Here is a 57,671-nt window from a genome sequence, read left to right on the forward strand (position 1 = left end):
CCGACTATCGACTCCCGACTATCGACTCCCGGCTATCGACTACACCAGCTAACAACGACCGTCTATGATTTACTCTCAACGACTGTAATTCTTTTGACTTAGTGCTTGAGCAGCATCAACCAATAAATACCTTTAAGATTTTGTGATGTTTTCCTTTATTGAGGCGATAACATAAAGGCATATTTAAAATCTAATGGGCTGATTTTATTAGGCTGTATACACAAAAGGTGGCGCTGTAACTTTGTGCTATCAATCATTTCGTATTTTATATTGACTGATTTTTACTTTAGCCAATCAAAAACAGAAACCCGAAGGTTTCTGTTTTTAATGTGCAATCAGATCCGTTTATTTAACCGATTTAACCCATTGGTTAACTTTGGTTTCTAAAACGTCTAGCGGCAATGGGCCATTTTTTAATATCAGCGTATGGAAATCGCGAATATCAAATTTATCACCTAGTTGTTTTTTAGCATGTTCACGTAACTCAAGAATTTTAATCATACCAATTTTATAAGCGGTTGCTTGTGATGGCATAACGATATGACGTTCTACCATTTTGATTGCATCAGACTCAGCGTTAGGGGTATTTTCTACGTAGTAGGCGATACCCTGTTCTCGGGTCCACTTTTTAGTGTGGATCCCTGTGTCGACCACTAAACGGCAAGCACGCCATAACTCCATAGCAAGACGGCCAAAATCTGAGTAAGGGTCTGCATATAAGCCCATTTCCTTAGGGAAGTATTCGGTATATAACCCCCAGCCTTCTACATAGGCCGTGTAACCACCAAACTTACGGAACTGAGGAAGCCCCTCTAATTCCTGTGCGATAGCAATTTGCATATGGTGACCAGGAATGCCTTCATGGTAAGCCAGTGCTTCCATTTGATATTTTGGCATCGCATTCATTTCATACAGGTTTGCATAGTAAGTGCCTGGGCGTGAACCATCTGGCGCAGGTTGATCATAAAATGCTTTTCCTGCAGATTGTTCACGGAATGCTTCAACCGGACGGACCACAAGTTTCGCCTTAGGTTTAATTTTAAAGACTTCGTCTAAACGCGATTCCATATTATCAATTAACGCTTTTGCTTCGGTAATATATGCATCACGGCCAGCTTGGGTATCAGGATAGTAGAATTGTTTGTCATCACGCATGAATGCGAAAAAGGCTTGTAAATCACCTTTAAAGCCGACTTTTTTCATAATGTCGCGCATTTCGCCATGAATACGAGCGACTTCTGATAAACCTAAATCATGAATTTGATCTGAGGTCATATTAGTCGTAGTTGTGCGAGCTAAGGCATTGTTGAAGTAAGCTTCACCGTCAGGAAACTTCCAAGCTCCATCACGGGTATCAGCTTTAGTTTCTAACTCAGTAACGTAGCTAATTAGGCTTTGATAACCTGGTTCAACATGTTTGATTAATGCTGATTTTGCATCGGCTAATAAGGTGTTTTTCTCATCGTCAGTGATCGATAATTTAGCCACTTTACGCTTAAAGTCAGCCCATAAAGCGCTGTCTTTGTCGCTGTTATCAAATGGGGCGCCAGTGATGATATTTTTACTGTCTGAAATAACGTATGGAAATACAAATTTGGGGGCAATAATGTTTTTATTGGCGCGAACAGTTAATTCAACTTCAAGCTGTTTAAGCAAAGGTTGAATGCCAGCTAAGCGGCTAATATAAGCTTCAGCATCACTTAGGTCGGTAATCTGATGTTGGTTAATTAAAAATGATGGCACCATTGAATGCAGGCCATACATTTGATTAATGGGGTAAGTATGGTAACGCCATTTATCATCGGCAATGCGCTGCTCAAAACTGGCTTTTAACAGTTCATAACTGAGGGTGGTTTGCTCATCAAGTTGACTGACATCTATGGTCAATAACTTGGCCAGCTGGGTTTTAGTTAGCGCTAAATCAGCATCTAAACCGGCATCTGAAATGTCATTCCATTTGTCATAGTCTTGCTTAATGCCTAAGTATGTTTGGTTAATAGGATTAGCCATAACACTTTGCATAAAAAATTCGTCAAATAACACATTGGCTTTTTGTGAGGCGGTTTGGGCGGCGCTAACCGTTTTAACGCTTTCTTGAGCACTAAAAACCTGATTAGAATGAGCGTAAACCGCACCGCTTAATAAGCTAGAAAGGGTTAACGCAATTATGGTTGTTTTTGTTTTTATCAGCATCACACGCATCCAATAGTATTTTTAAAGCCGCTATCCTAATAAAGCTTGGGGCAAAAGTATAAAAGGAAGTGTTAGTAAGTGTTTCGGTGTTGTAATAAAAATGAGTGAGTTCTGATACATAGCGTTATATCAAATTTTTACCATGGCTAAATGACACTCTTCCACTGTGATATTGAGTCTGTGTTAAAGCAGCATTTTTGCTGAGTCTCGCGGGAGTTTTTATAAAAGAAGTCGTGGTCAGTTTGGTAGGTATTCGATGGGTTTATCTATTTGAAACGAATGAGCCGAGTCTATGCTATTTACTTGTATCACCTTGCTAATAGGACACAGTCGCAAACATCAGAACATCGCCCCGAGTTAACTGCGGGGCAATGATAAAATCGCTTAAATAAACTGCGACAACAGGTCGTTAACAAACATGTGCCCTTTAGGTGTCAAATGCCAATGAGTATCCGTTTCGGTCACTAACCCACGTGCAATCGACTTATCCATTCCCTCTTTGACGACGGCAGCTTTCTGACCAGTACGCAACTCAAATTCAGTTTTAGGGATTGGCGTCATAAGGCGTAAGCGATTCATTAAATACTCTAACGGTCTGTCTTGCGCAATCACCTCTGTTGTTTCAAAGGTATAATCACTGGCCGCTAAATAGCCTTTTGGATGTTTAATTTTTACTGTGCGGATGATGTTGTCTGTTTCTGGTAAGGTGATTTTGCCGTGAGCTCCGCAACCTATGCCAAGGTAATCACCAAACTGCCAATAGTTTAGATTGTGTCTGCATTGAAACCCTGGTTTGGCGTAGGCAGAAATTTCGTACTGTTCATAACCTAACTCGGCTAACTTTTTTTGTCCTTGCTCGTAAATATGCCATAGGTTCTCATCATCCGGTAATTGCGGTGGTTTAGAGTGAAATAGCGTATTAGGCTCAATGGTCAGTTGATACCAAGATAAATGCGGTGGCTGCAATGCCGCTGCCGTGTCGATATCATGCATTGCCTCATCAAAACTTTGATTTGGTAAACCGTGCATTAAATCCAAATTAAAACTTAAATATTGCGCCTGTTTGGCTTTTTCGGCCGCAGTTTTTGCTTCATCTTGATCGTGGATGCGTCCTAAAAGATTAAGTTTCTCTCTTGAAAAACTTTGTACGCCAATCGAAAGACGGGTCACGCCCGCTGCACGATAGGCCGCAAAATCGTCATGTTCCAGTGTGCCGGGGTTGGCCTCCATGGTGATTTCAATATCTTTTTCAAAAGGGATCAAGGCTTCAACACCATTGAGTAAGCGCTGAATTTGACTCGCATCAAATAAAGATGGCGTACCGCCACCAATAAATATGGTGTGTATCGGCCTTTGTTGAACGTAGGCTAAATCGTTTTTAAGGTCGGCCAGTAACGCATCAACATAGGCTTGTTGAGGTAACTCACCATTTTGACCATGGGAATTAAAATCGCAATAAGGGCATTTTTGCACGCACCACGGAATATGGATGTACAAGCTTAGTGGTGGTAATGACAACATGGATGAATCACCTTGTAATGAATGGCGTGCGCTATGGTGTAGCATTAACCTTGAATAATGCCTTTGGCTTTCATGGCATCAACTAACAGCTCGAGTGCTTTTCCGCGATGGCTGTGGGCATTTTTCTCATCACTGGTTAATTCAGCCGCGGTTTTATCAAAACCCTGGGGAATAAAAATAGGATCATAGCCATGACCTTGCTCGCCTTGTGGAGCAAGTGCAATTGTACCTTCCCAAGCCGCCTGACAAATAATAGGTGTGGGGTCTTTCGCATGACGCATATACACCAAAACACATTGAAATCGCGCCGCACGGTGTGGCTTTGATGTCATTTCCGCTAACAGTTTTTGATAATTGCTAAGCTCGGTAGCGCCCTCACCAGAATATCGAGCAGAGTAAATACCAGGCTCACCGTCTAATGCATCGACTTCAATGCCAGAATCATCTGCAATTGCTGGCTTTCCGGTAACACTTGCCGCATGGCGAGCTTTAATAATGGCATTTTCAACAAATGTGGTGCCAGTTTCTGCTACTTCGGGTACGTCAAATTGGCTCTGTGCAAGCACCTGAATATTAAATTTAGCGAGCATCTGGTCAAACTCATTGAGTTTGCCTTTGTTACCACTGGCTAAGACAATTTGCTGTGAAAGTGAGGTTTGCATGAAACGGCCTTAAATCATCATTTATAATGGCAGGCATTATACCCTATGCACGGGGTAAAAGAAGGGTGGCTAAAGCGGATTATCAAGCGGATTATATAGTGGTCTGGGCGTTGTTAAGTTTCAGCGCATATTCAAGGATGAAATACGCGCTGGTACTTAGCAAATGGGGTTACTGCTCGATCAGTTAGTCGACATAAAATTTCTGTTTAAACTTTAATGCGGTATTAAGTTTATTGCCATGCTTAACAGCAATTGTGAAATTGATTTCTTGATCATCACGATAGGGCACCTGTGCGATATAGTAGATTGCATCTCCTTCACGTATTTCTTTAAAATTTAAATCCATACGGGCATCTAATAAGTTATTCGCAATACCAGAAATTTCGACCGCCACCGCAGGATTGCCTTGCTGGCTTGTGTCTAACACTGTGATATTAATAATGCCATTATATTGGCTACGTTCAATACCGTAGGTTTTGGCTATAGCAGGAGTAATAAAGGTGCTGCCAAGCGCCATGTAGTGGATATCATAATTGCCAACTTGTTGCTTTTGCTCAGCAACAGCACTGGTGATAAACAGCATTAAGCTTGTCATTAACGCCAGCGAAAGTATGTTACGTAACATATTTATGTCCTTTTAAACGTTATATAAAAAAGGCAGACTGCAATGAGTCTGCCTTTGGGGATATTTTAAGCTTAGATGTTCGCCCAGAATGGAATGTACTGTGAGAATAAAATATTGATGAAGTTCATGGCGATAAACAACACTAAAACAGATAAATCTAATCCACCAATAGCAGGAATAATGCGACGGATAGGTGCAAGAATTGGCTCGGTTAACTGAGTCATAATCATGACTACTGGGTTATAACCTTGATTGAACCAGCTGAGAACTGCGCGGATTAACAACATCCAAAACAGTAGCACGCCCGCATTTTTGATCACCGCAACAACTGAGAACAATAATAAAATACCAATATCAATACCCGCGCCAGCAATAAGAGTAAGCACTAACATTTTTGCCAGTACCACTAAAAATGCCAGAACCACTGATGCGGTATCTATGCTACCCATAGACGGTAGTATTCTACGCATAGGGGCGACAATCGGTTGGGTCGCTTTCACCACAAACTGGCTAAACGGATTATAAAAGTCAGCGCGAACTAACTGTAGCCAAAAGCGTAGAATGACTACCATCAAATATAAATCAAATACTGTGCTAACTAAAAAACTCATCGCATTCATGATATTGCCTTTCTCTTTCGAGTGTTCTGGGTATTGAACTTAACTGGTTCAGTTTCATTGGGCTGAATTAATCAAGGTAACCAACGAAGTAAAGATTATTCAGGGTGATTTTAGCACCCAATACTGATAACACACTTAATTTCTATCTTTAAAATGTTTTTGCCATTTCTTCGGCTCGGGCGACACAGTTATTCATGGCTTTATCAACCAAGGTACGTAATCCTCCCTGTTCAAATGTTTCAATGGCCTGAGCAGTGGTGCCGCCTTTTGAGGTCACGTTATTTCGTAACGCTGCTAAAGATAAATCTTGGTTTTGAATCACCATTTGTGCGGCGCCTAATGCGGCCTGTTCAGCTAACACACGGGCTTTTGCTTCATCCATGCCCATCTTCTTACCTGTTTCTATCATTGATTCAATAAACAAGAAAAAATAAGCCGGGGAGCTACCAGCAAGTGCAATAACTTGATTTAATTCATCTTCTTTTTCAACCCACACAACTTTGCCACCACTTTGCATCAACTGTTGGCAAATTGCTTTATGTGATTCACTCATGCTGTTATCGGCATAGATACCTGTCATGCCAAAACCTAATTGGGTTGGGGTATTCGGCATAGTGCGAATAAGGGTAATAGGCTGGTTGAAATATTCACTGTAACGAGCAGCAGGAATGCCTGCAGCAATAGTAATGACTAACTTATTCGCTAAGTCTAGGTACTGCATCTGCTCGCAAACTTGTTGCATTAATTGGGGTTTGACGCTAAGAACTATCACATCTGCTTGCTCTGCTGCCTTAACGTTATCGTTAGACACCACAATACCAAAATCGGAATGCAAAGCATCAAGCTTGGCCTGGCTAGGGTTAGTTGCGTGAACCAATTCACTTGGATAACCATTTCGAATTAACCCGCTAACAATGCTGCGAGTCATATTACCTGCGCCAATAAAACATACTTTTGCTTGTGTCATGTTATCAATCCATTCAATTTGTTATTTGCAATTATCTTGAGTCAAGCCCAAACGAAGCGTTATATAATTCGAAATCTTTCATTGCTATGGATATAAGGTCAAAAACCTTAAAATCAAGCATACTCAATCAATAATGAGGCGCTGTTAAATCACTACCTCATGCCCTATCACCAAATATTGCGCTGCCAATACGTACCATGGTCGAGCCATTTGCAATCGCAACGTCTAAATCACCACTCATTCCCATTGAAAGCGTGTCAATATTATCAAAGTGTTGTTGTAAATGTTGATAAATGCGTTGCAACTTACTGAACTCGTCCTGTTGCACTTGGATATCATCCGTTGCCGTCGGAATGGCCATTACGCCGCGCAGTGTTAGTTTAGGCATGTGGCTTATTTGTGTTGCCAGTGCCATGACTTGTTCTGCATCTATGCCTGACTTAGTGTCTTCTTGACTAATATTGACCTGAATACACACTTGCAAAGGGGCTTTTGCTGGTGGTCGTTGATCATTTAAACGTTGGGCGATTTTTTCGCGGCTTAATGTGTGCATCCAATCAAAGTGCTCAGCAACAACTTTGGTTTTATTGGACTGTAATGGGCCAATAAAGTGCCACTCAATATCAGGAAAGTTGGCACTCAACTCGATAATTTTTTGCTCGCCTTCTTGAACATAGTTTTCGCCAAAAAGACGCTGCCCAGCGTAATAAGCTTCTATAATATCGCTATTAGGTTTGGTTTTACTCACCGCAAGCAGCTTTATCTCATTAGGCATGCGTGAACATTTTTGCGCCGCTTGATTAATTCTACTCTGGGCGATTGATAATCTGTCTGCTATTGTTGTATTCATGTTGTTAAAATGGACATCTCTATAATGGAAATCACTGAATTACTGGCCTTTAGTGTAAAACATAAAGCATCAGATCTACATCTTTCTGCAGGTGTTTCACCTATGATCCGTGTTGACGGTGAAGTCAGAAAAATTAACTTACCGGCGTTAGACCATGCGGGTGTGCACAGTTTAGTGTACGACATTATGAACGATAAACAGCGTAAAGATTATGAAGAACATCTTGAAATTGACTTCTCGTTCGAAGTGCCTAATTTAGCTCGCTTTCGTGTTAACGCATTTAACCAGTCTCGTGGTGCAGGTGCCGTATTCCGTACTATTCCCTCTGATATTTTATCACTTGAACAATTGGGCGCGCCTGATATCTTCAAAAAAATCTCCAGTTTTCCACGCGGATTAGTGTTGGTAACTGGGCCGACGGGTTCAGGTAAATCAACCACCCTCGCGGCTATGGTCGATTATATTAACGAAAACCGCCACGACCATATTTTAACAATTGAAGACCCTATCGAATTCGTCCATCAAAACAAGCAATGTTTGGTTAACCAACGTGAGGTGCATAAACACACTCATAGCTTTAACGCTGCGCTGCGAAGCGCGCTGCGTGAAGACCCTGACGTTATTTTAGTGGGTGAGATGCGTGACTTAGAAACGATTCGTCTAGCCATGACGGCCGCTGAAACCGGTCACTTAGTGTTTGGTACTTTGCATACTACCTCAGCCGCTAAAACCATTGACCGTGTGGTTGACGTATTCCCAGCAGGTGAAAAAAGTATGGTGCGTACCATGCTATCAGAATCACTGCAGGCGGTAATTTCACAAACCTTGATCAAAAAAGTCGGCGGAGGCCGAGTTGCCGCCCATGAAATTATGATGGGAACACCGGCGATTCGAAACCTTATCCGTGAAGACAAGGTTGCGCAAATGTACTCAGCAATTCAAACCGGTATGGCGCATGGTATGCAAACGCTAGAGCAGTGCTTGCAAACACTGGTTAACCGCGGCTTAATTACCCGTGAAGATGCGATGCAAAAAAGCTCGAACAAACAAGCAAACTTCTAAGGAATACTAAAATGGATGTGCGCCCTTTTTTAGCCACAATGGTCGAGAAAAAAGCTTCTGATTTATTCATCACGGCGATGTTTCCGCCCAGTGCCAAAATTGATGGTGAACTTAGGCCGTTAACTGAAACTAAGCTAACTCCTGCTCAATCATTAGAGTTTGTTGAATCATTGATGTCTGATGTGCAGAAAAAGGAGTTTAAAGAATCTCGCGAATGTAACTTTGCCTATGCAGTGTCTGGCTTAGGACGATTTCGTGTAAGTGCCTTTTGGCAGCGGGATTCAGCCGGTTGCGTCATGCGCCGTATTGAGACCACTATTCCTGAAGTGGATGATTTAAAGCTGCCACCTATTTTAAAAGATTTGGTGATGAGCAAACGTGGCTTGATTATTATGGTAGGGGGCACTGGCACGGGTAAATCAACGTCACTTGCTGCCTTAATTGGTTACCGTAACCAGCATGCCCGCGGTCACATTCTTACCATTGAAGATCCGGTCGAGTTTGTGCACAACCATCGCCAAAGTATTGTGACTCAACGGGAAGTAGGTATTGATACCGAATCATTTGATGCAGCATTAAAAAGCTCATTACGTCAGGCACCAGATGTGATTTTGATTGGTGAAATTCGTACCCAAGAAACCATGGAGTTTGCGTTATCATTTGCTGAAACGGGCCACCTATGTATGGCAACGCTGCATGCGAACAACGCTAACCAAGCACTTGATCGTATTATGCACTTGGTGCCAGAAAGTAAGCATGCCCAGCTGTTGTTTGACTTATCACTTAATTTACGTGGCATTGTGGCTCAGCAGCTAATCGCTAAATCAGATGGAACAGGGCGACGAGCCGCAATCGAAGTACTCATTAATACTCCGCGTATCAGTAGCTTGATTGCTAAAAATGAACTCCATATGCTAAAAGAAACCATGGCAAAGTCTAATGAGCAAGGGATGCAAACATTTGACCAAGCACTTTTGGGCTTATATACAGCAGGCGAAATTAGCTATGCAGATGCATTGCACCATGCCGACTCTCCTAACGATTTGCGTCTAATGATTAAACTTAAAACCAACGACACATCAAACTCTGGTTTCATGGAAGGTGTCACCTTAGATTTAGATTAATCGGTAACGCAGGGTAAATCACCTTTTGGCGACCAAGCCGCAACAATCGTTGCGGCTTTTTGTTATACTTGTTAATCCACTTTTTTGTTCGTGTCTCATTTGTTGGCATTCTGTTCATTTAGATGAATTTGATTTTGGGCTCAACAATTGAGAAGCCATTCTGTTTACCCTAAGGATTTTTTCATGTCTTTCCTCAAGAAAGCATCACTACCCGCATTATGTGTTATTCCTCTTTGTACTTTTCAAACCCAGGCTGTAGAAGTAACCGATGAACTTGATATTGGCGGCGCAGTTCGCGTTAATTACGGTTGGAAAGATTATGATAATGCCAAATTAGAATTTGAACTTTTTCGTGCCGATGTCGATTACAAAAGTGAAGACGGCTTATTTGCCTCGGCTCAATATCGCTGGTATCAAGATATGGACGTTATTCACCACGCCTATATGGGTTATCAGTTTGATGATGCACAATCAATCAAAGTGGGCGTAACTCAGGTGCCATTTGGATTATTACCCTACGCCGCACATTCGTTCTGGTTTGGGGCAACCTACTACATTGGCTTTGAAGATGATTATGATGCAGGCATACATTATCAATATCAACGTGATAACTTGCGTGTTGATTTTGCTTATTTTGCCAATGATGAATATGGCAAAGGTAGTCGTTTTGACCGCTACTCATTTGATGTGGCAACAACAGCACAATCACCATATGAAGAAGCTGGGCAGTTAAATGCACGACTGGAATACCAGCTGCAACAGGGCGAGTTTAGTCATAAAGTAGGCGGTTCATTTCAATACGGTCAGTTAGATTTTGTAGCTAATGTGTCAGGGCTGAATCCAACAGCAAATACCGATGATATAAACACCTTTGCTGGCGCCGCGCATTGGCAAGCGGATTGGCAAAAGTGGCAGCTTCAATTGCAATACTTGCATTATGATTATGATGTGAACAATAGTAATCGAATCGCCTTATCAGCATTCTCATATCCCTTTGAAATTGCCGCACAAGCGGATGTAGTCACAGCAAATATTTCAAAGTCGATGGATGTAGATTGGGGGCCGATTTCAAACTTAACCTGTTACAACGATTACAGCACAGTGATTGCTTCGGGTGATGGCCTAGCCGATTCAGTGCAAAACGTGACGGGATGTGCGATTACTGCGGGTAAGTTTTATTCGTATGTTGATTGGATTGCCGGAAAAAATATGTATTTTGCCGGAGGCGAGGGTGTTGGCATTGATAATGGCGATACCGCGTGGCATTCTCGACTCAATATAAATATCGGCTTGTATTTTTAATCGTGATCGAACGGCTGTTTGTGTTCGTATAGAGCTTGATAAATAACAAATAAACTGAGGATTGATCATGTCTGTTACAGCAAAAAGCGTTAATCATTCTATTATGATGCCATTTATCAAAGGCACAGCCGTTGTATCTACATTGTTTGTTGGCGCGGCGTTGTATAGCGCCACGGCGACTGCGGCAAGTTGTCCGGATTATTTAAATGTTGAGGCGCGCAAATTACATTCTGAAGAAAATGTAAACCTGTGCGAACTAACCCAAGGTAAGTCGGTATTAATTGTCAATACCGCCTCCAATTGTGGTTTTACGCCGCAATTTAAAGCGCTTGAAGCCTTGCATCAAAATTATAAAGACAAAGGATTAGTGGTAATTGGTTTTCCATCGGATGATTTTTTCCAAGAAGAAAAAGATGAAGCGAAAACCGCTGATGTTTGTTTCTTAAATTACGGTGTCACTTTTACCATGGTGGCAACATCACCGGTTCGAGGCAGCGATGCTAATTCAGTATTTGAACATTTGAATGCCAAAACCAGCGCGCCAAAATGGAACTTCTATAAATACCTCGTATCTGGTGATGGCGAAACTGTGACTCAGTTTAACTCGCGAGTGAAACCCGACAGCGAAGAGCTAAAAAATGCGATTGAAAAACAGTTAAGCCTATAACCCCGATAGCTTAATCGTCATTTTATCAAAACGGAATAAGTGGTTTTTCAAACCATTCAAACCTTAATAACGGCAATATTTCGGGTTAAGCTAAAGCCGTTTTTAAAATAAAAGATTATTTGATAGGCCATTTATTCGGCTGCAGTGATAATTTTGGCTAGTTAAGTCGCATTTTCAGCAAGATATTGGGACAACAAGACGTAAAAATAATATCCTTTTTAGATTAAAAAGTACGATACAAAACAATAAAAACTAGGAGCGAGTTTTGGCGCGATTCTCAGGGTTAGACAAAGAAACAGGTCACAGTGCACGTGGTAAAACAGGCGTATTATTAGTTAACTTAGGTACGCCAGATGAACCAACAGCATCAGCGGTTAGGCGTTATCTTGCAGAGTTTTTAGCGGATCCTCGGGTGGTTGAAATTCCAAAGCTAATTTGGATGATGATATTACACGGTATTATTTTGCGTGTTCGTCCGGCAAAGTCAGCGGCGCTTTACAAAGAGATCTGGACAGAAGAAGGTTCGCCATTATTAGCAATTAGCAGACAACAACAATCAAAGTTGGCTGATTTGTTAGCGACATCGGGCGTTAACGCGTCAGTGCACCTTGCTATGCGTTATGGCTCGCCATCGGTAGCCTCAACCTTACAAGATATGCACAAGCAAGGTATTGATAAATTAGTGGTATTACCGCTTTACCCTCAATATGCAGCGCCTACAACAGCATCGGCATTTGATGCCATAGCCAAAGAGTTATGTAAATGGCGTTACCTGCCAGCATTGCACTTTATTAATACTTATCACGATCACCCTGACTTGATAAATGCGTTAGCAAATTCTATTAAACAAGACTTTGATAAAAACGGTAAACCGCAAAAGTTAGTGTTGTCATATCACGGCATGCCAGAACGCAATTTACATTTGGGCGATCCTTACTACTGCTTTTGCATGAAAACCACCCGTTTAGTGGTTGAAAAGCTTGGATTAACTGAAGACGATTATATCACTACATTCCAATCGCGCTTTGGCAAAGCTAAATGGTTACAACCCTATACCGATGCGACAATTGAAGCATTACCAGCAAAAGGGATTAATGATATTGCGGTAATTTGCCCCGCCTTTAGTGCCGACTGTTTAGAAACCCTAGAAGAAATTCAAGGTGAAAATCGTCACGTATTTGAAGGCGCTGGTGGCAAAAACTTCAGATACATTGAATGTTTGAATGCCAATGATGACCATATAAAAATGATGGCTAATATCGTTAAACCTTATCTATAAAGCAAGTAAAGGACGAAGGCGCACTTCGTCCTTCTTGGGCCTACTTAGACAGCGTTTAATCGTAACAACCTTACTTTACATCTAAGCAATCTTTTCTAGCGCACCAGCTATGCAAAGCCCGTATTAGCTTTAGGCTCTTGCATCTAGCCCATAGACGCTAGAACCTCGTTGCAACATCTCGCTTCATCTATATCAATTTGTTAGACTCAACATAACAATGGTTAACGCATATAAGTTATGAGAATAGATCCCAACATAGCCCTAGTTTTCAGTACCGATAAAGGCAGAATTGAACCCGATAAAATAGTAGATGCTGTGCCAGAAGGCGATGGCATTGTGCGTATTCATAAAGACAGTAAAGGCCGCAAAGGCAAAGGTGTGAGTGTCATTAAAGGCTTAGGTTTGGATCAAACTGAACTAAAAGCATTGGCACAAAAGCTTAAAAAGCAATGCGGCTGCGGTGGTACGGTCAAAGACTTTACCATTGAAGTACAAACCGACAATCGTGAACAATTGAAAACCTTGCTAGAAAAAATGAATTATACGGTAAAGTTAGCGGGTGGTTAAAAGAACTAGCTGATGTGCTAGGGGCTGTTTTTGAAAAAACAACTTTTAAACATCAACAATCTCCAGCAACCTATCGTGAAAGTTGATGCATTTAGACTCATTATTTAACAAGAGAGACTGATTATGGATGAATCTAAAACGAATCTAAAAGAAGCACAAAAAAGTCGTTTAAAAGGCGATAACTTACAAGGTTATTTGTTGATAGCTATGCCCTCACTTGAGGAAACTTTTTTTGAACGTAGCGTCATTTATGTTTGTGAGCATGACGAAAAAGGGGCCATGGGATTAATTATCAATCGTCCTATCGGTATTGAGCTGGAAGATTTATTAGAGCAAATGGGTCTAAATCCGCCACCAGAAACGGCATTTTATATCAATTCACAGGTATTGGTTGGTGGACCTGTTTCACCCGATAGAGGATTTGTATTGCATAGTCCGCAGTCCAATTGGTTGAATAGCCATCAGATCAGCGATTATTGCATGCTAACCTCATCTCGCGATGTACTGTCATCAATTGGTACGGCCAAATCGCCAACCGATTATATCGTTGCATTAGGTTATGCGGGCTGGGGTAAAGACCAGTTAGAACAGGAGTTAGCCGATAATACCTGGCTAACGATAAAAGCGACACCCGAGTTACTGTATTCTAAAGACCCCGAGCATTTATGGGATATTGCCTCAAAACAACTTGGATTTGATATGTGGCAAATATCATCACAAATTGGCCATGCTTAATGAAGGCAGATTGTGTTTAAAAGCTAGAGGCTAGAGGCTAGAAGCTAGATGTCTGCACCTATTTTTATAATGAGAAAATCATGCACCCACAAACCGTACTAGGTTTTGACTATGGTACCAAAAGTATTGGCATCGCCATTGGCCAAGCTATAACAGGCAGTGCTAACCCGCTGATGTCAATTAAAGCGGTTGACGGTATTCCTAATTGGGATGACATTGGTAAGTTAATTCAAGAATGGCAACCGGATTTAGTTGTAGTCGGTCTACCACTGAATATGGATGGCACCGAGCAAGAAATGACCCAGCGTGCGCGCAAGTTTGCTAACCGCATTAATGGCCGTTTTGGTATAAAAGTCGCAACTCAAGATGAACGGCTAACCACTGCAGACGCCAAAGCACGATTATTTGAACTAGGCGGATTTAAAGCGCTCACTAAAGGGCAGGTTGATGCGGTTTCAGCAGTGCTGATTATTGAAAGTTACTTTGAAAACCAGTTTTAATCTAGCATCTAGCATCTAGCTTTTAGCAATTAGATCTACTTTCAAATCGAACTTGACAATCATTTAGCTGTCTATAAGCTAACAATCAATTAACGTGTTGTATTTGGAGTCTTTATGAAGAAGTTGTTTTTAGCCGCAGCGGTATTAGCTTTAAGTGCGTGCAGCACATTAAAAACCAATACAGATTTCGACCCAGCGGTGTCGTTTAACCAATTTAAAACCTTTGCTTGGGTTGAAGCTAAAACTACCGATGAAGGTTATCATCTAGACGGTCTACTTGATCAGCGTGTAAGAGATGCCGTTGACAACCAAATGGCCGCGAAAGGATTAACTAAGGCATCAGTGGAAGAAGCCGATTTATTGGTAAATTATCTCACCAAAGTCGATAAAAAAATCAATGTAGATACCTTTAACAATAACTTTGGATATAACCCATATTACGGTCCTGGTTGGGGATGGGGCGGTTCAATGCAGACCCAAACAACAGTACGTGAATATGAAGTCGGCACTTTGATCATCGATTTAGTTGATAACAAAACGGATAAGTTAGTCTGGCGCGGCAGTGTTGCTGATACGATTCGTGATCACAACACCCCACAAGAGCGTGTTGAGATTATCAACAACGCCATTGGCCAAGTGATGTCAGCTTTTCCACCTCAGCCAGCAAAATAATTTACAAACCAGAGTAAGCTGCGCTAACAAGCGCAGCTGTTTCTTAATTGAATAAATAAAACCAATTCTCTCGCTAGATATCTAAAGTTAACCCAATTATCTAAAAGTTAATCTAAATATTTTCAAATCGTAGCCTTATTGCCTCTTCATTGCTTCAACATAATGTCAGTTAAAGCTGGGCGAAAATTTTTAGAGTCTGGAGTCTAAAAATAAGGATATGTGGGGGTATTTTTCTTTACCCTCAAAAAAGCATTTGTTAGAATTCACGACCGTGATATGGACCTTCGCATTTTTTAATTGAGTGACCCTTCCAATGAAATCTTGGTATCTTTTGTACTGTAAACCACGTGAAGAATTACGTGCACAGCAAAACCTAGCGCTTCAACAAGTTGAAAGCTATTTGCCAATGATTAAAGAATCAAAAACAATAAAATCGATCACTAAAATAGTCGAAACGCCACTATTTCCAAATTACCTGTTTATTCATTTTGACCCAACAGAATTCAGTGTCAGTAAGATCCATTCAACCCGAGGCGCTAGCCGCATCATTGGTTGTAAAGAGGTGATGACGCCTATTGATGATCGTTTAATCAATGAGATTAAGCGCCGTGTCAATGCGCATATACCCAAACAGGAAAAAGGCATTCAAAAAGGCGATAAGGTGAAGTTCATAGAAGGTCCATTTATTGATTTACAAGCCATCTTTGAAGAGCGAAATGCCGAAAAACGTTGCTATGTATTGTTCAATATTATGGGCCAGCAAAAGCGCATATTAGTGGATGAAACCAGCATAAAAAAACTTACCGAAGAGAGTGGGAGTAAGTGATCTTTGTTGCTTGAAAAATAAACATGCATTAGATATTCGCTTCTATGCTTGTAAGACATTGACCATTTACATTGGTTGGCCGGTTACTGAAAAAGTCATTCGTTAACAGAATGATAATTAATAATTGTTTAAAATCATTTATTTAGCTTTCCCGCAACAGGCTTGTGTAATTTTTTTAAATCGTATGTGTAACAAATCAGTCATTTTATATTGAATGGTTGAATTATGTGCATATTTAAGCACACAGTTAAGCTATAATACGGCGCACTTTTAAGATTGGTTCAGTTTTAGACTAATCATTCTATCTAGAACAAAATCAGACATTTCGCACCGCGAAGGGCAATATAGAAGCCGAAATCTATGGGCGGTAGCGTGTCTGAAAATAATTGTCGGGAACAATTATTAACAGCTTCAGTCTGGCCCGAAGGGGAAAATACAGGACGTATTTTATAAAGGACATCGAATGAACAGTTTCATTCGTTTAGCTATAAGCCGAAAATAATTGTCAGGAACAATTATTAACAGCTTCAGCTGGCTCGAAGAGTGAAATACAGGACGTATTTCATCAGGGCGTCTCGCCCGCTACGCGATTGAAGTGTCAGGAACACTTCAAAATTGCTTTAGCAAGCCCGCAGGGTGGAGTATATGGATATACGGAATAATCGGTAGCATAGATCTTGAAAGCAAGGTCGTGACCTTTCAGATAATTGTGGTCTTTAGTGAACGCCGAAAATAATTGTCAGGAACAATTATTAACAGCTTTAGCCTGGCCCGAAGGGGAAAATATAGGACGTATTTTATAAAGGACATCGAATGAACAGTTTCTGTCTTTAGTGAACGCCGAAAATAATTTTCGGGAACAATTATTAACCGCTTCAGCTGGCTCGAAGAGTGAAATACAGGACGTATTTCATCAGAGCGTCAAGACCGTCATCTGGAACGGTAGAAAAAGTCTTTAAAGTTCGACAAGCTAGCCGACCAAATTTTATGAATAGAGCCTAGCAACACAATTAACAGGCTCTTTCAACCAAGACTCTAGACTCTAGAATCTAATCTTAGAACCAATTTCAAAACCAATAATATCGGAGATACCTGGTGTTCCATAAAACCAAAAACATGTTCATTGCAGGATTATCTGCCCTTATTATCATTAGCTCGCCAGCGCTTGCTATCACGCCTTCACCGCAAATGATTGAGCAATTTAAACAATTGCCAAAATCAGAACAAGAACGCATTGCCAAGCAATACGGAATCGACCCTAGTGTGCTTGCTGGTGGACAACAAGCTGCTCCGATTTCTAATCCTGAAGTTGTATCACAACGCAATTCCGGAAAAGATACCGCTGATGCCGAGAAAGATATTGCGAATGCCAAGAAACAAGCTGACGACTTTGACTTTATAGATGATAGCCAAAAAACTGAGTTAAAACGTTTTGGTTATGACATGTTCGCCGGTGAACCATCAACTTTTGCTCCTGTAACCGATGTACCAGTACCCAGCGATTATAAGGTTGGTCCTGGCGATACCATTAAGGTTCAATTATTTGGTAAAGATAATAAAGAATACACCCTTAACATTAACCGCGATGGCACTATTCAGTTTCCTGAATTAGGCCCTATTTCGGTAAATGGCTTAAGTTTTTCTGAACTTCGTGAACAATTACAACAACGTATCAAGCAACAAATGATAGGTATTGAATCAAATATTTCTATGGGCGAATTACGCTCAATTAGAATCTTTGTTGCAGGTGATGCTTATAAATCAGGTTCATATACGGTTTCTAGCTTATCGACTATTACCCAAGCTTTATTTGTAGCCGGTGGTGTGAATGAAATCGGCAGCCTCAGAAACATACAGGTGAAGCGTAGCGGCAAGTTAGTCGGCACCTTTGATATGTATGACCTATTACTTCGAGGTGATGCTTCAGGTGACATCGGTCTTCGTTCAGGTGACGTAGTCTTTATTCCTTCAGTGGGCGGTTTGGTTTCGGTAACTGGTGAAGTGCGTCGTCCTGCTATTTATGAGTTAAAAACCGGTGAAACGGTTGCGGATATTGTCAAAATGGCAGCAGGTGTAACTCAAGCTGCTTATTCAAAATCGACCAGTATCGAACGTTATAATGCCAATGGCTTAAAAACCATTGTTAACGTAGATTTAACGACCAGCAAAGGCGCGCAAGTTAAGGCAAAAGCAGGTGATGTGGTTCGTGTTAAAAATGCCTCACTACAATATGAAGATGCCGTAACCATTGTTGGTGCTGTGGTTCGCCCAGGTAAATACCAATGGCAAGCGGGTCAAAAAGTAAGTCATTTACTGTCTTCTATATGGGGCGATTTGTCTGCAAATGTCGATTTAGATTATGCATTAGTTGTACGTGAAACAAATAAATATGGCGATATCAACGTTTTTCAATTCGCATTAGGTAAGGCGATTAATGAGCCGCAATCTGATCAAAATTTATTATTACAACCTCGCGATAAAGTAATTGTATTTAATTTCAATGATAAAACATTGAACCGTTATGAATTAAACAAATTAATTCAAACGCGCATTAAAAAAATATCTTCATTAAGGGGTGAAGCCCTAGTCAGTAATGACACCTTTGAAAGTGGCTTTAACTCACTCAATACCTCGTTGGATAATCGTTATAGAAGTTCAATTGCCGGCGTAGCCATTACTGGCAGTGTTGAAGAAAAAGATGATGTAGTTAAAAACGAAGTTGAAAAAATGCTGACAAATCTTTTTGAAGACAGAGATTTGATAAAGCTAAGTCAATCAATGCGCAGAAGCGAGCTACTTTATCCAATCCTTAACCAACTGTCACAGCAGCGTAAGGTCAATCAAGGGGTCAGTATTGTCGCGATTGGTGGCAAAGTCAGGCACCCTGGTGTTTATCCGCTTACGCAAAATGCTCATGTGGCTGAATTACTGATTGCAGCAGGTGGGTTATCTGAAGGGGCTTATGTAGAACGTGCTGAATTGACAAGAGCCAATGATACCGATGCACTGGCAGATATTACCCATACAAATGTGAATATCAATGGCGTTTTACTTGGTATGCCAGAAGATAATGTCAGTTTACAAAGCCGTGACATGTTAACCGTATTGACTACTCCTGAATGGCAAGAGCGCAAAGTGATTGAAATTCGTGGTGAAGTTAAATTCCCTGGTACGTACAATATCCGCCGTGGTGAGCGCTTATCTGATGTACTAACACGAGCAGGCGGTTTTACTGATTTTGCTTTCCCAAGTGCTGCGGTGTTTGTTCGTGATTCAATAAAAAATCAAGAACAACTCGAGATTAAAAAGTTAGCCGATCAATTACGTCGTGATATTGCTACCCGAGGTGTATCAAAAGACGGCACGGTAGTGAATTATGCCGATGCACAGCTTATGTTAACTGATTTAGAAAATATTGAGGCTGTTGGACGCTTGGTTGTTGATCTAAATGCCATTAGCTTAGGGATCCCAGAAGCAGATATCCAGCTAGAAAATAGTGATATTTTGTATGTGCCAACCGTTAAGCAAACGGTTGCGGTTATGGGGGAAGTACAGCACCAAGCAACCCACAGATTTAAAGATGGCCTAACGTTAGATAATTACTTAGATATGTCTGGTGGCCCAAGAGAGCGTGCAGATGATGACCGCATCTATATCATCAAGGCAGATGGATCTGTAATGTTACCTGTAGCAAGCCTATGGTTCAGCGGAAATGCGACCCTTTCACCAGGCGATACTATCGTCGTGCCACTAGATACAGAATACAAAGACAATCTAACCCTGTGGACCCAAATTACGACCATCATCTACAACTCAGCAATCGCTCTAGCCACAATCTCGACGTTGTAGGGTAATGTAGAACTCAACATTGCTAGGACGTGACTTAGTCACTGTGGATTGCGGAACGGCCTCCGGCCTTACGGTTAAACCCGAAAGTGAAGGTTTCAGTCTTCGGTGAACTTAGCGTTTATTGCAATAACAACCAAGGATGGTTATGAAATTTCAAACTTTAGAAGTTTGGCAGCTAAGTTACCAACTGTCGTGTTCAATATACATAGAGACTAAAGAGTTGAGGGATTGGGGATTCAAAGACCAAATTACTCGTTCAGGTCTTTCTGTTCCTTCGAACATTGCAGAGGGAATTGAACGGCAGGGTTCAAAAGAGCAAATACAGTTTTTGTATATTGCTAAAGCATCGCTAGCCGAAGTTATGACACAGGCGATGATAGGTAAAGATATAGGCTATCTAGAAACTAAATTCGTGGATGAGCTACTTACTAAATCAGAGAGAGTATCGGCAATGCTTGCTGGATTGATAAAGAGTATAAAAGCCCGCAATAACCTTTAGTGAAAGGGGGGCTTTGGCTTTAAATTCTTACCTTAAGCGAAGCGTTCTGTTATCCGTAAACGAGCTTGCTAACGTTCGTCTCAGCTTAAGGTCGCCGACCACTCAGATCTTCTCTTAGCTTGGAGCTGTAAGCGAAGCGTTCTGTAAGAGAGCTTGCGAGCGTTCCGTCAACCGTATTCGAATACTTAAATAATGAGATAAGTTTTAAATGTCTATAGAAGTTACAAAATACCAGCAAGATGTCACATTTCCCCAGCAAGTTGCTGACGATGAAATAGACCTTCGCGAGTTATTCTCTGTCATCTGGCAAGGCAAATGGCTCATCATTGCCATTACTGCAGTATTCGCCATTGGCTCAGTGCTTTTTGCCATCAGCCAGCCCAACACCTACAAATCAGAAGCGCTATTAGCGCCAGCTGATGCCGAGCAAGGCGGTGGTGGTTTAGCGGCGCTAGCTGGGCAGTTTGGTGGTTTAGCATCAATGGCCGGTATTAACCTTGGCGGCAAAGGCGGCGTGGATAAAACCCAAATGGCCATTGAGGTACTAAAATCACGTCAATTTACCAGTGATTTTATTCAAAACCATAACCTGTTACCTGATTTGATGGCCATTAAAAGCTGGAACATGGCTGAAAACACAATCGGTTATGATGATGAAATGTACCTTGTTAATGACAATCAATGGATTCGTGAGGTACAAGCACCCTTTAAACCTGAACCTTCAATGCAAGAAGCCTTTAAAGAATTCAGTAAAATTGTTGCAGTAAGTACCGACAAAGAAACCGGTATGGTGAAAATATCTGTCGAGCACTTATCGCCATTTATCGCTCAGCAATGGGTTAACTGGTTAATTCAAGACATCAACAAAGTCATGAAAGAACGCGATGTTGCAGAAGCCATTAAAAGCACCGCGTTTTTAGAAAGTAAAATCGAACAAACAAACGTTGCAGATATTCGCTCGATTCTTTACAAGTTAATCGAAGAGCAAGCTAAAACCATTATGTTTGCCGAAGTACGTGAAGAATATGTCTTTAAAACAATTGACCCAGCATTAGTACCAGAAGAAAAAGCAGGCCCTAAACGAGCGCTAATATGTGTATTAGGCACCATGTTAGGCGGCATGTTAGCGGTGATGTTGGTTTTAATCAGACATTTTGTAAGAAAAGAAGATTAATATTTTGCAGTGCCAAGAATCCCCAATAAAAGCATTCGAGAGCGGGGCTAAAATCTGTAATGCAGCGTTCCGTAAACGTAGTGTTCAGTAAACTGTTAACAAATATGATTTTTATAGCCTATTGGGACTGTTTTAAGAAAAAACGCAAAACATAGGCTCTATAAGGGATAGCGAGAAATCGACTGTCTCAAAATGAATAATTAGTGTCTCTGGCGGCAGAAAATGTCTGAGATGAAAAAGTGAAAAATTCTGTGTTTGTCTATCTTTATATTAATGTACGACTTTAAGAATGGTTTTGGAATTTAGACAATAACTATGGTAGTACTGTAAACTCAGCCATGAACTCGGCATGAGGTTGCGCATAATAAATGCATAAATTTTGATATAATACTAAATCAACTAGGTGAAAAATGAAAAAGAAAGCGTTAATTACAGGTGTAACTGGGCAAGATGGTTCTTATTTAGCTGAGTTTCTGCTGGAGAAAGGTTATGAGGTTCATGGCATAAAACGCCGTGCATCGTCATTTAATACACAACGTGTTGACCATATTTACCAGGATCCACATATTGATAATAAGAACTTTATCTTACATTACGGTGATCTGACTGATTCGTCCAATTTAACTCGTATTCTGCAGGAAGTTCAACCAGATGAGGTCTACAACTTAGGTGCACAAAGTCATGTGGCCGTAAGTTTTGAATCGCCTGAATACACTGCAGATGTAGATGCTATGGGTACGTTGCGTCTTTTGGAAGCAATACGTTTATTAGGTTTGGAAAAGAAAACTCGTTTTTATCAGGCATCTACTTCAGAGCTATATGGTTTAGTGCAGGAAATACCACAAAAAGAGACTACGCCTTTTTACCCGCGTTCTCCTTATGCTGTCGCTAAAATGTATGCGTATTGGATTACAGTTAACTATCGTGAGTCATACGGTATGTATGCCTGTAACGGTATTTTGTTTAACCACGAATCTCCACGTCGTGGTGAGACTTTTGTTACCCGTAAAATTACCCGTGGCTTATCGAATATTGCGCAAGGTTTAGAATCTTGCCTTTACATGGGTAACATGGATGCTTTACGCGACTGGGGTCATGCCAAAGACTACGTACGCATGCAATGGATGATGTTGCAACAAGAGCAGCCAGACGATTTCGTGATTGCGACGGGTGTGCAGTACTCAGTTCGTGAGTTTATACGCTGGTCGGCAAAAGAATTAGGCGTTACTTTGCGTTTTGAAGGTCAGGATATTGAAGAAGTAGCCATTGTTGAAAAAATCGACGGCGACAATGCTCCTGCTCTCAAAGTTGGAGACATTGTGGTTAAAGTTGACCCTCGTTATTTCCGCCCTGCTGAAGTAGAAACTCTATTGGGTGACCCTACAAAAGCAAAAAATGTCCTAGGTTGGGTGCCGGAAATTACCACTCAGGAAATGTGTGCTGAAATGGTTGCAGCTGATCTGAAATCAGCAAAACGCCATGCTTTATTAAAAGCACATGGTTATGAACTACCAGTATCTGTAGAATAAGTATCAGTATCCTGAAACCACGATACATTGCTGTGTATTGTGGTTTTCACATTTGAGGTTTTCATGAAAAAGGTTTTTGTTGCTGGCCACAACGGTATGGTTGGTTCCGCTATAGTGCGGCAGCTTGAAAAAAGTGGGACTGCTGAGGTTATTACAAGATCTCGTAAAGAATTAGATTTGACCAATCAGGCTGCGGTTCAGCAGTTTTTTGATGAGCAGCACATAGATCAAGTTTATCTAGCTGCAGCTAAGGTTGGAGGTATTATAGCTAACAATACTTACCCTGCAGACTTCATTTATGAAAACTTAATGATACAAGCCAATATTATCCATGCAGCTCATGTAAGCAACGTACAGCAGTTATTGTTTCTCGGATCCAGCTGTATTTATCCGAAACTTGCTTCTCAGCCTATGGCTGAAGATGCGTTGTTAACCGACACTTTAGAGCCAACCAACGAGCCTTATGCTTTAGCGAAAATCGCTGGTATTAAGTTGTGTGAAAGTTATCACAGACAATATGGACGTGATTACCGTAGTGTAATGCCAACAAACTTGTATGGGCCTAATGATAATTTTCATGCGGATAACAGCCACGTAATACCTGCTTTGTTAAGACGTTTCCATGAAGCGAAATTAGCTAACGCACCAGAAGTTACTGCTTGGGGGTCAGGTTCACCAATGCGCGAATTTTTGCACGTAGATGATATGGCGGCGGCAAGCATTTTTGTGATGGAACTCGATAAGGTAACTTATGAGATGCACACCAGCCCAATGTTAAGCCATATTAATGTAGGCACAGGTATAGATTGTACGATCAAAGAGTTGACTGAAACTGTAGCTAAGGTTGTTGGCTACACCGGTAACATCGTATGGGATACCACTAAACCTGATGGTGCACCGCGCAAATTGATGAATGTTGATCGCCTTAAAGAGCTTGGCTGGCAATATTCTATCGCTCTGGACTCAGGCTTAAAAAGTACTTACGAGTGGTTTTTAGACAACCAGGAAGTGTTTAGAAAATAATGCTTAGCGTAGATGATTTCAAACTAGTGGTTAAGAATGCTCCACTGTTTTCTATTGACTTAGTCGTACTAAATGAAAAGCGTGAAATGTTGGTCGGTTTACGTAAAAATGAACCAGCAAGTGGCTTTTGGTTTGTACCTGGTGGTCGTACGTATAAAGACGAAACTATAGTAGAGGCTTTTAGACGTATCACAGAAACAGAACTAGGGCGGTCATTTGAACGCGAACGTTTTGTAATGCTCGGTATATATGACCATTTTTACGGAAACAGTTGTTTTGATGAGTCAGTTTCAACTCATTACATTAATGCCCCACATTTCATGTTTGTCACTAGTACAGAGCTGGAGCTTCCATCCGTACAACATCACAATTATCGCTGGGTACCTATCGAAGCTGTTGAAGCTGACGATGCAATACATCGTTTTAGCAAAATATTTCTCTCAGACTTAGTAAGTTATCTGAATTAGATGGCGACTTATTTAAAATGCATACGGAAAAGCTGAGAGTTCAGAGCATTAACATGAATGATTTAAAAATAAACACCAGTGAAGCGAAGCAATTTGTCGGAAATGCTACAGAGACAATCCTGAATTCAGCGTTGAAGTCTGGCTTAGTTTTTGAGTACAGCTGCAAGACGGGTCAGTGTGGCGTGTGCAAAACAAAAGTGATTTCCGGCACAGTCGTTGAGCTGCAAACACAACTCGCGCTAACTGAACATGATCGGGCTGAGAATAAAATTCTCACTTGTTGTTGTGCTCCAAGTTCAGACCTGTTGATTGACGCTGAAGATTTAGCCTCATTACATGGCATTTATATTAAAACTTTGCCCTGTCGGATTAAACACATCACACGTTTTTCCGATGAGTTGATAGGTTTAGCTCTAAGACTTCCTCAAACGGCTCATTTTAAGTTTTTGGAAGGCCAATATATAGATATAATAGGTCCAAATAGCATTCGGAGAAGTTATTCGGTAGCTAGCACAGCTGAGCAGAACGAGATAGTTCTTTTCATTAAGTGTTTCGAAAATGGACAAATGAGTAATTATTGGTTTAATCAGGCAAAAGAGAATGATCTGTTAAGAATGGAAGGTCCAAAGGGAACATTCTTTTTACGTGACAGTACGCAAGATTTGGTCTTTTTGGCTACAGGCACCGGAATAGCTCCAATTATTTCAATTCTGTCCGGTTTAGATAATGACCCTGATTTTGTACAAAGTGGTGCAATAAGTTTGTATTGGGGAAATCGTTTCCCTGAAGAGTTTTTCTGGACACATTCTTTTAAAAAACTGCAAGTAAACGTGAATTATGTGCTGTCGAGAAAGGCTGATAACTGGCCTCATCATACTGGCTATGTCCAGGATGTTGCCTTGGCATCAGATCACAATATGGCAAAATCAGCTGTTTACGCTTGTGGTTCAAATATAATGATTCAGTCAGCAAAGGAGCGCTTTTTAGCTTCAGGATTAGCTGAAAATAAATTTTACTCAGACGCTTTTGTGCAAAGTTATTAGATTATTAAAATAGGAAATGAACAGATGAAAGCAGTGATTCTTGCCGGCGGCCTTGGTACCAGACTTAGTGAAGAGACCAGTACAAGACCTAAACCTATGATCGAAATAGGTGGTAAACCAATACTCTGGCATATAATGAAAATGTATTCAGCCCATGGTGTAAATGAATTCGTCATTTGCTGTGGTTACAAAGGTTATGTAATCAAAGAATATTTCGCGAACTACTTTTTGCATCAATCAGATGTTACTTTCACTATGCATGATAATCAAATGAAAGTTCATCAGAAACGAGCTGAACCTTGGGAAGTAACCTTAGTGGATACCGGCGACGAATCTATGACCGGTGGTCGTTTAAGACGTGTCGCAGATTACGTTATAGACGAGGAAGCATTTTGCTTTACATACGGTGATGGCGTTGGTGACATTAACATTGCTGAAACTATAGCTTTCCATAAAGCCCACGGAAAAGAAGCGACTTTAACTGCGACCTATCCACCAGGTCGATTTGGTGCACTCGATATAAATAAAGGTCAGGTTCTGAGCTTTAAAGAAAAACCTAAAGGTGATGGAGCCATGATTAACGGTGGTTTCTTTGTCTTGTCACCTAAAGTTCTTACTCGTATTGAGGCAGACTCAACTATATGGGAACAAGAGCCTTTAATTGGTCTTGCTGACGACAAACAACTTATGGCTTATGAGCATCATGGCTTCTGGCAACCTATGGATACATTACGTGATAAAGTCCATTTGGAAACCTTGTGGCAGTCAGGAAAAGCTCCCTGGAAAGTGTGGGAATAAAAGAGAATATTATGGTTAATCCAGACTTTTGGCGTAACAAGCGTGTATTCGTGACTGGCCATACAGGCTTCAAGGGCAGCTGGTTGTCCATTTGGCTGCATATGATGGGAGCAAATGTCAAAGGTTATGCACTAACAGCGCCTTCGACTCCAAGCTTGTATAATGAAGCTCATGTTGAATCTTTGGTTGAATCAGAGATCGGTGATATACGTGATTTTGAACAGTTAAAGTCCAGCATGTTGGCATTTGAGCCTGAGATACTGATTCATATGGCTGCTCAGCCATTAGTTCGTTTGTCTTACAAAGAACCTCTAGAGACTTATGAAATTAATGTTATGGGTACAGCTAAAGTGCTAGAAGCTGCGAAAGGTTGTAAGCATCTTAAATCTATAGTCAGTGTGACTACAGATAAATGTTATGAGAATAAAGAATGGGAGTGGGGTTACAGAGAAGATGAAGCTATGGGCGGTTTTGACCCTTACAGCAGCTCTAAAGGTTGTGCCGAATTAGTGACATCTGCTTACCGACGTTCTTTTATGCAAGAAAAAGGTATTGGTTTGGCTTCTGCTCGGGCTGGCAATGTGATTGGTGGCGGCGATTGGGCAGGTGATCGCCTGATCCCTGACATTTTGCACGCATTTGAAAGCAACGAGCCTGTAGTGATTCGCAACCCTAAATCAACTAGGCCTTGGCAACACGTTTTAGAGCCATTGTCAGGCTATTTGGTGTTAGCACAGAAGCTCTATGAAGAGCCAACTAAGTATGCAGAAGGCTGGAATTTTGGTCCCTTTGAAGACGATGTAAAACCTGTCGATTGGATTTTAAGTAAAATGACAGCGCTGTGGCCAAACTCTTCATGGAAGCTTGATAATGACGCTCATCCACACGAAGCTGGCTATTTAAAGTTAGATGTATCAAAAGCCAAAAAGCATCTGGGATGGGGCCCAACCTGGCGCTTGGAACAGACATTAACGCGAATAATACTGTGGCAACAGGCATGGTTGAATAAGCATGATATGCAAAAAGCTTGTGCAGAAGAAATAAACGATTATATGAGAGATATGAATAATGCAGACAACTGATTCTTTAAGAAAACAAATAGCAGATTTAGTAGAGCAATATGCCAAAGTGCAATATGCTGAGAAACTATTCATTGCTGGTCAGACTCCAATTCCGCCTTCAGGTAAAGTGATAGGTGCTACCGAATTGCAGTATATGGTTGACGCTTCCTTAGACGGTTGGTTAACCACAGGTCGTTTTAATGAGCAGTTTGAAAAAGAACTGGCAGCTTTTATCGGTATAAAGCATCTAATCACCGTTAACTCTGGTTCTTCTGCAAATCTTGTTGCATTCAGTACTTTGACTTCACCAAAACTAGGCGAAAGAGCAATTAAAAAAGGTGATGAAGTTATTGGCGTGGCAGCGGGCTTTCCAACTACAGTGAACCCTATAGTGCAATTTGGTGCTATACCGGTGTTTGTCGATGTGGATATGGCAACTCATAATATCGACGCAGATTTGATCGAAGCAGCAATCACGCATAAAACCAAAGCTATTATGCTAGCTCACACTTTAGGTAATCCGTTTAATCTGGCGAAAGTGAAAGCTCTTTGCGAAAAATATGGTCTTTGGTTAGTAGAAGATTGTTGCGATGCATTAGGTGCCAAATTCGACGGCAAGATGGTTGGAACTTGGGGAGACATTGCAACACTAAGCTTTTACCCGGCTCACCATATGACTATGGGAGAAGGCGGTGCTGTATTCACCAATAACTCAGAGTTAATCAGTATTGCTGAGTCTTTTAGAGACTGGGGCCGTGACTGCTACTGTAAGCCTGGTTGTGACAATACCTGTGGTACCAGATTTAGTATGAAATTAGGTAGTCTACCGGCGGGTTATGATCACAAATACACATACTCACACTTGGGATACAACCTCAAAATCACCGATATGCAAGCTGCCTGTGGTTTGGCTCAGTTGAAGCGCCTCCCTGAGTTTATTGCAAAGCGTAATTCCAACTTTGAGTATTTGAAGAATCGTCTGGAATCATTATCCGAATATATTGATATTGCTAAACCAACTGAAAATTCAGAACCTTCCTGGTTTGGTTTTCCTATTACGGTGAAGGATTCAGCCGGTGTCAATCGCACTGATCTGACTAAATATCTGGATCAGCATAAAATCGGAACACGGTTATTGTTTGCTGGCAATTTGATCAGACAACCTTATTTCCACAATCTTGAGTACAAGGTTGTAGGCGATCTGACGAACACAGACAATACAATGAATAACACGATTTGGGTGGGCATCTATCCTGGTTTAGGTGAAGATCATCTGAATTTTATCGCTGAAAAATTAGAAGAATTTTTTGGTGTGAATTTCTAATGACCAAACCTACTGTTTTATTAACTGGTGCGACTGGTTTTTTGGGGAGTAACCTACTCAAAGCACTGTTAGACCGGGAATATAAAGTTGTAATTCTTAAACGTTCAACCTCGGATATTTGGCGTGTCCATCAGTACATTGATCGTGTTGTAAGCTACAACATTGACATTGAGCCTATATCACTTGCTTTTGAACAGCAACGGATTGACTGCGTAATTCATACGGCATGTCACTATGGACGTAACGGGGACTCTTTACATCTTATTGTTGAGAGTAACCTTATGTTTGGTTTAAAGGTGTTGGATGCAGCAATAGCTTATAATGTGAATACCTTTATTAACACAGATTCTATGTTGCCAAGAGAGTTGAACTTATACAGCTTATCAAAAAAACAGTTGGTAGATTGGTTAAGACAGCAAGGCGAAAAGATTCAAGTGATTAACCTCAGGCTTGAACATATGTACGGTCCTCATGACGATACGACCAAGTTTGTCCCTTGGGTTGTATCGCAACTTAGACAAAACGTTGCGGAAATTAAACTTACCAAAGGTGAACAGCAGCGTGATTTTATCTATATCGACGATGTTGTTTCTGCTTTCTTGACCGTTTTCGAAAAAGCTTCTGGTTTGGCGCAGTTTACTGAATTTGATGTAGGAACTGGTATTTTGATTTCTGTTAAAGAGTTTCTGCTACAGCTGAAGCAAGCCCATGAGGATAATTTTGGTGCTTCATGCTCTGCTCTTGCATTTGGTTTGGTGCCTTACCGTGATGGCGAAATGATGTCAGTTGAAGTAAACAATTGTGCTTTGGTTCAATTGGGGTGGTCACCAAAAATTAGTTTAAAACAGGGTATCTACAACAGTTTAAAGGAACTGATATGAAGTATTTAATAACAGGTGGTTGTGGTTTTTTAGGCTCAAATATTGCCAGCGAATTACTTAAACAAGGCCACGACGTTGTCATATTCGACAGTCTTTATAGGTTTGGTAGTTATCAAAACTTAGAATGGCTGAGAACGCAAGGACAATTTGAGTTTATCCACGGTGATATAAGAAATACCAACGATGTAGAAAGAACTATCAAGCAGCATAAACCCGACGTGATTTATCATTTGGCTGGCCAAGTAGCAATGACTACCTCTATCGCTGACCCCCGAATGGACTTTGAGGTAAACGTTGGTGGTAGTTTTAATCTACTGAATGCGGTGCGCTTATATTCGCCAGAGAGTGCAATTATTTATTCTTCTACTAATAAGGTATACGGCGATCTTGAGCAATTTCAGTATAAAGAGACTGCTACTCGCTACGAATGTGTTGATAAACCAAATGGGTTTGACGAAGCTGTTAACTTAGATTTTCATTCCCCTTACGGTACTTCTAAAGGTAGTGCAGATCAGTATATGCTTGATTTTGCGAGGATTTATGGGTTGAGGACCGCAGTCTTCCGTCACTCCTCTATGTTTGGTGGCCGTCAGTTTGCTACATCTGATCAAGGGTGGCTCGGATGGTTTACGCAAAAGGCAATTGAGACTAAAAAAGGTGTTTTAGCTGAGCCGTTTACAATTTCTGGTAACGGAAAGCAAGTGCGTGATTTGCTCTATTCGAGTGATTGCGTATCACTTTATCTAACTGCTGCTGGCAAAATAAATGACATAAAAGGTAATGCGTTCAATATTGGTGGCGGAAGTAATAATTCGTCTTCTCTGCTGGAGCTTTTCATTTTCTTGGAGAATGAGCTTGGTATTCAAATGGCATATAGCCAACTACCTCCTAGGGAAAGTGACCAGAGAGTCTTTGTTTCTGATATTACTAAAGTAATTAATATGACAGGATGGCAGCCTAAAGTTGATAAAGCGCAGGGCATACGGAATATGATTGAGTGGATATTTGCTATATGAAAAGGTTATCTGTATCAATTCCAACTTATAATAGACAGCATTACCTGACTAAACTAATAAATAGCATCCCGGAAGACACTCAAATTGTGGTTAGCGATAATGGTGAGTTTTTAACAGACGTAGAATTTGGTAATCATCCTCATTTTGTTAAAGTGTCACATAAAAAAGTATTACCAATTTTTGAGAATTGGAATGCAGCAATTATTTCGTCTGCTGATACTGATTACATTGCCATTCCTTCAGATGATGATTGTTATATAAAGAGTGAGTTCCCGTTTATCATTAATGTTTTAAATAAATATGATGCTGATGTTTTTATATTCGGCAATAATTTTATAGATGAAAATGATAATGTTGTTGGAAGTTATTGTCCAAAAGACTATGAGGTTTTACAAGCGCCTTTAGGCTTCAATAAATTCCTTTATAGTGTTGATGTTAGAATGCCAAGCATTATTTTCAAAAAGACTTTTTTGGATAAGATTGGATATTTTGATCAGAAATCTTTTACACTGACTGCTGCTGATAGTGAATTGATCCAAAGAGCACTGCTTTTAGGCAACGTAGTTTTTGTACCCCGTATTGTTTCGTGTTACAGAGTGTGGCCTGGTGGGTTAACCGATCAGAAAATAGCGTCCAAGCACTGGATGGATGAGATCGACACTTGGACTAATAAAATCATCAAACTTGGTCGGGAAGAAGTTGCTTCAGTGAATTGGAATAAATATAAAGATGAGCTCTATGCTAGGAACTTACTAGCAGGTTGTTACAACCTCTATAAGGTAAAAAATTATAAGGGGGTAACAAATCATTTGAAAATATCACGCTATCCTTGGAATGCTAAATTAGCAAGCCATTTAAGACTGCTAAAAATCTTTTCATTATCCTGTTTAAAGAGAATATATGCTTTTTAAAAATATTTCATTCTCTTTATTTTACAAGATTTTGACTATGGTTTTGTCGTTAATTATTGTTCCGCTTTTGATAAATACATTGGGTACAGAAAACTACGGTGTATGGGTGGCGTTGACTTCATTAATAGCTTGGATCAGTCTTTTTGATTTTGGGCTTGGTTACGCGTTAAAAAATACCGTGACAACATCTATTGCTAATAATAAATTACATTTAGCAAAAGCAGAAGCTCTTCAGGTCCTCAAACTAACCTGTATCTTATCCGTTCTCTTGTTAATTGTATTTTTTTGCTCTATCAGTTTTATTTCAGTATTGAAGTTAAACTTAGGTGCATCTTTGATGATATTTGTTCCTTTTATCTTGTTGTTTCCTCTGAAGGCGGGGAATGCCATTTTGCAAGGCGCAAGATTGATTGCTTTGGAGTCAGGCTTTAGCTTCATTGGGCCGTTATTTTTCTTTATTTTCTCTACGTTATTTGTTTTGTTTGGTTTTTGTTTTGATGTATTTACCGCGGCAGTTTTATTTACAATTAGTTACGTCGCTTCCATTATATGCATTTGGTTAAAAGCCTGCAAAGTTGTGAATATAAGCTTATTTGATTTTAGAGAGCTGATGTTAGCTAAGCTAGATTTTTCTCGTATTAGTGTAGGCGTTAAGTTTTTTGTTTTGCAAGTTGCTTCTCTAGTGCTTTATTCAGTAGGGACGATCTTAGTTTATGATCAGCTGGGACCGCAAGAAGCTGCTCATTACGATGTTGTTAGTAAAATTTTTGTACTTGGTTTGAGTCTGTTTAATATGGTAATCGCTGCATTTTGGCCCGAGATAACAAATTACTTTAGCCGAAGTGATTTTAATGGAATCAAGACGCTCTATCTAAGAATGATATTTTTATCTTTAATCTTTTCCTTAGGTTCATTTTTTGTAGCTTATTTCGCACCGGAGATTGTAAGTGCCTGGACTATAGGGAAAATCAATATTAGTAAAGAGCAAGCCATATTCTTTGGCGCTTTAGTATCTATTCAATCTTTTGCGTATTCAGGCGCTGTAGTGTTGAATGCTCTAGAAAAAATGAACGTTCAGTTAGTATTGACATCTATATCTGTATTTTTGATGATGCCACTGAGCATGTTGTTCTTCAGTAATAATTATGGAATTTCTTCAGTTCCCTTGGCTGCTGCTATTCTCACTATTCCGGCTATGTTGTATGCCAACACTCATACCTACATTTTAATCCGAACAGGACTATTAAATGCAAAGGCTTCGTAATTTATTTTATAACCCATATAAAATAGTAAAAAAAAATAAGAATATATTAATTCATGAATCCACTGTTTTGCTCAGAAGCACCAGATTTAATATGAACTCTGGAGAAAATACAGTCTCGCTAGGCAAAAAAACAATGGTAGGTTGTACCTTTTGTTTTGAATCTGCAAGAGGTGAGATAATTGTTGGCGACAACACTTTTATTAATGGTTCTACAATACTCATATCCAGGGAGTCGATACATATAGGCTCTAATGTTACCATTGCTTGGGGATGCACTATTTACGACCATAATTCGCACTCTCTTGATTATTTGGAACGAAGAAAAGATGTAACCCGGCAGCTTGAGGCTCATTCGGTTGGAGAAGATTTCATCTCTAACAAGGATTGGTCGACAGTAAAATCATCACAGATAACAATTGAAGATGATGCATGGATTGGTTTTAATTGCATAATTCTCAAAGGTGTCACAATAGGGAAAGGCGCTGTCGTAGGCGCTGGTAGTGTAGTCAGGGACGATGTAGCACCCTGGACTGTTGTCGCTGGAAATCCTGCAGTTTTTATTAAGAGTTTAAAACGTGAAGAATAAGTATTTATTAGTAACAGGTGGATTTGGCTTTTTAGGGCGAAATGTCGCCAAGTATTTTCGTGAGCTTGGCTACCAAGTTTATGGTATAGGTCATGGGAATTGGACACGTGATCAATTTTCAGTGTTTGGCTTTGAAGGGTGGTCTGAAAACGATATAACTATTGAAAACATAAAGGATATAGGTAAAGTTTTTGATATCATCGTGCATTGTGGTGGCAGTGGTTCAGTTGCGTATTCTATTAGCAATCCTTATCAGGATTTTAGCAAGACTGTCTCCGGGACTGCTTCCGTTTTGGAATATATTAGATTGTATAACCCTCTAGCTCGTTTGATTTATCCTTCTAGCCCTGCGGTTCACGGTGAGCATTCCGATAACCCAATTGAAGAAGATGATCCTATATGTCCTGCATCTCCTTATGGGGAATTTAAATATATGGCTGAACACCTTTGCCATACGTATTCAAATAGTTTTGGTATTAACGTCGTAATTCTCAGATTTTTTTCTGTATATGGAGAAGGTTTAACCAAGCAGTTATTGTGGGACGCAGCAAATAAGATTTTCGGCTCTAATCATGCAATATTCTGGGGGGGGGGGGACGAGACCAGAGATTGGATACATGTAGATGACGCAGTGCGGTTAATTCAAACTGTGGCTGATTCTGACTTACCAGCAGGAGCTGTGGTCAATGCCGGAAGTGGAAGCGCTACAACGATTGCAGTAGTTTTAGATTTGTTATCTAAGGAACTTGGTTTCAGCGGCGAAATTGAGTTTAACAAAATTGTCAGAGAAGGGGATCCCCTATATTATTGGGCTGACATTTCCAAAGCTGAAAGTATTGGTTGGAAGCCAAAGATAGAATTAAAGGACGGCATTAAAAGGTATGCAAAATGGTTCCTAAATCAAAAAAGTTAGCGATAGGTTTTTTCCCTCCACATAACAAGTCGTGGATGGGTGGTGTTAACTATTATTGTAATCTTTTCTATGCGTTGAATGTCTTAGAGTCATCTGATTACGAAATTGTCGTTTTCTTGGGTAAGAATGCATCCTCTGATGTCGTTAAACTCTATGAAGAATACAAAGTTAAAGTAGTAAAGACTGCAGTTTTAGAACGATGGAGCATAGCTTGGTTCGCTGATAAGTTGTTGCACAAATTATTTGGAACTAGGTACATGCTTAATCGTCTTCTTAGCAGATATCATGTTTCCATTATTTCCCATGTTCAGGCTGACATGGGGGTTAATTGTAAGGTTATAGCTTGGTTGCCTGATTTTCAGCACGTCCATTTACCTCATATGTTTCCACCAAAAGATCTGAATATACGCAATCATGGCTTTTTAGATATTTCGAATAAAGCAGACGCCGTAATTCTTAGTAGCTACGATGCTTTGAATGATTTCAAAAATTTTGTGCCAACGCAGGCCCACAAAGGTAGAGTTGCGCAGTTTGTTTCGCAGCTTCCCGGCTTTTATTCTAATTTATCCGACAAAGATAGAAATCTGATATTGTTAAAATACGGAATCGACAGACCTTATGTATTTGTACCGAACCAATTTTGGCGCCATAAGAATCATGAACTGATGTTGGAAGCAATTAACATCTTAAAGCAACTTGATACCAGCCCTTTAGTTGTTTGTTCTGGTTTAATGGAGGACTCTAGGGACCCACTTTATGTGTCACGATTGTTAGAGTACGTGGAACAGAACAACTTGGCTGATACAGTTAAATTTCTTGGATTAATTCCATACGAAGACGTGTTCACCTTGATTAAGTTTTCAGAAGTGGTTTTAAACCCCTCTCGTTTTGAAGGGTGGAGTTCAGCTGTAGAAGAGTGCAAAAGCGCGCAAAAGCAGATGATTTTATCTGATCTTGCTGTGCATAAAGAGCAGTATCCAGAGGCAATATTCTTTAATGTCAATTCAGCAGCTTCTCTAGCAGAAAAGTTAGCTTTAGTGGTTGACACTGTTAACTTGAATTCAGACCTTGAGCATGTTTCTGTTTCTGTTCCTGAGCGCACTAGGAGTTATGCTTCAACTTATATTACTATTTGTACAGATCTATTAAATAGTTAAGTAACTGCATCTTTCATCGTAACACAAGACCTTGTCTGATTTAGACACAAGGTAGATTAAAAGAGATTTAGACTTATGACCGATTTAGCTGAAGTAAACTTAAGCTACAGTACTACTCGAAATCTGACTAGTGACCAACCTGTTATTCAAAATAGCGTAGATGACAAGTTTCAACGATTTATTTTCTTACCATTAGGTAAGCATCGAAGCGCAGAAGGTGGGTTGCGTACAAAAGGCTACTTTAAAAAATCTTTACCAAACAAGCCGTTAGTTACCATAGTTACAGTGGTATTTAATGGAGCTCAGTTTCTTGAGGAAACTATAAAAAGTGTTATCGAGCAAACATATGATAATGTTGAATACATTATAATTGACGGTGGTTCTACGGATGATTCTCAGGATATCATTCGTAGATATGAGCACGCAATTGATTACTGGGTAAGCGAAAAAGACTCAGGAATGTATGACGCAATTAATAAGGGACTATGTACATCTCAGGGTGATGTGATTAACTTTATAAACTCTGATGATTTTTTTTGTACAAAACATATCATAGAGAAAGTGGTAAAAGCTTTTCGTACAGAGAGTTGTGACTGTTTATATGGTGGCAGTCCATATGTTGATGGGGATGGTAAAAATGTTTTTTTGAAAAGGCCTTTAGACTTTAAACCTCGCTATTTCAAAACATTAGGTATGCCGTTTACCCAACCGACATTTTTTTGGACTTACGAAGTTATGAAAGATGTGGGTTTATTGGATTTGAAATTTAGAATAGCGTCGGATTATGATTTTATAGCTAGACTATGTTTAAGAGCAAATAAAGTGTTACGTTTGGAAGTAAATATAGCATCTTTTAGAATACATGGTAATTCTTTCGGCGATCAGAATACTGAGGCGGCGCATAAAGAATTTTCAGAAATTAATAAATCTTTACCAGTGAACGCGCCAACTGTTTTATTTTATATAGATCGAATAAAACAAAAAATAAATCAAATGCTGAGTAAAGAGTATGTATGATTTAGTCTTTGTAACCCACATTCCTGTATTTTACAAGATAAATCTTTATAACAAGATTTCAGAAAAGAAAAAAATATTTGTAATTTTCATTGCAAAGGAAACTGTGGCTAAAAGAAGTAAAGATTTTATTTCATTAGAAAATGCAACATTTGATTATGTTGTACTTAGTGAACTGGCGTTCGAACTTCGAAATAAATTTCATTCAGTTAGGATGCTTAGTAAGGTGCTTGCAGAAACCTCATATAAGGAAATTATTGTTTCTGGATGGGATCTTGTTGAATTTTGGGCTGCAGCCTTTCTGAACAAAAAATCTCGTTTGAGTCTTGCGCTAGAATCAACCATACATGAAAGTAATTTTATTGGTTTTAGGGGGACAGTTAAGAAAATATTCCTTAGCAGAATTGCACTCGTTTACGCTTCCGGTTCAGCTCACAATGACCTTTTGGATGCTTTAAATTACAAAGGACGAGTCAAACTTACTCAAGGTGTCGGTATTATAAGAAAGCCCCCTATAAACTGTCATATACCGTCTTGTGTTAATTATCGTATCGCATATGTTGGGCGCTTATCGGAAGAGAAGAATTTAGATTCTCTAATAAATGTGATTAACCAATATCCGAATATTACTTTGGAATTATGTGGAGATGGTCCAGAAAGAAGCAAACTTGAAAAGATCGCTTTAGGAAACGTTATTTTTAGGGGCTCAGTTATGAATAAAGAGCTCGCTACTATTTTTTTAACTTCTGATTTTTTGGTGTTACCCAGCCGAAGTGAGCCTTGGGGGCTCGTTGTTGAAGAGGCTTTATATTTCGGTTTGCCGGTAATCGTTTCAGATCGTTGTGGTGTCATGGAAATATTAAAGAATGGAGACAACGCTCATATAATTAGCTTTGAAAACTTCGAAGCAGAATTGAAGATGATTTTGGATTCCTATGATGCAAACGTGCAAATTTTTTATGGTAAAAATTTAAATACTCTTTATGCAAAGGATGTATACCAAGTTAATGCTTACTTATAAAGATGCAGGGCAAATGCTTCTGCTGTTAAGTGTGGGAGTTCTGCCACCTTTTGCAGGTTTTTTTCTTGGGGCATCTTCAATGGCCTTGGGTATATTTATTTTTTTTATACTGCTACTGTTAGTAAAACTTGAACGACTTCCACATATTTTATGTGTACATAAGTCTATTTTTATTTTTCTAGTTATAAGCTTATTTTATGCTTTAATTCAGCAAATTTTCATTGGTGTTTGGGCTACTAAAAGTTTTTTTAGCATAGTTGCTTTATTACTTGTTTTTATTATTGCTTATTTTTTATCAAAAGAAATACTTTTTCAGAGGCCTTTAAACAGAAATAGTATATTCATTCTCTTTTGGTTTCTTGTATTTTTTGCATTTCTGGCGATTGTCACAGATTTTGGTATTGGCTATTTAGTATATGGGCACAATAAATCAATTTTCCCATTTGGTGAACCAAGTCATTTTGCTTTATTTTTTGGTCCATTTTTTCTCATGATTATAGCCATGACAGAAAGTAGGCTAATTAAACTATTGTATATTTTTCTGGTTACAACTTTGGCCCTGCTTATACCATCTACAACATTGTTGATTTACGTTTTGTTGGCTTTAGGGCTAATGATTCGTTTTTCTAAAAGTTCGATATTTGTGTTTATTCCCCTGTTGGTTGCAGCGATATATACACTACTTACTGATAGCTATTTTCTATCTCGTTTGATACTTTCAAATGATTCTAAAAATTTAACTGCTTTGGTTTACCTCCAGGGCCTTCAAGATGCTTACAATTCAATCGAGTCAACTCTTGGTTTAGGTCTCGGTTTTCAGATGTTAGGTACGCAGCCTGCCAGCTTGGCTGGCGAGCAGTTAAAGTATCTGATGGGGGGGGATTACTTAAATAGGCAAGATGGTGGTTTTTTAGCTGCGAAGATAATCGCTGAGTTTGGAGTGTATGGTTTTTTTATTTTGGTGTCTTATTTAGTTATGTTCTTTAAGGCTTTCACTAATCTTAAGAATGGTATGTTTCTTAATTCTGAATATCCCCTAGCTTCAGTATTTAGCCTCTGTTTCATTTATGCAAGTTTTGTTGAGTTTTTTGTTCGGGGAGTAGGTTATTTTTCTCCTTCGTTGTTTTTTTTCTTTGTTGCATTGTTTTTGCATTCTATGATTCCTAGACAAAGGTGTGTGAATGGTAAACATTAAATTTATCTCCTTCTCTTTCTACAAAGGTGGGGCTGCAATTGCGGCGCTTAAGTTTCATACTATAGCTAAGAATATTTTAAATTACGAAGTCACTACATTAGCTTCAGAAAATGCAAATAAAGTACATTTTTTAAAACGCCTGATCTCTTATAGTCTTCAATATCTTCAGCGTACTAAGAATCCAATAAAACATTCTTTAAATTTGTTTTCATACAAAAAAGTAATACTTTTCTTTAAAACAACTTCGCCGACCGTTATTCACCTGCATTGGATTAATAATGATACATTGAGCATTTTTGATCTAAATAAGATTCCGTCTGGAAGTATTGTAACACTTCATGATGAATGGCTTTATTGTGGTTCAGAGCACTGCTATAACGTCTACGATCAATCCGATTTTTTTGAATACGGCTATCCTCTGTTTAGACGCGGAAACTTCGGGTTTCCCTGGGACTATTTTACCTGGCGTATTAAGGCTAAGAATCTTTCTGGCCGTTCGGATTTGATTTACACAGTCCCCTCAAAGTGGATGTTTGATAGGGCAAAGCGTAGTGTTGTATTAAAGGGCGCTGATATTCGTTTGTTACCAAACCCCATAGATACAGATGTTTTTAAACCGAATAAGCCAGAGGCAAGAGAACAGTTGAGGCTTAAGATAGGGCTTGAATCTAAAGATTTTGTTTTTTGTTTTGGCGTTTCCGGTGGTAAAGCTAGTATTCTTAAAGGCACAAGACTCTTAGCGCAAGCTCTTTACCTTCTTAAAGTTATGTTGAATGATGACGTTAGTTGCCGTGTTAAATTTATTTGTTTTGGAGGAAAACAAAAGGGGAAAGCATTATATGCAGGTTTTGAAACTATTTACGTTGGCCATATTTCAGCCCCATCAACATTATCGGATATTTATTCGGCAGCGGATTGCGTTGTTGTGCCGTCTTTAGTTGAATCTTTTGGTCAGGTCGCAGCGGAGTCATTGGCCTCTGGTACACCAGTTATTTCTTTTGCTTGTTCAGGTTTGACTGATATTGTTTTGGATAAACAGACAGGACTTTGTGCTGAGGCATATTCAGCTTCGAGTCTTGCGGAACAAATGCGTTCTATGCTTACTATGTCCGTTCAAGATAGAGCTCAATTATCTTTAAATGGCAGAAAGCATGTAATTAAGCAATTCTCTTATCCGGTTATAGCTGAACATTATAAAGAAATAATTGAAGATGCTTTGAATTTAAAAAATTACTAACTTTTAACGCTAATAATTCAGCAATGAACTTTTTTAATACATATTGATGTGAGAATTATATGATTTTACCAGTAATAATGGCCGGTGGTACCGGTAGCCGTTTATGGCCTTTATCTCGTGATTTGATGCCAAAGCAGTTCTTGAAACTAGACGGTGATACCACAATGCTTCAAGCAACAGTTCAACGTCTGCAAGGTTTAGACGCATTAGCGCCATTAGTGATTTGTAACGAAGAGCATCGTTTTATTGCTGCTGAGCAAATGCGTCAAATTAACCAGCTTGATCACAACCTTATTCTGGAGCCAGCGGGCCGCAACACGGCTCCTGCTATAGCGCTTGCCGCAATGACTGCCGTTAAAAAAGGTCAGGATCCTCTTTTGTTAGTTCTGGCGGCCGATCATATTATTTCTGATAGTGAACAGTTTCGCCAGGTTGTAGCTCAAGCCTCAGAGTTTGCAGCTGCAGATAATCTGGTTACTTTCGGTATTGTCGCGACTGGCCCAGAAACTGGCTATGGTTACATAAAGAGAGGCGAGGAAAAGTCAGGTGCTTACAGTGTTCTGCAATTTGTTGAAAAGCCTGATTTAGAAACCGCCAAATGCTATGTTTCCTCTGGAGAATACTACTGGAACAGCGGTATGTTTATTTTTAAGGCAAGTGTTTATCTTGCTGAACTCAAACAGCATCGCCCGGACATCTATTCTGCTTGTGAACAAGCAATGGCTGAAGTTGACCCTGACCTGGATTTTATCCGTCTAAATAAAGAAGCGTTTTTAGCTTGCCCGGATGACTCTATTGATTATGCAGTGATGGAAAACACTACTAAGGCTGTCGTTGTACCGCTAAATGCAGGCTGGAGCGATGTAGGTTCGTGGTCTTCGCTATGGGATGTGACAACAAAAGACCAAAACAACAATGTGCATAAAGGTGATGTGTTAAGCGTTGCCAGTAAACACAACTATGTTTTCGCTGAGACCGGGCTTGTGGCTACAGTAGGTCTTGAAAACATTATTGTGGTTCAGACCAAAGATGCGGTACTGGTCGCAGCTAAAGATAAAGTGCAGGACGTGAAGTCTATTGTGCAGCAATTAAAAGGCACCGGTCGTACTGAGCATAGAATTCACCGTGAAGTTTATCGCCCTTGGGGTAAATATGACTCGATTGATAATGGCGACCGCTTTCAGGTTAAGCGCATTACGGTGAAGCCGGGTGAGAAATTATCGATTCAAATGCACCACCATCGCGCTGAACATTGGATTGTGGTAACAGGTACGGCAAAAGTGACCAATGGTGAGAAAGAAATCTTACTGACAGAAAACCAATCCACTTATATTCCTGTTGGCGTAGTACATGCGCTGGAAAACCCAGGTAAAGTGCCATTAGAGCTAATTGAAGTACAATCAGGGTCTTACTTAGGTGAAGACGACATTGTGCGCTTTGAAGACAGATACGGTCGCAATTAATTAGGATAAAACATGAAAGTTAGCGTCATCACTGCGACATATAATAGCGCTCGAACGATCCAAGATACACTTAGATCTTTAGAGCAGCAAACCTATCATGATATTGAATATATTATTGTTGACGGCGCATCAACAGATGATACGTTGGCGATTATTGGTAATGAAAGTAGCAGAGTATCAAAGCTTATTTCTGAACCTGATCGTGGTATTTATGATGCGCTGAATAAAGGCATCTTAGCTGCAACCGGGGATATTGTTGGTTTTTTACATTCTGATGACGCCTTTGCTTCAGTTGATTCCGTGCAGCAAATAGTTAATACGTTTGTACAGGATGAGAAAGATGCAGTTTATGGCGACTTACAATACGTTTCAGCTGATGATACTAGCAAAGTGATTCGTTTATGGAAGAGTGGGGATTACTCTAGAAACAAGTTAAAGAGTGGCTGGATGCCTCCTCATCCTACTTTTTATATGAAACGCGAGTGTTATGAAAAGTTAGGTGTCTTTGATTTAAGTTATAAAATTGCGAGTGATTACGATTCTTTGCTCAGGTATTTATGGGGGGGGCATGTCACTATGTCCTATTGTGAGCATGTATTGATAAAAATGAGAGTGGGTGGCGCGAGCAATCGTAGCTTGAAAAATATTTGGCTCAAGTCTTGTGAAGACAGTAGAGCGTTAAAAAATAGTGGTCTTGCAGTAATACCAGCTTTATTTTGGAAAAATTTTTCTAAAATTCCTCAATTTATATTTAAGTCTTAAATAAATGAACAAGGTACTCATGCTGAATACAAGAGAAATCATCACTAGAAGTAATATCGCTTTCGGAACAAGTGGTGCGCGCGGCTTAGTGACGGACTTTAAACCTGAAGTATGTGCGGCATTTACTTTGGCATTTATCCAAGTGATGCAGCAACACTTTACTTTTACACGACTGGCATTAGCGATTGATAACCGCCCCAGTAGTCCTGAGATTGCGACCGCTTGTATTGCGGCAGCAAAGTCTGCTGGAATCGAAGTGGATTATTACGGCGTTATCCCAACGCCTGCGCTTGCTGTGACGTCTATGGCGGATAATATTCCGGCCATTATGGTTACAGGAAGCCATATTCCATTTGATAGAAACGGTCTTAAATTTTATCGCCCTGATGGTGAAATCAGCAAAGCAGATGAGCTAGCGATTTTGGCGGTTGATGCCACGTTGCCAGCGTTAACCAGTAAAGGTTTACCAAATGCATCTATGCGCGCAGCAGAGGCTTATATTGCTCGATATTTAGATTTATACGACGCAAACCTGCTTAGCGGTAAGCGCATTGGTATTTATGAGCACTCCAGTGCGGGGCGTGATTTATACGCTAGCTTATTTGAGCAATTAGGGGCAACGGTCGTGAGCCTCGGTCGCAGTGACAGCTTTGTGCCGATTGATACCGAAGCCGTTGCTTTAGCAGATATTGAAATGGCACAAGCTTGGCAAAAAGTGCACCAATTAGATGCGCTATTTTCTACCGATGGCGATGGCGATAGACCACTGCTATCTGATGAAACAGGCACTTATTTGCGTGGCGATATTCTTTGTTTACTTGCCGCTAAAAGTTTAAATATTGATGCGCTAGCAGTCCCTGTTAGTTGTAACTCGGCTATTGAGGCATGTGGTGCATTTAAACAAGTTGAGCGTACGCAAATTGGCTCGCCTTATGTGATAGCGGCATTTGATGGCTTGCAACAATCAAGCGCTCGCGTAGCTGGTTTTGAAGCCAATGGCGGCTTTTTATTAGGTTCAGATATTGATGTTAATGGTGTTTTGCTTAAAGCGTTGCCAACTCGTGATGCAATATTACCTGTGTTAGCGGTTTTATCCATGGCCGGTAAAGGCTCTATTTCGGATTTAGTTGAGAATCTTCCACATATCTATACTGCAAGTGATCGCATTCAGAACTTTTCCAGAGATAAAAGTTTACTTATTATAGGACAAGGTCTACAAAATCCCCAACAATTATTATTACAACTATATATGGGGACATTTGAACTTATCAAGACAGATGTTACTGATGGTTTACGCATGACGTTTGGTAATGGTGAGGTGGTTCATTTACGTCCTTCTGGTAACGCGCCAGAACTTCGTTGTTATGCAGAATCAGATTCTGTTGAGCGTGCAAAGTTATTAGTGGCGTTGGTGCTTAAGGCTATTGAAAATTCAAATAGTCAATGACTATCCCGTATTACTTACATAAGAAAGGGTTAATTGGTGCCGCTCTGTGCATTGAAGAGCAAGGCTGCGATGCGGTACTCGAAGAAGATGAGTGGAGACTATTGATGCGGACTACCGATACTAAACAAACGGGCATTGCAAGTTGGGGGGCGATTTGGGAAGGCTGGAATACCCTACAATTCCATGCTGTGGGTTATCGAATGGCGAAAACATGTTGGCTAATAGTGAGTGCTTATGAGTTCTAAACAACAGAATGGTAGTATAGGAGCGCCTGTTAATTTTAGGAATGATATCAATGGATTAAGAGCGATAGCTGTTTTGGCTGTAGTTATTTTTCATTTTAAACCAGATTTAGTTCCTGGAGGTTTTGCTGGGGTTGACGTATTTTTTGTCATCTCTGGCTATCTTATGACACGCATCATTTTTAAAGGATTGGAAAATGATACATTCAACTTAATAAAATTTTACATCGACCGTGCAAATAGAATTATCCCAGCACTTGCGTTTCTATGCTTAATAGTCTTGGTTTTTGGTTGGTATAATTTATCACCGATAGATTACAAATCCTTAGGAAAGCATGTAACAAGTAGTGTCAGTTTCGTATCCAATATGATTTATTGGAGAGAATCTGGTTACTTTGATAGTGAATCACACAGCAAATGGTTACTACATACGTGGTCACTTTCTGTTGAATGGCAGTTTTACATTATATACCCTTTAATACTGATTACTATTAAAAGGCTATTTAGTATAAATACATGTAAAACAATAATAACTCTAGTCACACTAGTTGGATTTGTTACCAGTGTTTTCATTACATTAAAATGGCCTGACAGTGCCTACTACCTTTTGCCAACAAGGGCGTGGGAGATGCTAGCTGGAGCATTAACCTGCATTTACCCGTTAAGTACCTCACCGTTCAAGAAGTGCCATTGAATCAAACTTAATAAAAAATGCTGATTATATATTCTTATCTCAAAAATGGAGAGCTAGCACATTACCGTATATTGGTGATTCATTAGAAAAACTTAGCCAGATAACGAATGCAAAGATAACAATAGTAGGAAATAAAGATATTATATCAAAAAAATCTTCTGATATTATTTTCATTGCTTACAAAGAAAGGGAAAGTGAAAACCAAATTGCATCTCTATTTATAGATAAAAGCAGAGTTAACATTAGTTATGAAATAGAAAAAATAACTCAAAAACATAAATGCAACTTCATTAACATGTCAGAAATTATTTGCTCAAAGTATAATTGTTTAGTTACTTTTGAAAATGAAATTATCTTTCATGATTTATACCACTTAACCCCAACAGGAGCTAAGCATTTAGCTTTTAAACTTAATGACGTTATTCTTAAAAGTTTAGATTTACTCTGATGTCCATATTTACCGTCATGTATAAGCAGAGCGGGGGCAGGAGCTGTCTCTTGATCAGAACTCATAAGCTCTCAGCATCAGCCATTGACCCTAAGGGCTTGTTACCAAAGTGTGGTTTAAGCGCTTTTGATATTGTGAGTATGGATAGTACTGATGGCTTACGCTTAAGACTTGATAATGGCGATGTTGTGCATTTACGTCCATCAGGTAATGCTCCTGAGTTACGTTGTTATGCTGAGTCAATGTCAGTGGTACCAGCAACTTCGCTCGTTGAGTTAGTTTTGAGTTCGCTTACTAATCTCAAATAGTGGTCATTTGTATTAGGACTATTTTTTTATTAATAGAACGATCAACAGCTTGCAAAAAGGGTGAGACAAATTTGAGACGCATTTCAAATTTCGTCTCATTTTTTTGCCTAACGCCGTTAAGTTTTTATTTAAACGGCTCTTTTTTTGTTATCATAGCGCCTATTAACTATTGGGAAAGGGAAGGAGTTTGCCTAGGTAAATCTAATATTTACCGTCTCAATTTTTTATAACTTATTAATTTTATTACGCTGTTCGTTTTTTGGTACTTTTTGTGAACAATAAACTCGCTCAGTAAAATCGAATATACCTATTTCCTGTCTTTATTTCCCTTAAGCAGAGCCATTTATGTCAACGAGTCTAGCTGTATTATTTGTATTTTGTAGTTCTTTAATCAGTTTGTTTGTGTTTCGTAAAATTGCTAAACGAGTTGGTTTAGTTGATAAGCCTAATGAACGAAAACATCATGTTGGTCAGATCCCATTAATTGGTGGTATTTCTATTTATTGTTCTTTAATGGTGACGTTATTTGTTGTTTTTCCGATCACAAGTACATTGTTATTATATGTAGCTTGTTCAAGCATTCTCATTGTACTGGGTGCACTCGATGATCGCTTTGATTTAAGTTTTAAGACCCGATTAGTTGTTCAGGCTTTAATATCATTAGCAATGATACTAATAGGATATAAAAGTTTGCACTATCTTGGGGGGATGTTTGCTATTGATGGCCTAACTATCCCTACTTATCTGAGTTATCTAGTCACTATCTTCGCTGTAATTGGTGCAATTAACGCATTTAATATGGTCGATGGAATTGATGGCTTGCTTGGCGGTTTATCGGCAGTGACGTTTACCGCCCTGGGCATGATGTTTTACCAAGCGGGTCAAACTAACCTTGCTCTTTTTTGCTTATTTTTTGTTGTTGCCATTTCCCCTTATATTATGCTCAATTTAGGCATTCCATTTGGTCATCGATTTAAAGTGTTTATGGGTGATGCAGGTAGTATGTTCATTGGTTTTACCGTGATTTGGTTACTAATTGATGCCAGCCAAAATGCTGATGATGTTGTTATTCGTCCTGTAACAGCACTATGGTTTATTGCAGTTCCATTAATGGATATGGTGTGTATTATGATCCGTAGAATTAAAAAAGGCCAATCTCCTTTTAAACCGGATCGTGAACATTTACACCATATTTGTCAGCGTTTGGGTATGTCTTCAGGCGTCTCTTTATTCGCGATTTGTGCAATGGCTTCCCTCATGGCTTGTATTGGGATTGTCAGTGAGTATTATTTGATTAATGAGTCGGTGATGTTGATTGCGTTTATTGGCGTATTTGCGGTTTATTTTTACGTGATAAGTCATATTTGGAAGATCAGTACATTCCTTCATAAACGCTTTGGCTTTACTAAACCGATACATGATTGATTATATTATTGATTACTTTATTCAATAGTTGAGTTTTTAATTTTTTAGTCATGCTTCAATAAAATTTTGCGTCGTACATGATGTACTTCGCAAAACTGCTGCTATAATGTGCTCTCGGATAAGATGGCAGATTATCAATGAAATTGATTTTCTGGTTTAGTGTTGTACTTAAGGATGAGAAAATGGGCTTTCTAGTACCGTTTATAACTGCGTTTTTTTTAAGTTTTATCGCTATAAAATTAGCTAATCCCTTAGCTTGTAAAGTGGGTCTAATTGACCTGCCTAATGAGCGCAAAATTCACGATGGGGCCGTACCTCTTATTGGTGGTATTGGCATCTATTTCAGCGTGCTTTTCGCTTCAACGACTTTTATTGCGGATAGTCAAACTTTAAATCTTTACCTAATATCCTCAGCTTTAATTTTGTTTGTTGGTATGCTTGATGATAAATATGATTTATCCGTTAGGTCACGTATTGTTGCCCAGGTCATAGCAGCTTCAGTATTGATATTTGGTGCTGAGATATACCTAACCTCTTTGGGTAATATTTTCTACTTTTTTGAATTAAAGCTCGGTTATGTTGGCATTTTAGTGACTGTTTTTGCGGTTATTGGCTCAATCAATGCGTTTAACATGGTCGATGGGATTGATGGTTTAGCTGGGGCGTTAAGCATCGTGACTTTCAGCTCCTTATCGTTTTTGTTTTATCAAGCCAATAGCCCTTGGTTTATGCTGCCATTTTTATTTATTGCTGCTATTTTTGCTTATCTCTTTTTTAATCTTCGCTGGCCGGTAGCATCACTTGATAAAGTGTTCATGGGTGATGCTGGTAGTATGCTAATTGGTTTAACCGTTGTATGGTTGTTAGTCATTGGCACACAAGGCACTAACCCCATTTTTTCACCAGTCACTGCGTTGTATTTGATTGCCGTACCTTTGATGGACATGGCTGCGATTATGTACCGTAGAGTAAAAAAGGGGCATTCACCATTTAAGCCTGATAGAGACCACCTACATCATATTTTTGATCGAGCGGGTTATAACCGTAAACAGACACTTATACGCATTACTCTAGTGTCTTCAGTCCTTGCAATCATAGGTATACTTGCTCAAACTTATCATGTGCCTGAATGGATAATGTTTTTGGCTTTTCTCGCAATCTTCTTTTTATACAATTTAGCCTTATCACGTATTTGGCTTGTTTTAACATGGTTGAAAAAATCGAGTTAATGATTTGATATATTATATAAACAGCCCAGCTTATGTTGGGCTTCTTTTTTCCTAAGGATATTTCATGAAAGTTGTTATTCCCGTTGCCGGCCTCGGCACTCGTATGCTTCCGGCGACCAAAGCCATTCCTAAAGAAATGTTACCGATTGTAGATAAGCCACTGATCCAATATATCGTCAATGAATGTGTTGCTGCTGGTGTGAAAGAAATCGTATTAGTGACGCATGCCAGTAAAAATGCCATTGAAAACCATTTTGATAAATCTTATGAGCTTGAGTCTCAACTTGAAAAGCGCGTAAAGCGTCAGTTGTTAGATGAAATTCAATCCATTTGTCCAAAAGATGTCACCATCATGCATGTGCGTCAAGGTGAAGCCAAAGGATTGGGCCATGCAGTGCTATGTGCCAAACCTTGTATTGGCAATAACCCGTTTGCCGTGGTGTTACCTGATGTCATTTTAGATGAGTATACGGCGAACCAAAAAACTGAAAATCTGGCAGCAATGATCGCCCGTTATAAAAGTTCGCATGCAAGCCAAATTATGGTTGCACCAGTGCCAGACAGTGAAGTGAACAAATACGGTATTGCAGATTGTGATGGCGCTGATATAGCCCCTGGCGAATCAGCCAAAATCAACGCGATGGTAGAAAAACCTGCTGTTGAAGAAGCACCGTCTAATTTAGCGGTTGTTGGCCGTTATGTGTTATCTGAAAAAATCTGGCCGTTACTGGCTAAAACACCGGCGGGGGCAGGGGATGAAATTCAGCTCACCGATGCGATTGATATGCTGATTGAGCAAGACACAGTTGAAGCGTTTAATATGACCGGAAAATCACACGATTGTGGCGATAAGCTGGGTTACATGACCGCCTTTGTTGAATATGGTATACGTGATAAAAAGCTGGGCGTGGATTTTTTGAAGAATATTAAACAATTAGTTAAGGATATCTAATGGCTGTTTTGGTTACAGGCGGAGCGGGTTATATTGGTAGCCATACAATTGTTGAGCTTCTTAACTCGGGTGAAGAGGTGATTGTTTTAGACAATCTATCCAATTCGAGTGTTGAAAGTTTGGCGAGAGGAAAAGAATTACGGGTAAAGACGTTAAGTTTTATCAGGGTGATATTTTAGATAAGGCATTACTGACTAAGCTGTTTAGCGAAAATCAGATTGGATCAGTGATCCATTTTGCCGGTTTAAAAGCTGTGGGAGAGTCTGTGGCGCAACCTTTGCGCTATTACACCAATAATGTGACTGGCACGATTGTGCTTTGCGAAGTGATGGCTCAGTTTGATGTCAAAAATTTTGTATTTAGCTCTTCTGCGACCGTTTATGGTGATCCTGCCAGTTTACCCATTTTAGAATCATTTCCAACATCAGCAACTAATCCTTATGGTCAATCTAAACTAACTGTTGAACATATTTTGGCTGATTTATCGCAATCAGATCCCCTATGGAATATTGCATGCCTTCGTTATTTTAACCCTGTTGGGGCACATGAAAGTGGTTTGATTGGCGAAGACCCTAATGATATTCCAAATAATCTTATGCCTTTTATTTCGCAAGTTGCCATTGGTAAAAGAGAAAAGTTAATGGTGTTTGGTAATGACTACTCTACCCATGATGGCACAGGGGTGAGGGATTATATCCATGTTGTTGATTTGGCATTAGGGCATTTAAAAGCATTAGATAAACTGAAAACGAATAGCGGATTTGTGACTTATAACCTTGGTACTGGCGTGGGTTACAGTGTGTTGGATATGGTAAAGGCATTTGAAAAAGCCTCACAGAAAGCGATTAACTATGAAATAGTTGCTCGTCGCCCTGGAGATATTGGTGCTTGTTATGCCGATCCAACCAAGGCCAAAACAGAACTGAGCTGGGAAGCAACCCATAACTTAGACGATATGGTAAACAGCAGCTGGAAATGGCAGTCAATGAATCCAAATGGATATAGTGATTAGCTATCAATGTTTTTTAAATTAACTCAGAATACGACTTTTATCAAAACTGGATGCTTTTCTGCAACCATGAATTTTTGTTGATATTTTATTGGTGTAGTTAATGTTTTGTAAACGCTCAATGAACTGGTGAAGCAGAATAAACTTGAGCGTTTACGTTTATTTCCCCTCGTTATTCTTCAAATAGAGACTCAGCTCCAATCAACGGGATAAGTCTTAATAAAACATCTTCCATGACACCACTTTCAGCTGTAGTAATCTTTTTAGCATTTCGGTCTTTCCAAGATAACGTTTGAATCAAACTTGAGGCTACGAGGTAATCCCCCCTAAAAATGGGGAGATTACCCTGTGAAGCGAAGCGGAACAAAAAAATGCCATCCATAATTTAAAAATCAATTAAAGGGATAGATGCGGCTAGTATAAAATGTAACTGCTCTGCACAAATCTAAAATGCGTAAGATCTTACGCCTATATTTACACTATAAAGGTATCACTCGGGCTTATGAATCTTAATCGGGAGTGACTAGGGATAAGAACGCGGCTGCGCACGGCATATCCTTATTCGTTAGATGCCAGATCGCTGAACCTGATTTAGTAGTGGTAACGACATGAAATTATCGATATCGCTTGATCATCGACTGCATAAACAAGCCTATTAGTATCATCAATACGACGAGACCAAAAACCAGATAAGTTCTCTTTTAACGGCTCTGGTTTACCGATGCCCTCAAATGGAGAACGCTTAACATCATTGATGAGTTTATTGATGCGCTTGAGTGTTTTCTTGTCTTGAGTTTGCCAATACAGGTAGTCATCCCAAGCGTCATCAGTCCACGACAATAAACGTTGACTACTACTCATCAATTAACTCTCGTGCTGTTGCTTTACCAGCACGGTACTGTGCTATCGAACGGTTTAGGTGTTCAGCGTTTTGAGGAGAGCGTAGTAAATGGACGGTCTCCATAAGGCTATTGTAGTAGTCTAAAGACATAACCACAGCATCCTCAGAATCACGGCGTGTAATAACTGTTGTATCAGCATCATTAACTACACCGTCTAAAACAGCTTTGAGACCATTTCTAGCTTCAGTAAAAGATACGATTCTCATAAGAACCTCCACATGTACATTTAATGGAACAAGTATAGTCATCACCTCTTTACTTGTACAGTAAATTGAACATGCGATATTGATAAGGCAACTAGACATAATGACTGCCCACTAAGAATGCTTATCTCCAATTAATCGTGGAGACGTTTACCTTCATACAGGCCGATCCTGTAGTTGTGTGTTTACCGTTTTAGCTCGTAAAGCCTCGCTCCGATGAGGGCGGGGATACAAGAGCATACCGCGAAGCGGTATTTTCAAGGGAAAATATTTTCTGTAAAATAACTTATATGAAACGAGCCTACAAAGAAAGATTGTTAGGTGTCTTTGGCTAGACGCGCTTACGCTCTTTTACCGCATTATTCAAAAACAACCATTGTCAAAAAGTTGCGTATTAGTCATGAGCAATTCAATACTTGGCTTAACACCAACTCATCAACAGATGCCCCCACTCACTTTATTTCACTGCCCAATGCAACGCCGATAATCGAGTCGCTTTCTATCGACCTGAAGTTCAACAATAGCAATTCTTTAGCCGTGTCCGGAGGCTCGCATTGAATCGATGTTAAAAATAGTGGTGCGAGATAGAAAAAATGCGATGTTTCGTAAAACCTTACTCGGTGCGAACATTGGCGATGTTATCACGTCGATGATCGCAACAGGCAATGAAGCAGGTATCAATGTATTTGATTATTTTACGCGACTGCAACGTGATGCGGATGATGCAAAAAAGCATCCTGAAAAATACCTACCTTGGAATTATCTCGACCAATACCAATAATAAACCGCTCATTATGAAGCAATGCTTGGGCCCGTGGCCTAAGTATTGCCGTGCCTGAAATTTAAGAAACCAGATTTTTGCTTTATTACCTATGTCACGCCATGCTGCCGTAAGCTCACTATCAACCAGCCCCTCTGGAAGGGGCCTCCCACAATCACATAAAGTCCTCAAATGGTTACGCTAGCAGATTAAATGTCACTTAAAATAACCAAAAAAGGACACTGAAAGCACTATTTGACAATGTTATCTTAAAGTCCTAAATTATGTACATTAAGTAGGATAACTCTCATAGTGTAACCAAAATGGGGCTTTACAGTGAAAAGTGTGACAGCTACAGCATTAGCAGAAGAGATCGGCGAGAGATTGAAGCAAGCTCGACTAAATCGAGACCTAACACAATCTGAAGTTGCACAGCTTGCTGGCATTGCCCGCAAAACGGTTTTGAATGCAGAAAAGGGAAAAGTTCAGCTCGACATTATGATTGCTATATTAATGGCATTAGACCTCACACAGCAGATTGATCTATTTCTCCCTAAACAAGAAATATCTCCCTTACAGCTGGCTAAACTGCAAGGAAAGAAAAGGCAGAGAGCCTCTGGCCAGCGCAGAAACAAAGATGAGGAAACACCAGAATGGTAATGGAAGTCATTACAATAACATACCTAGACGATGTTGTTGGCGCAGTGAGTTTTGACACTGAAAAGGGACTTGGGTCATTTGAATATGATCCTAGCTTCGTAAAAAAGGGGGTCGAGCTGTCCCCGATCAAAATGCCATTATCGAATCGCATTTATAGCTTTCCCGAACTTGATTTCAATACATTTAAAGGACTACCAGGTTTAATAGCTGACTCCTTACCTGATGATTTTGGTAACGCAGTTCTCAACGCATGGGTTGCAGGTCAAGGTCGTTCACCTAGTGACATTACACCACTGCAACGCCTCCAATATACGGGAAAGCGAGGCATGGGAGCTCTTGAGTATGCGCCAGTTAAAAAGTTACGAAGTTTAAATGCTTCACAACATGTAGAAATCCAATCGCTCGTTTCAATTGCACAAGAAATCTTAGACTCACGAGGTAATTTTGGAGTAGAACTCAAACAAAATGGTCAAGACGATAGAGAGGCAATGATGTCTTTATTATCTGTTGGCATGAGTGCGGGAGGAGCACGACCGAAAGCCGTATTAGCATTTAATGAAGATTTAACTCAAGTTCGCTCCGGTCAAGCCAAAGTGCCAAGTGGTTTTACTCATTATTTGATGAAATTCGACGGCGTTAGTGAACATAACAAAAATCAAGAAACCTTCGGTGACCCATTAGGCTATGGAGCAATGGAGTTTGTTTACCATTTAATGGCTAACAAATGCGGTGTCGATATGATGCCATGCCGCTTACTCCATGAAGGCAATCGACGCCACTTTATTACACAACGGTTTGATCGAATTAAAAACAGCAAGGTACACGTACAAACGCTAAACGGCCTTGCCCACATTGATTATAAAAAGCCGGGGTCATTTTCTTACGCAGAATTATTTGGCATTGCCAGACAATTGAAGCTTTCTGCTGTTGAAGCTGAGCAGCTATTCAAGCGCATGACGTTCAATATCATTGCTCGAAATCATGACGATCACTCAAAGAACTTTGCCTTTATTCTGAAAAAAGACAAATGGTCTCTCGCACCATCTTATGATTTAGCTTATAGCTATAAACCAGGCAGTAAATGGGTGAACAGCCATTGGATGAGCTTGAATGGTAAAAGAGATAACTTTGCACGAAGTGATTTCTATAGTTTAGAGAAACTTAGCCCTATTTTTAACAAGAAAAAGATCGACATTATTATTGATGCAACGATTGAGCACGTATCAACTTGGCGTCAACTCGCTGAGGAATGGGATGTACCAAAAACACTGATAGATGAAATACAAGAAAACTTGCGGCTCGATATTTAGTAGCAGTAAAGTGAAGTGACTATTCCTGTGAACAAAAAGGATGGCCTCTTATTTCAGCCCATCCCGAACCAAACGTAAGCTCACAAATTTACGATGAAGTATTAATGGCGGTTAAGCAATGGCAAACCGTTGGTAAGCGGCTAGGGATCAGCCGAGCCGAGCAAGCCATGAAACAATCAGCGTTTAACGTTTAATGGTGAGCTTACGGCAGCGTAGCTCAACTTATTTCAATTAACCTGATTTAATCATTGTAACTAAATTAACCCGGTCACAATGATGCCCTAACGAGACTGTCACAGATTCTGTGTAACTGCAATTTAGTTATTATGCTTCATATTCTCATTAGCTTTGATCTCCCAATGGTGAAATTGCCTGTTCCTCACACAAATAAGTAGATTAACTAGCTCTTGAATTTTTGAGATTAAATCGTGTCAATAAGTGATGTTGTAACATATATTATGTGCTAATATTGTTTCAATAAGTTGGTTTTATACTCTTTATTGAACCGAAATAGGTGCATTATGTCTAAGGCAATTACGATTCAAATTAACTACGCTTTTGAGTGGCATGATGTTGCGACTATCGAGTTTGCAGAACACCTTGATTCAAGCTTTTGTCGACTGGACTATGAAACAGATCATGTATTTGCACACTATAATGAGTTTGCAGAAACTGCAGCCAGCGTCATTTTGCCAAACGACACCATGCCCTATCGAAATAATAAAAGTTGGTTTCGTTTTTTAGATGACATTATGCCCGCAGGCTCAAGTCGTAAATACTGGCTACGCACACTACGCTTGCTTGATAAAGATAAGCTAACCAGAAATTTTATCTTGTTATCTCAAGGTACTATCGCACCGATAGGCAATATCAGGGTGAAAGAGTCGGTACCTGCCAATATTACTAACCCAATACCGGTAATGTTTAGTGTTGAGGATGTCTGTAGGCTTGAAGTCGACTTTATCGAGTACGCACAGGCCAATGGAGCTGCTGCTGGCGGTGCGTCTGGTGCAGGTGGTGCGGCGCCTAAATTACTTCTTCGTTGTGATCCATACGACAGAGTTTGGATCGATACCTTTCAGGATAATCCAAGCAATCTAGACACCCGTTACTTAGTCAAATTTCCAAGAGGAAGCACAAGTATCGACCATGATATTTTAAGGGCTGAGTTTCACTTCTATCATGAACTTAAAGCCCTTGGTTTCGATACTATACCCACTGATGAAATGCGGTTGATAGAAAGCAATCGAGGTCCATCACTTTGGTTGCCAAGATTTGATGTTGTAACAATAGACAATAAACAGCAACTGCTTGGCATGGAGTCAGTTTACTCTGTCTTAGATATAGCTCCTGCTACTATGATGGAGCATGGCGAGGTGATCCGCGCTTTGATAGACGTGTTTACTTTAAAAAGCGATAACAGTGTAACAACAACGTTTCTCGATGCAGAGGATGGAATAGCTGCGTTTGTTATTGAGTGGGTTCGCAGGGACTTGCTTAATATTGCTTTTGGTAATTCCGATAATCACGGTCGTAATACGTCATTCATCAAGCAGGATAACCATGTATCCCTTGCGCCTATTTACGACTTCGCACCCATGAAAGCCGATCCAGAAGTGGTATCAAGAACTTTTATATGGGGAGAAGGACTTGAATTAGGTGGACAATACGACTTTGTTAAAATCGCCAATAGTCTTGCAGATTTTATTGAGCCCAAAAGGCTTTTAGATGCATTGGCTAAAACCGCAATAGAATTAGTTGAACTCAAGCAAAAGCTGGAAAAACGAGGTGTCCCCCTGTCTATTCTCACTTTCCCAAGTATGGGCTATGAACATTTAGCGAAGAAATTCAAAACCTGGAAACTACTATGACAGACAAGGCCAAAATATTAACCCAAGATAATCGTTATGGCCGGCTACCACTTGCTGCAAAGCGTAAAAGATTGCCGAGCTCTGTCAAAGATGAACTTATGAAAAGTATTTGCATTGAGCTTATTACCAGTCAGATCACGACGGGTAAGGCTTTGCAGAGGTTGCGTACTGAAATGCTATTCGCTAATCAAGAGCAGTATGCCAAAATGGTTGGTATTACAAGGAAGGCATTATCTGAGATTGAGGGAGATAAATCGAAAGCTAGTGCTTTAGTTTTAGGCAAAGCCCTAAGAGGGGTTGGGCTGGAGTTATTAGTTTTACCTAGAGATAAGTTTTTACAGGGTCAAATCATCGCTTATGAAAGCGCAACTGGCGGTTCTGGCGCAAAAACATACCGAGATGATGATTTGTAGGGTTCTAATAGCTGTGAGGATTGCGCGACTATCCTTTCAAAACATAGTTTCGAACGATAGATAAACTTCACTTCCCGATTTCGAGTAGCTATGCATAGTTAGAGAATTTTCTCCAACACTAACTACTATAGCATCGTACAATTAGTAGTCTATATAGACCATGAAAAGTCTTTTGCTGTTTTGGTGAAAATATTCAAAATCCAAATGCGGCTCAGGCTGACATGGTCATGAATGTGGGAGCAACGTTTATTTAAAAAACTAAACGAAAATTCAGAGAAGCAATCGAGAGTTTTTGCACCGTGACTCTTCCCTGAGATTGCAGGTTCTTTGGTCTCGAATAAATGAACATTTTCAGCTGCTCAAGCCTGCATCTTCAAGTTGATTGAGTATAAACCAACGAATTAGCATTCATCTGCCGTCACCTCCTTTTGGTTAAAGAGGGCACTAAACTGAGATTAGATTCAGTTTTTTTGAGTAATTGCTTAAGCCATATAGTGAGTTCCTTCAATCAAGAGAAGATAGAACAAGCGCGGGTTGATGTTGTAATGGTGTTATGGGTCATAGAAAACCTTCATTGCGCATTAATGTATCAAATGCATTTCCATCAGTACGTGAAGCATTAGCGACATAAGGGGCATAGACATCAAACAGTAAGCGGGTATCGCTGTGACCAAGCATTTGGGATATATACAGCGGATTCTCAAGGGCAGCGATATGAAGCACGGCTGCAGTGTGGCGTGTCTCGTAAGCGCGTCTGCGCTTAAGGCCTGCTTTAATTAACGTTGGGTACCACAGGGCTTTACTGACATAGTGGGTATCCAGTGGCGCCCCCGATTTGCCGGTAAACACAAACTCAGAATAGGGGGGATAACCAGCCTCACTTGAATCTTTAATTCGTTTAAAAGCTTCAAAGATAGTATCGCACATCTTTAAGTCTCGGCGTGATTTAGGCGTTTTAACATCACACACTTCACCATTTACCCAGTTCTGGCGAATACGAATTAAACGGTGTTCAAAATCAATATGCTGCCATTCAAGGCCGTGTATCTCGCAGCTGCGTATGCCAGTCCAAAATCGGATAATAAAGTAATCCTTCCATTCTTGCGGCACCTTATCTAAGAATTTACGGACTTCTTCAATCGTCATCGGGTATGACTCGGCTTTCTCTTCCTTTAAAGCCTTGTAGCGTCTTAGAGGGTATTCAAATTTACATTCTTCAGCGGCTAAACTGATGATTGAGATGACAGGCCAAAGTAAGAAATTGATGCGGCGATTCGATAATTGACGTGTATCACTGTCTTTCATTATTTCCATCAAGTCTTGTCGAAAATAATCAATTTGTGACAATGTAACTTCATTGACGAGGGTGTTACCAAATTCTGGTATAAGGTATTTATCGAGTGTGTTGCGGATGGTGCTAGCATAACTGTTTTTCCAAG

General features: G+C 39.9%; 57 protein-coding genes and 1 pseudogene (1 of these 58 running past the window's edge). 47 read left to right on the forward strand and 11 right to left on the reverse strand.

Annotation, left to right across the window (positions count from 1 at the left end; all coding sequences use genetic code 11):
* Positions 1-345 precede the first annotated feature (345 nt).
* The 7 genes from NE535_RS14140 to NE535_RS14170 form a co-directional block, all read right to left on the reverse strand.
* Positions 346-2,193 carry a DUF885 domain-containing protein gene (locus NE535_RS14140; protein WP_261299268.1) on the reverse strand — a complete coding sequence of 616 codons (1,848 nt, stop codon included), beginning with the start codon at positions 2,191-2,193 and terminating at the stop codon, positions 346-348.
* 384 nt (positions 2,194-2,577) lie between these two features.
* Positions 2,578-3,714, reverse strand: a complete 1,137-nt coding sequence (gene hemW / locus NE535_RS14145) for a radical SAM family heme chaperone HemW (RefSeq protein WP_261299269.1) — start codon at positions 3,712-3,714, stop codon at positions 2,578-2,580.
* A gap of 44 nt (positions 3,715-3,758) precedes the next feature.
* Complete coding sequence (gene rdgB / locus NE535_RS14150; protein ID WP_261299270.1) at positions 3,759-4,376, reverse strand: RdgB/HAM1 family non-canonical purine NTP pyrophosphatase; 618 nt, start codon at positions 4,374-4,376, stop codon at positions 3,759-3,761.
* A gap of 184 nt (positions 4,377-4,560) precedes the next feature.
* Positions 4,561-5,001 carry a DUF4426 domain-containing protein gene (locus tag NE535_RS14155; protein WP_261299271.1) on the reverse strand — a complete coding sequence of 147 codons (441 nt, stop codon included), beginning with the start codon at positions 4,999-5,001 and terminating at the stop codon, positions 4,561-4,563.
* Positions 5,002-5,072: 71 nt separating this feature from the next.
* A complete protein-coding gene (locus NE535_RS14160; protein WP_261299272.1) occupies positions 5,073-5,621 on the reverse strand; it encodes a YggT family protein in 549 nt (182 codons plus the stop codon).
* Positions 5,622-5,769: 148 nt separating this feature from the next.
* Positions 5,770-6,588: a pyrroline-5-carboxylate reductase gene (proC, locus tag NE535_RS14165; protein WP_261299273.1), complete on the reverse strand. Its 819-nt coding sequence runs from the start codon at positions 6,586-6,588 to the stop codon at positions 5,770-5,772.
* A 157-nt stretch (positions 6,589-6,745) separates the two neighbouring features.
* Positions 6,746-7,438, reverse strand: a complete 693-nt coding sequence (locus NE535_RS14170) for a YggS family pyridoxal phosphate-dependent enzyme (RefSeq protein WP_261299274.1) — start codon at positions 7,436-7,438, stop codon at positions 6,746-6,748.
* A gap of 24 nt (positions 7,439-7,462) precedes the next feature.
* Here NE535_RS14170 and NE535_RS14175 point away from each other — a divergent pair, with 24 nt between their 5' ends.
* The 42 genes and pseudogenes from NE535_RS14175 (at position 7,463) to galE (ending at position 50,116) form a co-directional block, all read left to right on the forward strand.
* Complete coding sequence (locus tag NE535_RS14175; RefSeq protein ID WP_188841225.1) at positions 7,463-8,500, forward strand: type IV pilus twitching motility protein PilT; 1,038 nt, start codon at positions 7,463-7,465, stop codon at positions 8,498-8,500.
* A gap of 11 nt (positions 8,501-8,511) precedes the next feature.
* Positions 8,512-9,624, forward strand: coding sequence for a PilT/PilU family type 4a pilus ATPase (locus NE535_RS14180; RefSeq protein ID WP_261299275.1), 1,113 nt, complete (start codon positions 8,512-8,514; stop codon positions 9,622-9,624).
* Positions 9,625-9,807: 183 nt separating this feature from the next.
* Complete coding sequence (locus NE535_RS14185) at positions 9,808-10,926, forward strand: hypothetical protein (protein ID WP_261299276.1); 1,119 nt, start codon at positions 9,808-9,810, stop codon at positions 10,924-10,926.
* A gap of 103 nt (positions 10,927-11,029) precedes the next feature.
* Entirely contained in the window at positions 11,030-11,593 is a 564-nt protein-coding gene (locus tag NE535_RS14190) for a glutathione peroxidase (RefSeq protein ID WP_261299336.1), read from the forward strand.
* A 265-nt stretch (positions 11,594-11,858) separates the two neighbouring features.
* Complete coding sequence (gene hemH / locus NE535_RS14195) at positions 11,859-12,872, forward strand: ferrochelatase (protein WP_261299277.1); 1,014 nt, start codon at positions 11,859-11,861, stop codon at positions 12,870-12,872.
* Positions 12,873-13,109: 237 nt separating this feature from the next.
* The gene (gene yciH / locus NE535_RS14200; protein WP_188840990.1) at positions 13,110-13,439 is read left to right on the forward strand and encodes a stress response translation initiation inhibitor YciH; all 330 of its coding nucleotides are present in this window, start codon (positions 13,110-13,112) and stop codon (positions 13,437-13,439) included.
* Between the two features lie 123 nt (positions 13,440-13,562).
* Complete coding sequence (locus NE535_RS14205; protein ID WP_261299278.1) at positions 13,563-14,174, forward strand: YqgE/AlgH family protein; 612 nt, start codon at positions 13,563-13,565, stop codon at positions 14,172-14,174.
* A gap of 80 nt (positions 14,175-14,254) precedes the next feature.
* Positions 14,255-14,674 carry a Holliday junction resolvase RuvX gene (gene ruvX / locus NE535_RS14210; RefSeq protein ID WP_261299279.1) on the forward strand — a complete coding sequence of 140 codons (420 nt, stop codon included), beginning with the start codon at positions 14,255-14,257 and terminating at the stop codon, positions 14,672-14,674.
* A 114-nt stretch (positions 14,675-14,788) separates the two neighbouring features.
* The gene (locus tag NE535_RS14215) at positions 14,789-15,346 is read left to right on the forward strand and encodes a DUF4136 domain-containing protein (protein ID WP_261299280.1); all 558 of its coding nucleotides are present in this window, start codon (positions 14,789-14,791) and stop codon (positions 15,344-15,346) included.
* Between the two features lie 313 nt (positions 15,347-15,659).
* On the forward strand, positions 15,660-16,172 hold the full coding sequence (rfaH, locus tag NE535_RS14220) for a transcription/translation regulatory transformer protein RfaH (RefSeq protein WP_261299281.1): 513 nt from the start codon (positions 15,660-15,662) through the stop codon (positions 16,170-16,172).
* Positions 16,173-17,267: 1,095 nt separating this feature from the next.
* A complete protein-coding gene (locus NE535_RS14225) occupies positions 17,268-20,021 on the forward strand; it encodes an SLBB domain-containing protein (RefSeq protein WP_261299282.1) in 2,754 nt (917 codons plus the stop codon).
* Positions 20,022-20,166: 145 nt separating this feature from the next.
* Positions 20,167-20,520, forward strand: coding sequence for a four helix bundle protein (locus tag NE535_RS14230; RefSeq protein WP_261299283.1), 354 nt, complete (start codon positions 20,167-20,169; stop codon positions 20,518-20,520).
* 208 nt (positions 20,521-20,728) lie between these two features.
* Complete coding sequence (locus NE535_RS14235) at positions 20,729-21,694, forward strand: Wzz/FepE/Etk N-terminal domain-containing protein (RefSeq protein WP_261299284.1); 966 nt, start codon at positions 20,729-20,731, stop codon at positions 21,692-21,694.
* A 410-nt stretch (positions 21,695-22,104) separates the two neighbouring features.
* Positions 22,105-23,223 (forward strand): GDP-mannose 4,6-dehydratase, encoded by a 1,119-nt coding sequence (gene gmd, locus NE535_RS14240; RefSeq protein ID WP_261299285.1) that lies wholly within the window; start codon positions 22,105-22,107, stop codon positions 23,221-23,223.
* Positions 23,224-23,286: 63 nt separating this feature from the next.
* Positions 23,287-24,246, forward strand: a complete 960-nt coding sequence (fcl, locus tag NE535_RS14245) for a GDP-L-fucose synthase (protein WP_261299286.1) — start codon at positions 23,287-23,289, stop codon at positions 24,244-24,246.
* Entirely contained in the window at positions 24,246-24,713 is a 468-nt protein-coding gene (locus NE535_RS14250) for a GDP-mannose mannosyl hydrolase (RefSeq protein ID WP_261299287.1), read from the forward strand. Before fcl ends, NE535_RS14250 begins: the two co-directional genes overlap by 1 nt.
* A 53-nt stretch (positions 24,714-24,766) precedes the next feature.
* Positions 24,767-25,756 (forward strand): FAD-binding oxidoreductase, encoded by a 990-nt coding sequence (locus NE535_RS14255; protein ID WP_261299288.1) that lies wholly within the window; start codon positions 24,767-24,769, stop codon positions 25,754-25,756.
* Positions 25,757-25,780: 24 nt separating this feature from the next.
* On the forward strand, positions 25,781-26,554 hold the full coding sequence (gene rfbF, locus NE535_RS14260) for a glucose-1-phosphate cytidylyltransferase (RefSeq protein ID WP_261299289.1): 774 nt from the start codon (positions 25,781-25,783) through the stop codon (positions 26,552-26,554).
* 11 nt (positions 26,555-26,565) lie between these two features.
* Positions 26,566-27,636, forward strand: a complete 1,071-nt coding sequence (gene rfbG / locus NE535_RS14265; RefSeq protein WP_261299290.1) for a CDP-glucose 4,6-dehydratase — start codon at positions 26,566-26,568, stop codon at positions 27,634-27,636.
* Positions 27,623-28,939: a lipopolysaccharide biosynthesis protein RfbH gene (gene rfbH / locus NE535_RS14270; protein WP_261299291.1), complete on the forward strand. Its 1,317-nt coding sequence runs from the start codon at positions 27,623-27,625 to the stop codon at positions 28,937-28,939. The genes rfbG and rfbH overlap by 14 nt, the downstream gene beginning before the upstream one ends.
* A complete protein-coding gene (locus NE535_RS14275) occupies positions 28,939-29,820 on the forward strand; it encodes an NAD-dependent epimerase/dehydratase family protein (protein WP_261299292.1) in 882 nt (293 codons plus the stop codon). Before rfbH ends, NE535_RS14275 begins: the two co-directional genes overlap by 1 nt.
* Positions 29,817-30,836: an NAD-dependent epimerase/dehydratase family protein gene (locus tag NE535_RS14280; RefSeq protein WP_261299293.1), complete on the forward strand. Its 1,020-nt coding sequence runs from the start codon at positions 29,817-29,819 to the stop codon at positions 30,834-30,836. The genes NE535_RS14275 and NE535_RS14280 overlap by 4 nt, the downstream gene beginning before the upstream one ends.
* On the forward strand, positions 30,833-31,747 hold the full coding sequence (locus NE535_RS14285; protein ID WP_261299294.1) for a glycosyltransferase family 2 protein: 915 nt from the start codon (positions 30,833-30,835) through the stop codon (positions 31,745-31,747). The genes NE535_RS14280 and NE535_RS14285 overlap by 4 nt, the downstream gene beginning before the upstream one ends.
* The gene (locus NE535_RS14290) at positions 31,737-33,011 is read left to right on the forward strand and encodes an oligosaccharide flippase family protein (protein WP_261299295.1); all 1,275 of its coding nucleotides are present in this window, start codon (positions 31,737-31,739) and stop codon (positions 33,009-33,011) included. The genes NE535_RS14285 and NE535_RS14290 overlap by 11 nt, the downstream gene beginning before the upstream one ends.
* Entirely contained in the window at positions 32,995-33,597 is a 603-nt protein-coding gene (locus tag NE535_RS14295; protein WP_280925454.1) for an acyltransferase, read from the forward strand. The genes NE535_RS14290 and NE535_RS14295 overlap by 17 nt, the downstream gene beginning before the upstream one ends.
* Entirely contained in the window at positions 33,587-34,510 is a 924-nt protein-coding gene (locus NE535_RS14300; protein ID WP_261299296.1) for an NAD-dependent epimerase/dehydratase family protein, read from the forward strand. Before NE535_RS14295 ends, NE535_RS14300 begins: the two co-directional genes overlap by 11 nt.
* Positions 34,486-35,667, forward strand: a complete 1,182-nt coding sequence (locus tag NE535_RS14305; protein WP_261299297.1) for a glycosyltransferase — start codon at positions 34,486-34,488, stop codon at positions 35,665-35,667. The genes NE535_RS14300 and NE535_RS14305 overlap by 25 nt, the downstream gene beginning before the upstream one ends.
* A gap of 75 nt (positions 35,668-35,742) precedes the next feature.
* Positions 35,743-36,684, forward strand: coding sequence for a glycosyltransferase family 2 protein (locus NE535_RS14310; protein ID WP_261299298.1), 942 nt, complete (start codon positions 35,743-35,745; stop codon positions 36,682-36,684).
* Positions 36,677-37,702, forward strand: a complete 1,026-nt coding sequence (locus NE535_RS14315; RefSeq protein WP_261299299.1) for a glycosyltransferase — start codon at positions 36,677-36,679, stop codon at positions 37,700-37,702. The genes NE535_RS14310 and NE535_RS14315 overlap by 8 nt, the downstream gene beginning before the upstream one ends.
* Entirely contained in the window at positions 37,689-38,897 is a 1,209-nt protein-coding gene (locus NE535_RS14320; protein ID WP_261299300.1) for a hypothetical protein, read from the forward strand. Before NE535_RS14315 ends, NE535_RS14320 begins: the two co-directional genes overlap by 14 nt.
* Positions 38,884-40,134, forward strand: coding sequence for a glycosyltransferase (locus tag NE535_RS14325; RefSeq protein ID WP_261299301.1), 1,251 nt, complete (start codon positions 38,884-38,886; stop codon positions 40,132-40,134). The genes NE535_RS14320 and NE535_RS14325 overlap by 14 nt, the downstream gene beginning before the upstream one ends.
* 59 nt (positions 40,135-40,193) lie before the next feature.
* Entirely contained in the window at positions 40,194-41,597 is a 1,404-nt protein-coding gene (locus NE535_RS14330; RefSeq protein ID WP_261299302.1) for a mannose-1-phosphate guanylyltransferase/mannose-6-phosphate isomerase, read from the forward strand.
* Positions 41,598-41,609: 12 nt separating this feature from the next.
* Complete coding sequence (locus NE535_RS14335) at positions 41,610-42,359, forward strand: glycosyltransferase family 2 protein (protein ID WP_261299303.1); 750 nt, start codon at positions 41,610-41,612, stop codon at positions 42,357-42,359.
* 19 nt (positions 42,360-42,378) lie between these two features.
* Entirely contained in the window at positions 42,379-43,806 is a 1,428-nt protein-coding gene (locus NE535_RS14340; protein ID WP_280925455.1) for a phosphomannomutase, read from the forward strand.
* On the forward strand, positions 43,803-44,051 hold the full coding sequence (locus NE535_RS14345; RefSeq protein ID WP_261299305.1) for a hypothetical protein: 249 nt from the start codon (positions 43,803-43,805) through the stop codon (positions 44,049-44,051). The genes NE535_RS14340 and NE535_RS14345 overlap by 4 nt, the downstream gene beginning before the upstream one ends.
* Positions 44,041-44,742: an acyltransferase family protein gene (locus NE535_RS14350; RefSeq protein ID WP_261299306.1), complete on the forward strand. Its 702-nt coding sequence runs from the start codon at positions 44,041-44,043 to the stop codon at positions 44,740-44,742. Before NE535_RS14345 ends, NE535_RS14350 begins: the two co-directional genes overlap by 11 nt.
* Positions 44,743-44,752: 10 nt before the next feature.
* Positions 44,753-45,190 (forward strand): SGNH hydrolase domain-containing protein, encoded by a 438-nt coding sequence (locus tag NE535_RS18765; protein WP_425347465.1) that lies wholly within the window; start codon positions 44,753-44,755, stop codon positions 45,188-45,190.
* Between the two features lie 50 nt (positions 45,191-45,240).
* Positions 45,241-45,498 (forward strand): hypothetical protein, encoded by a 258-nt coding sequence (locus tag NE535_RS14355; RefSeq protein ID WP_280925456.1) that lies wholly within the window; start codon positions 45,241-45,243, stop codon positions 45,496-45,498.
* A gap of 345 nt (positions 45,499-45,843) precedes the next feature.
* Complete coding sequence (gene wecA / locus NE535_RS14360) at positions 45,844-46,923, forward strand: UDP-N-acetylglucosamine--undecaprenyl-phosphate N-acetylglucosaminephosphotransferase (RefSeq protein WP_261299307.1); 1,080 nt, start codon at positions 45,844-45,846, stop codon at positions 46,921-46,923.
* Positions 46,924-47,105: 182 nt separating this feature from the next.
* The gene (gene wecA / locus NE535_RS14365; protein ID WP_261299338.1) at positions 47,106-48,152 is read left to right on the forward strand and encodes a UDP-N-acetylglucosamine--undecaprenyl-phosphate N-acetylglucosaminephosphotransferase; all 1,047 of its coding nucleotides are present in this window, start codon (positions 47,106-47,108) and stop codon (positions 48,150-48,152) included.
* A gap of 64 nt (positions 48,153-48,216) precedes the next feature.
* Positions 48,217-49,104, forward strand: coding sequence for a UTP--glucose-1-phosphate uridylyltransferase GalU (galU, locus tag NE535_RS14370; RefSeq protein ID WP_261299308.1), 888 nt, complete (start codon positions 48,217-48,219; stop codon positions 49,102-49,104).
* Positions 49,104-50,116 (forward strand): annotated as a pseudogene (galE, locus tag NE535_RS14375) (UDP-glucose 4-epimerase GalE). The gene galU and the pseudogene galE overlap by 1 nt, the downstream one beginning before the upstream one ends.
* 169 nt (positions 50,117-50,285) lie before the next feature.
* Here galE and NE535_RS14380 read toward each other — a convergent pair.
* From NE535_RS14380 to NE535_RS14390, 3 genes are all read right to left on the reverse strand, one after another.
* Positions 50,286-50,480, reverse strand: a complete 195-nt coding sequence (locus tag NE535_RS14380; protein WP_261299309.1) for a hypothetical protein — start codon at positions 50,478-50,480, stop codon at positions 50,286-50,288.
* A 224-nt stretch (positions 50,481-50,704) separates the two neighbouring features.
* Complete coding sequence (locus NE535_RS14385; protein WP_261299310.1) at positions 50,705-50,974, reverse strand: Txe/YoeB family addiction module toxin; 270 nt, start codon at positions 50,972-50,974, stop codon at positions 50,705-50,707.
* Positions 50,967-51,221: a type II toxin-antitoxin system Phd/YefM family antitoxin gene (locus NE535_RS14390; RefSeq protein WP_261299311.1), complete on the reverse strand. Its 255-nt coding sequence runs from the start codon at positions 51,219-51,221 to the stop codon at positions 50,967-50,969. The genes NE535_RS14385 and NE535_RS14390 overlap by 8 nt, the downstream gene beginning before the upstream one ends.
* Positions 51,222-51,780: 559 nt before the next feature.
* On the opposite strand from NE535_RS14390, the gene NE535_RS14395 reads away from it, so the two are divergent.
* The 5 genes from NE535_RS14395 to NE535_RS14415 all read left to right on the forward strand — a co-directional run bounded on the left by NE535_RS14395 (position 51,781) and on the right by NE535_RS14415 (position 56,232).
* Positions 51,781-51,999, forward strand: a complete 219-nt coding sequence (locus tag NE535_RS14395; RefSeq protein WP_261299312.1) for a hypothetical protein — start codon at positions 51,781-51,783, stop codon at positions 51,997-51,999.
* 315 nt (positions 52,000-52,314) lie between these two features.
* Entirely contained in the window at positions 52,315-52,638 is a 324-nt protein-coding gene (locus tag NE535_RS14400; RefSeq protein WP_261299313.1) for a helix-turn-helix transcriptional regulator, read from the forward strand.
* Positions 52,638-53,948, forward strand: coding sequence for a type II toxin-antitoxin system HipA family toxin (locus tag NE535_RS14405; protein WP_342454531.1), 1,311 nt, complete (start codon positions 52,638-52,640; stop codon positions 53,946-53,948). Before NE535_RS14400 ends, NE535_RS14405 begins: the two co-directional genes overlap by 1 nt.
* A gap of 521 nt (positions 53,949-54,469) precedes the next feature.
* On the forward strand, positions 54,470-55,819 hold the full coding sequence (locus tag NE535_RS14410) for a type II toxin-antitoxin system HipA family toxin (protein ID WP_261299315.1): 1,350 nt from the start codon (positions 54,470-54,472) through the stop codon (positions 55,817-55,819).
* A complete protein-coding gene (locus tag NE535_RS14415; protein WP_261299316.1) occupies positions 55,816-56,232 on the forward strand; it encodes a helix-turn-helix domain-containing protein in 417 nt (138 codons plus the stop codon). The genes NE535_RS14410 and NE535_RS14415 overlap by 4 nt, the downstream gene beginning before the upstream one ends.
* Positions 56,233-56,790: 558 nt before the next feature.
* Here the strand turns inward: NE535_RS14415 and NE535_RS14420 are convergent.
* A protein-coding gene (locus tag NE535_RS14420) for a site-specific integrase (protein ID WP_261299317.1) crosses the window boundary here: on the reverse strand, positions 56,791-57,671 show its 3' portion. The gene runs 298 nt beyond the window's last position; 881 of the gene's 1,179 nt are visible here — the last part of the coding sequence; its start codon lies off the right edge, out of view — the gene reads right to left on this strand; it ends in the stop codon at positions 56,791-56,793.

Source organism: Shewanella holmiensis (assembly GCF_025370255.1).
Lineage (GTDB): Bacteria > Pseudomonadota > Gammaproteobacteria > Enterobacterales > Shewanellaceae > Shewanella > Shewanella holmiensis.

Bases quoted from the DNA above. Each gene is read 5' to 3' on its own strand.
- NE535_RS14140 (WP_261299268.1), bottom strand. From the start codon at position 2,193: ATGCTGATAAAAACAAAAACAACCATAATTGCGTTAACCCTTTCTAGC.
- hemW (WP_261299269.1), bottom strand. From the start codon at position 3,714: ATGTTGTCATTACCACCACTAAGCTTGTACATCCATATTCCGTGGTGC.
- rdgB (WP_261299270.1), bottom strand. From the start codon at position 4,376: ATGCAAACCTCACTTTCACAGCAAATTGTCTTAGCCAGTGGTAACAAA.
- NE535_RS14155 (WP_261299271.1), bottom strand. From the start codon at position 5,001: ATGTTACGTAACATACTTTCGCTGGCGTTAATGACAAGCTTAATGCTG.
- NE535_RS14160 (WP_261299272.1), bottom strand. From the start codon at position 5,621: ATGAATGCGATGAGTTTTTTAGTTAGCACAGTATTTGATTTATATTTG.
- proC (WP_261299273.1), bottom strand. From the start codon at position 6,588: ATGACACAAGCAAAAGTATGTTTTATTGGCGCAGGTAATATGACTCGC.
- NE535_RS14170 (WP_261299274.1), bottom strand. From the start codon at position 7,438: ATGAATACAACAATAGCAGACAGATTATCAATCGCCCAGAGTAGAATT.
- NE535_RS14175 (WP_188841225.1), top strand. From the start codon at position 7,463: ATGGAAATCACTGAATTACTGGCCTTTAGTGTAAAACATAAAGCATCA.
- NE535_RS14180 (WP_261299275.1), top strand. From the start codon at position 8,512: ATGGATGTGCGCCCTTTTTTAGCCACAATGGTCGAGAAAAAAGCTTCT.
- NE535_RS14185 (WP_261299276.1), top strand. From the start codon at position 9,808: ATGTCTTTCCTCAAGAAAGCATCACTACCCGCATTATGTGTTATTCCT.
- NE535_RS14190 (WP_261299336.1), top strand. From the start codon at position 11,030: ATGATGCCATTTATCAAAGGCACAGCCGTTGTATCTACATTGTTTGTT.
- yciH (WP_188840990.1), top strand. From the start codon at position 13,110: ATGAGAATAGATCCCAACATAGCCCTAGTTTTCAGTACCGATAAAGGC.
- NE535_RS14205 (WP_261299278.1), top strand. From the start codon at position 13,563: ATGGATGAATCTAAAACGAATCTAAAAGAAGCACAAAAAAGTCGTTTA.
- ruvX (WP_261299279.1), top strand. From the start codon at position 14,255: ATGCACCCACAAACCGTACTAGGTTTTGACTATGGTACCAAAAGTATT.
- NE535_RS14215 (WP_261299280.1), top strand. From the start codon at position 14,789: ATGAAGAAGTTGTTTTTAGCCGCAGCGGTATTAGCTTTAAGTGCGTGC.
- rfaH (WP_261299281.1), top strand. From the start codon at position 15,660: ATGAAATCTTGGTATCTTTTGTACTGTAAACCACGTGAAGAATTACGT.
- NE535_RS14230 (WP_261299283.1), top strand. From the start codon at position 20,167: ATGAAATTTCAAACTTTAGAAGTTTGGCAGCTAAGTTACCAACTGTCG.
- NE535_RS14235 (WP_261299284.1), top strand. From the start codon at position 20,729: ATGTCTATAGAAGTTACAAAATACCAGCAAGATGTCACATTTCCCCAG.
- gmd (WP_261299285.1), top strand. From the start codon at position 22,105: ATGAAAAAGAAAGCGTTAATTACAGGTGTAACTGGGCAAGATGGTTCT.
- fcl (WP_261299286.1), top strand. From the start codon at position 23,287: ATGAAAAAGGTTTTTGTTGCTGGCCACAACGGTATGGTTGGTTCCGCT.
- NE535_RS14250 (WP_261299287.1), top strand. From the start codon at position 24,246: ATGCTTAGCGTAGATGATTTCAAACTAGTGGTTAAGAATGCTCCACTG.
- NE535_RS14255 (WP_261299288.1), top strand. From the start codon at position 24,767: ATGAATGATTTAAAAATAAACACCAGTGAAGCGAAGCAATTTGTCGGA.
- rfbF (WP_261299289.1), top strand. From the start codon at position 25,781: ATGAAAGCAGTGATTCTTGCCGGCGGCCTTGGTACCAGACTTAGTGAA.
- rfbG (WP_261299290.1), top strand. From the start codon at position 26,566: ATGGTTAATCCAGACTTTTGGCGTAACAAGCGTGTATTCGTGACTGGC.
- rfbH (WP_261299291.1), top strand. From the start codon at position 27,623: ATGCAGACAACTGATTCTTTAAGAAAACAAATAGCAGATTTAGTAGAG.
- NE535_RS14275 (WP_261299292.1), top strand. From the start codon at position 28,939: ATGACCAAACCTACTGTTTTATTAACTGGTGCGACTGGTTTTTTGGGG.
- NE535_RS14280 (WP_261299293.1), top strand. From the start codon at position 29,817: ATGAAGTATTTAATAACAGGTGGTTGTGGTTTTTTAGGCTCAAATATT.
- NE535_RS14285 (WP_261299294.1), top strand. From the start codon at position 30,833: ATGAAAAGGTTATCTGTATCAATTCCAACTTATAATAGACAGCATTAC.
- NE535_RS14290 (WP_261299295.1), top strand. From the start codon at position 31,737: ATGCTTTTTAAAAATATTTCATTCTCTTTATTTTACAAGATTTTGACT.
- NE535_RS14295 (WP_280925454.1), top strand. From the start codon at position 32,995: ATGCAAAGGCTTCGTAATTTATTTTATAACCCATATAAAATAGTAAAA.
- NE535_RS14305 (WP_261299297.1), top strand. From the start codon at position 34,486: ATGGTTCCTAAATCAAAAAAGTTAGCGATAGGTTTTTTCCCTCCACAT.
- NE535_RS14310 (WP_261299298.1), top strand. From the start codon at position 35,743: ATGACCGATTTAGCTGAAGTAAACTTAAGCTACAGTACTACTCGAAAT.
- NE535_RS14315 (WP_261299299.1), top strand. From the start codon at position 36,677: ATGTATGATTTAGTCTTTGTAACCCACATTCCTGTATTTTACAAGATA.
- NE535_RS14320 (WP_261299300.1), top strand. From the start codon at position 37,689: ATGCTTACTTATAAAGATGCAGGGCAAATGCTTCTGCTGTTAAGTGTG.
- NE535_RS14325 (WP_261299301.1), top strand. From the start codon at position 38,884: ATGGTAAACATTAAATTTATCTCCTTCTCTTTCTACAAAGGTGGGGCT.
- NE535_RS14330 (WP_261299302.1), top strand. From the start codon at position 40,194: ATGATTTTACCAGTAATAATGGCCGGTGGTACCGGTAGCCGTTTATGG.
- NE535_RS14335 (WP_261299303.1), top strand. From the start codon at position 41,610: ATGAAAGTTAGCGTCATCACTGCGACATATAATAGCGCTCGAACGATC.
- NE535_RS14340 (WP_280925455.1), top strand. From the start codon at position 42,379: ATGCTGAATACAAGAGAAATCATCACTAGAAGTAATATCGCTTTCGGA.
- NE535_RS14345 (WP_261299305.1), top strand. From the start codon at position 43,803: ATGACTATCCCGTATTACTTACATAAGAAAGGGTTAATTGGTGCCGCT.
- NE535_RS14350 (WP_261299306.1), top strand. From the start codon at position 44,041: ATGAGTTCTAAACAACAGAATGGTAGTATAGGAGCGCCTGTTAATTTT.
- wecA (WP_261299307.1), top strand. From the start codon at position 45,844: ATGTCAACGAGTCTAGCTGTATTATTTGTATTTTGTAGTTCTTTAATC.
- wecA (WP_261299338.1), top strand. From the start codon at position 47,106: ATGGGCTTTCTAGTACCGTTTATAACTGCGTTTTTTTTAAGTTTTATC.
- galU (WP_261299308.1), top strand. From the start codon at position 48,217: ATGAAAGTTGTTATTCCCGTTGCCGGCCTCGGCACTCGTATGCTTCCG.
- NE535_RS14385 (WP_261299310.1), bottom strand. From the start codon at position 50,974: ATGAGTAGTAGTCAACGTTTATTGTCGTGGACTGATGACGCTTGGGAT.
- NE535_RS14390 (WP_261299311.1), bottom strand. From the start codon at position 51,221: ATGAGAATCGTATCTTTTACTGAAGCTAGAAATGGTCTCAAAGCTGTT.
- NE535_RS14395 (WP_261299312.1), top strand. From the start codon at position 51,781: ATGTTAAAAATAGTGGTGCGAGATAGAAAAAATGCGATGTTTCGTAAA.
- NE535_RS14405 (WP_342454531.1), top strand. From the start codon at position 52,638: ATGGAAGTCATTACAATAACATACCTAGACGATGTTGTTGGCGCAGTG.
- NE535_RS14410 (WP_261299315.1), top strand. From the start codon at position 54,470: ATGTCTAAGGCAATTACGATTCAAATTAACTACGCTTTTGAGTGGCAT.
- NE535_RS14415 (WP_261299316.1), top strand. From the start codon at position 55,816: ATGACAGACAAGGCCAAAATATTAACCCAAGATAATCGTTATGGCCGG.